The organism is Sphingopyxis witflariensis, from assembly GCF_002205635.1.
Classification (GTDB): domain Bacteria; phylum Pseudomonadota; class Alphaproteobacteria; order Sphingomonadales; family Sphingomonadaceae; genus Sphingopyxis; species Sphingopyxis witflariensis.
On sequence record NZ_NISJ01000008.1, the window covers coordinates 25,001 to 82,671 of the forward strand.

Sequence of the window (57,671 nt, forward strand, 5' to 3'; positions counted from 1 at the left end):
GAACAGGTGCCGCGAGCGAGGGCTGGATCGATGCCGTCGCTCTATGCAGTGGCTCTATAATGCTGACGGCTGCAGCCTAGCGCCATTCCAACGAGTGAGCCTTGGGTCTGACCGGGCTCTGGCCCAAAAGCCTATATTTTTAGATGACGAAGATGAGTGGGCGCAGCGCAACAGCCCCGTCCATCACCCGATGGCTCCGGACCTTGGGTGCTCAGGTTGCGGCGCCGCCGCGCGCCGCACCAGCGACCAGGTTGATCACCAACTTCGGCAGGCTGCGATAATTGGCGGCATGATATTGCGAATCGGTGGGCAGCGCGTCCTTCAAACGACGGTGCGCCTCGCCCAGCGCGTGATAAGGAACCCCCGGCAGCAGATGATGCAGCGCATGATAGCGCAGCCCTACCGGCGCCCACAGCTCGGGCAGCACGCCAGGCGGCGGGACATTGACGCTGTCGAGAAACTGCGCGGTTACCGTCAGCACGTCGCCGTCATTTTCCCACAGATGCGCAACGAGCGTGCGAATCTGGTTGAGCACCAGTGTCGCCGAAGCGATCGCGCCGAAGATCAGCAGCGCGCGCAGCGGCACCCAACCCAGAACGCCCGCGACGATCAGCAAGGTCGACCAAGCCCAGGCGCCGCCTTCCTGCCACGCCCATTGCCGACGAAACTCGCCCTCGGGCGGGCGGCGGCGGAACATTGGGTTGATGATCAGCCCCGAATAGCGCTCCATCACGATCCGGCGCAGCGGCGGAATCGCGAACGACAGTGGGGTGAGCACGGCAAAGCGGAAGAGCAACGCGAGCGGCGCAAAGGCCGCCGCAACGACGAACAATGGCACCGTCCACGGCTTCATCAGCGCGAGCGGCAGATATTCGGGATCGTCGGCCGTGCCGTATTTGGTGCGGTTATGGTGCAGACTGTGGATGCCTTCATAGAGGAAGGACGGGATCAGCATCGGCACACCGACGAGAATGTTCCACGTCAGGCGGAAACCCGGCAGCGCATTTTTGCGAATATGGGTCAGTTCGTGGATGAAACTGCCCGCGCGATAGAGTGCGAGTACCGCGACGAAAGCAGCGGCGAGCATCCACGCTGCAGAGGGCGCGAAAATCGCCGCCGCGCACCCCGCATAGCCGATAAAGGTCGAGGCGAGAAAATCAGTCCAATAGATACGTGCGCTGGGCGCGGTGAGATCGCGCGTCAATTCCGACGCGGCGCGGATCATCGCCATATCATCGGCAATCGCAGATTTCGGCATCGCCACCCCGGAGGGAGCCGACAGCCGATCGACAAGAGTGTTCATCGCTAACATAGCTTCGCTCTTCATCATGATTTCATGGCAGCAAAATGGCCAAAAGCAGGTCGCCACGGCGGCGGCGATGCCCTAATGCGTCGAGCCGAATATAGGACGCCCATTTCAGGAAACCAGACATGACCGCGCATTCCCAAGGCCCGATCACTATCCACCCTGTCAAAAACAAAGCCGATTTGCGCGAATTTGTCGAGCTGACCTTCCGGCTAAACCGCGGCGATCCGGCGTGGGTTCCCCCACTGAAAGGCGAGGCTTTCGCGCTGCTTACCCCTGGCAAGAATCCCTGGTTCGAACATGGCAAGGCGCAGCTGTTCCTGGCACGGCGCGACGGACGCACCGTTGGACGCATCTCCGCGCATATCGACGAGCTCGCGCTCGCCCAGCCCGCCGAGCAGGGCATGGGGCCCGGCACCGGCAATTGGGGCCTGCTTGAAGCCGAGGATAGCGACACCACACAGACCCTGCTGGACGCAGCCGAAGATTGGCTGCGCGTACAGGGAATGCACCGCGCGCTCGGGCCGCTGTCGATTTCGATCTGGGACGAGCCCGGCCTGCTGATCGAGGGTTTCGACAAACCGCCAACGGTGATGATGGGCCACAACAGCCCACTTTATCGCGGCTGGATCGAGGATGCCGGTTATCGCCCGGTCAAGCAGTTGCTGAATTTCACGGTCGATATCGTCGAGGGCTTTCCCCCGCTGGTGAACCGTATCGTCGCGGCGGGCGAAAAGAACGCGCGCATCCGCATTCGCAAGGTCGACAAGCGCCGCTTCGATGACGAAGCGCGGCTGATCATGGGGATCCTCAACGACGCCTGGTCGGACAATTGGGGCTTTGTCCCGTTGACCGACAGCGAAATCGCCTTTGTCGGCAAAAAGCTGAAAACCATGGTGTTCGAAGATCTGATCCGCGTCGCCGAGGTCGATGGCGAACCCGTAGCCTTCATGATCGTGCTGCCCAACCTCAACGAGCAGCTGATCGACATGGAAGGGTCGCTCCTCCCCTTCAACTGGGCGCGGTTGCTGTGGTGGCTGCGCAAGCCCAAGAGCAAGGCGATGCGCGTGCCGCTGATGGGTGTGGTCAAGAGCCTGCAGAACAGCCGCATGGCGAGCACATTGGCGTTCATGATGATCGAATATATCCGCCGCGATGCGGTGCGCGATTATGGCGCGAAGCGCGGCGACATCGGATGGGTACTCGACGACAATCAGGGGATGAACGCGGTCGCTGCGGCGATCGAGGCGAAGGTCAACCGCGTCTATCAAATCTATGACAAGGCGCTGGGCCCGGACGGGGCCTGATGCTGAAGGTCATCGCGGAAGATTTCATCAAGCCCGAAGCGGTGGAAATCGTCCTGCCGCTCTATCGCGAACTGGTCGAGCAAACGCGAACCGAGCCGCTGTGCATCGCCTATGAGCTGTTCACCGATCAGAAGAATCCCGGTCATTTCATCTTCATCGAAGAATGGCCCGACCGCGCGGCGCTCGATATCCACTGCCGGACCGAGCATTTCACGCGGCTGGTACCGCTGATCAACGCGCACCAACGGCAGGAAGGCACCTTCATCCTGATGGATGCGATCGCCTAAACCTCAGGAGAGCTTCGCCCAGGTCGGAGCGTGGTCGCTCGCCTTTTCACGGCCGCGATGATCCTTGTCGACCCCGGCGCCCTCCAGCCGGTCCGCTAGCGCGGGGCTGAGCAGCAGATGGTCGATGCGAAAGCCATGGTCGCGCTGCCACCCGCCCGCCTGATAGTCCCAGAAGGTCCAGACCCCGCCCGCCGGATGACGGCTGCGCAGTGCGTCGGTCCAGCCATCGCCGAGCAGGCGGAACCAGGCATCGCGCGATTCGGGCTGCATCAGCGCGTCGTTCGCCATGCCCCCGCGCGGATCCCACACATCATCGTCATGCGGGATGACATTATAGTCGCCGGTCAGGATCGTCGGAATCTCCGACGCCAGCAGCACCTTTGCCCGCTCGCGCAGCCGCGCCATCCAGCGCAGCTTGTAGTCAAACTTCGGTCCCGGTTGCGGGTTGCCGTTGGGAAGATAGATGGACGCGACGCGGACGCCGTGCACATCGGCCTCCAGATAGCGCGACTGTTCATCCTCATCCTCGCCGGCAAGCCCGCGCTGGGTTTCGACCGGCTGCGCGCCCCTGGCGAGAATCGCGACGCCGTTGAAGCCCTTTTGCCCATGATAGAGGAAGCCGTAACCCGCCGCCTCAATCTCCTTGGTCGGCATGGTTTCGTCGCTCGACTTCAGTTCCTGAAGGCAGGCGATGTCGGGCTGGGTTTCTTCGAGCCATTCGACGAGGCGCGGCAAACGGGCCTTGATCCCGTTGATATTGAAGGTCGCGATTTTCAGGGTCACAGGCGGACTTCTCTTTCCGTTCGCCCTGAGCTTGTCGAAGGGCCGTTCTTTCCTTCTGCCTAAAAGAAGGACGGTGCTTCGACAAGCTCAGCACGAACGGAAACCGGAAACGATTTTAGATCGAAAAGCTGGACCCGCAGCCGCAGCCCGAGGCCGCGTTGGGATTTTCGACCTTGAACGACGACCCGCCGAGCGAATCGACGAAATCAACGATGCAGCCGCGCACCAGGTCGATGCTGACCGAATCGACGACGAGCTTCACCCCGTCGGTTTCGGTGACAATGTCATCGTCATCGATGCTGTCGGCGAGGCCGAAGCGATAGGAGAAGCCCGAACAGCCGCCGCCATCGACGGCGAGACGCAGCGCGGCATCGGTTCCGCCCTTGCGTGTCGCAATCCAGCGAACGCGCGCGGCAGCGGCGGGGGACAGGGTGATTTCGGAAAGCTGCGTGGCCATGGCCCCAACATAGGGACTTTGGCGCAAATAAAAAGGGCGCCCCGGCCTTTTGACCGGAGGGCGCCCCTCCCTCTCCGACCCAGGAAAGCTATTTTATTCGGGACCGCCCATTGCGAGCTTGTCTCCCGTTAGTGCCGCGATCGCCATCTGATCCGACCGGACGAAAGGCATCGGATTGACCGGAGCACCTTCGATGCGGACTTCATAATGAAGGTGGTTGCCCGTCGAGCGGCCGGTCGAACCGACATAGCCGACGATCTCGCCGCGCTTCACCTGTTGGCCAGGGCGGACGATGTAGGAAGACATATGGCCGTAGCGCGTCTGGATCATGTTGCCATGTTCGATCTCGACATAATTGCCGTAACCGCCAAGGCGCTGGGCGCGGCCGACGATACCGTCGGCGGTCGCGTAGATCGCGGTGCCACGCGGCGCCGGAATATCGATGCCATTGTGGCGCGCGACTTTGCCGGTGATCGGGTGGACGCGCATGCCATAGGATGAAGAAAGCGACATCGCATCGATCGGGCGGCGCGAAGGCACCGCAACCCCGACCGAAGCGGCGAGGCCGGTGTCGAGACGCTTCCACGCCTGGAAGATCGCGCGGGCTTCACTGTCTTCGCTGGGAGCCGGAACACCGGCGGTGAAACTGTCATCATCGGGTTCGTCGGGAACGACGATAGCGGCCGAGCTGCCGGCTTCGGCGGCGTGGACGGCCGGGGTGGCCAGTCCGAAACATGCTGCCGCACAAAGGATGGCGGCTTGGTGCAACTTCTGAGCCAGAAGAGTGTTAATCAAAGCGACGACCCCGCGTTTGCCATGTCGCCAAAGTCTCAAAAGGCCTTGGCGCCGGTGTTTGTTGGTTTGGATGATTGCTCATCCCCCGCGAAGCCTGTGTGCTGTTCCAATCCTTACGAAGCAATAACGGCGTAGAATTCTTGCGTTAAACCGGCATCGTGGCGCGCTGAGTCGTTGAATGGTGGTTTCAACGAGCCGCGAAATCGCGATTTTACGAGGCTTTGCCATGTCACCGCAGGCTCGAATCCCCTTCTATCGCACAGCCAGCCGAACCATGTTGTGCCCGCGCTCACATGCCGGATTTCGTCGACATAGATGCGCGACAGGATCGCCGCGGACACCATATCGCCTGCCGCTTCGAATCGTTCGATCGTTGCCGGGGTGACATCGAGTCCGCGCGCTTCGAGCACCATCGGCACGATCGCAAGCCGCGCCAGAGCGTCATCGGTAGTGATCTGCGCGGCCTCCCAAAGCCCGGCATGCGCCGGCAGAGCCCCATAATGGCTACCGAGCGCGCGCAAGCGCCGGTCGAGCAGCGCGAAATGCATTGCCTCGTCGGCGGCGACCCCGATCCAGTCGTCGACGAAGGCGGGCGGAAATTCGCCGCCGAATCGGCCGACCATATCGACCGCGAGGTCGATCGCGACAAATTCGATATGCGCGAGCGCGTGAAGCAGCGCGATGCGACCGCGCTCGGACCCGCCCTTGCCGCGCTTGGGCATTTGGTTGGGCGCAAGCAGCTCGGGCGCAGCGGGCCATGCAGGCTGGTCGGGCATTCGGACGTCGCAGCGATGAGCAAGCCGCGCCTGCCGCCACGCGCGCGCCAAGCTGCGCGCCGCTTTGCGCTTGTCGTGCGGGTCAGGGGTCAAAAGGACCGCGCGCGCGGCTTCGCCGAGGCTGGTCACAGGGCTTTGGCAGCCTCCAGCACCGCATCGGCATGGCCCTTCACGCGAACCTTGCGCCACTCCTTGGTCAGCTTTCCATCGGCGCCGAACAGGAAGGTAGACCGCTCGATCCCCATATAGGTGCGGCCATAATTCTGCTTTTCGACCCAGGTGCCGAAGGCTTCGCACACCGCGCCCTCCTCGTCGGAGGCAAGGCGGACGGTCAGGCCATATTTGTCGCGGAATTTGCAGAGTTTCGCGGGCGCATCGCGCGATACCGCGAGAACCTGCGCGTTCAGATGTGCAAATTCGGGTGCGAGACGGGTGAAGTCCTGCGCTTCGGTCGTGCAACCCGGCGTGTCGGCCTTGGGATAGAAATAGACGACAAGCGGCGCGCCCTTCATTGCGGCGAGGTCGATCGTCGCTCCGTCGGCGTCCTGGAGTTTGACCGCGGGAATCGCGTCTCCGATCGAAAGGCCGCTCATATTGCTGTCTCCTGTTGGGGGCGTGCGGTGAGCCGAATCGACGCCCACCAGTTGGCGATCTCCTGCCGCGCTGCGTCGTGCGCGGCAAGCAGTTGCGGCCAGCCCGGCTCACCGCATGCGCTGGCGACAAGTTGCCGCGCAGCTGCAGTCGCGGGTTCGCCCTCGGGTGCCGTCAGCCGCAGCATCACGAGCATCCGTGCAAGCAGGCCATGGGCTTCGCAAACTTCCACCGGGACAAGCCCCACCGCTTTCATGCACGCAAGCGCGGCGGCGATATTGGGATCGTGGCACCGGCCACTGGAAAGCTGCGTCACCTGCATCGCAAATTCGAGGTCGACGAGTCCGCCCGGTCCGCCTTTTATGTCGAGCGTACCGTTCGCTGGCTTGTGCGCAGCGATCTTGTCGCGCATCTCCCCGGCATCTGCCGCCAACTTGGCGGGATCGCGAGGGGTCGCAAGCAGGTCGGCAATGACGCGATCGACCTCGGCGCGTGCAGTGTCCGAACCATAGACCGGCCGCGCGCGCAGCAGCGCCATATGCTCCCACGTCCAGGCTTCCTCGCGCTGATAGCGTTCGAAGCTGTCGAGGGTAACGACAAGCGGCCCCTGCGCGCCCTGCGGCCGCAGCCGTGTGTCGACGTCATAGAGCTTGCCCGCGGCGGTCGGCACCGACATCGCCGCGGTCACGCGCTGCGCGAGGCGGTTGTAATAGGTCGTCGCGCCGAGCGGGCGCGGCCCGTCGGATTCGGCGAGATGATCGCCTGTGAAGAGATAGATGAGATCGAGGTCGGACGCATGGGTGAGCGCCCGCCCGCCGAGTCGGCCGAGCGCCAGCACGACGAGTTCGCTATCGGCGATCCGCCCGTGCGCCGCGACGAATTCGGCAATGGTCGCGTCGGCGAGCACGCCGAGCGCAGCCTCGGCGAGTTCGGAATAGCCGCAGGCGATGACGAGCGGATCGGTCGCCCCGGCGATCAACTGCACGCCATAGGCGAAGCGCCGCTCGCCCACCCGGTCGCGCACCCGGTCGAGCAGACGTTCATAGTCGAGCCCGGCGAGCCCCGGCGCCCATTCGGCGCGCAATTGCTGCTTGGTCGCGGGCGCATCGAAAGCGCGCTGATCGATCAGGCCTTCGATCAACTCGACCCGCGCGCTGAGCGCATCGGCGAGCGTCGGCGCGATCGACAGGATGCGCGTCGCAATCTTCGCCAGCGCGGGCTGCGCGGCGAGCAGATGGAAGAAATTGATCGCGCTGGGCAATCCCGCGACCAGCTTGTCGAAGCGCAGCAAGGCGCCCTGCGGGTCGGGCGCGGCGCCGAGCGCCTTGACCAGTTCGGGCAGCACGGTTTCGAGGGCATCGAGCGCGGCTGGGCTGCGCAGCGCGCGCAATTTTCCGGCGCGCCATTCGGCGATGGCGCGCAGCGCGGCGTCGGGCGGGTCGAACCCCGCGGCCCTTAGCTGGACGGCCAGATCGCCCTCGTCGCGCGGCAGGCCCGTGGTCACCGCGCGCTCGACGACGAGCCGGTCGTAGCAGGCGCCGACGTCGGTCACGACAGGCAGGAGCATCGCGAGCAGCGCCGCACCGTCGGCATGGCCATCGAGCCGCGCAACGCAATCGAGCGCTGCAGGCTGGGTCGGCAGGCTGTGCGTCTGCTGATCCTCGATCATCTGCAACCGGTGTTCAATCCGGCGCAGCGTCGCGTAATGGCCCGTTAGCCGCTCAGCGACATCAGCCTCGATACGCCCCGCCGCGGTCAGCGCGGTAAGCGCATCGACCGTTGCCGGCGGTCGGAGCGACGGATCGCGACCGCCGTAAATCAGTTGATGGACCTGCGCAAAAAACTCGATTTCTCTGATACCCCCACGCCCGCGCTTCAGGTCATAGCCGGGGCCAAAGGCCTGCCCCTGCGCGAAATGATCGCGGATGCGGTCGCTCATCGCGCCGATTTCCTTGAGCTGCCGGAAATCGAGGCTGCGGCGCCAGATGAAAGGCTGAATCGCCGACAGGAAACTGGCGCCCAATGCGCGGTCGCCCGCCGAGGCGCGAGAGCGGATAAACGCCGCCTGCTCCCACGCCAGCGCCTCGGACTCATAATAGGAGATGGCTGCATTCACCGGCAACACGATCGGCGTCACTTCGGGGTGCGGGCGCAAACGCAGGTCGACGCGCAGCACATGGCCGTCGGCGGTGCGCGCCGAGAGGATTTCGACCATCCGTCGTGCGATCCGTACCGCCGCTTCGGCCGGATCGTCGCGCGAACGGCGCGGCAGCGTGTCAGGGTCGAAGATCAATATCGGGTCGATGTCCGACGAATAGTTGAGCTCATGACTGCCCAGCTTGCCGAGTGCGATCACCGCCAGTCCCTGCGGCACTTCGTCAGGCAGGCGTTCGGCAAAGGCCGCTGCAAGCGCGGCATCGCAAGCGGCGTCGGCAAAGACCGTCAGATGACGGGTGGTCGCCGCGACGTCATGCTCGCCCGAAAGATCGCCGAGCGCGAGCAGCAGCGCGATGCGGCCGCGCCAGCGGCGCAGGCGTATCATGATATCGTCGTCGACGGGCGGCGGGGTCACCGTCGCGAGTGCCGCATCGGTGCCTTCGGCCAGAAAGCGCGTCACATCGTCGGGATTGAGCTCGGCCAGCCGCGCGAGAAAGGGCGCGTTGGCGGTGAGCCGGTCGAGCGCCGACTGGCGGCAGGGAACATCAAGGATAGTCATCAAACGCCGCTATCGCCCGCGATGCAATGCGAGGCAAGGGCCACGGCTCAACCACGTCATTGCGAGGAGCCGAAGGCGACGCGACAATCCAGAGTGGGCGCAAGCCGCCCTAGATTGCTTCGCTTCGCTCGCAATGACGACGGGTTTGGACGCCGGACAATATCAGGCCGGAACGGTCGATTCGTCGAAGAACAGCACCTGCGAAATCGCCGCGCGCAGCGTCGCCGGCTGATAGGGCTTGGTGAGCAGGAAGGCCGGTTCGGGCCGGTCGCCGGTCAGCAATCGCTCGGGGAAAGCCGTGATGAAAATGACAGGCACTGCCATGCCGGTCAGGATTTCCTGCACCGCCTCGATCCCCGAACTATTGTCGGCGAGCTGAATGTCGGCGAGCACGAGCCCGGGCTTGTGGGTCTTGGCCTCGTCGACCGCCTCGCGGTGCGTCGTGGCGACGCCGACCACGTCATGGCCGAGGTCGCGGACGATCATTTCGATATCCATCGCGATGATCGGCTCGTCTTCGATGATCAGGATGCGCGCGCGCGTCTGGCGGTCGATTTCGTCGGTCGCCTCGGCGATCAGGCCCCGCACCGAGTCGGCGTCGCGGCCGATGATGCGGCCGGTGTCAGCCGCGCTGAAACCCTCGACCGCGGTCAGCAGCAAGGCCTGACGCGCAAGCGACGGGATCCGGCGTAACCGCGCGTCGGCGATCGCGATGTCGGCGGTGACCGATTCGTCAGCGGCAACCCGTTCAGAGACCAGTCCGAAATTGTCATGAACCATCCGGTAGAGCTGGATTCTGAGGTCGCTCTCGATATCGACCGCGTCCGGATGCGCCACCAGCGTCTCGAGCAGGCGCGCGACCAGCGCATCGCCGCTCTGCTGGCTCCCCGAAATCGCGCGGCCGTAGCGTCGCAGATAGGGAAGATGCGGCGCGATCGCCTGACCCAATGACATGTAAAACCTCCTCATACAGGACCGAGCCTGCCTCGAAACCCACGCAAAAGCACGACAATAGCGTGCGCACATCGCCCGCGCCCGACATAATTATGCCATAGCGGAACGATTTAGCCGCAAAATAGTTTCATGTGGACAGAACAAAGGCGCATTGCAGTTTGGTGTGTGCGCCGTTAGCAATAGGTCCTATGTCCAACGGATACTTCGATAATGTCACCTGAATCCGGCCCGTCGCCTCAAAAGCCGGCCGGAAAGGACGCGGAAAAGAAAATCCCCAAAAAGTCGCAGGATGTGAACATCGCCCTGCGCCGGGCCTATGAGTCTGCGGTCGACGAAGTGATCCCGCAGTCGATGCTGGACCTGCTCAACAAGCTGGATTGATCAGCGCTTATAGCGCGCGTCGAAGTCACTCTGGAACGAAGTGAAGCGTCCGGCGGCGATCGCATCGCGCATCCCCTGCATCAGATCCTGATAAAAATGCAGATTATGCTGCGTCATCAGCATCGCGCCGAGCATTTCGCCCGAACGCACCAGATGATGAAGATAGGCGCGCGACCAGGTGGTGCACACCGGGCAAGCGCATGACGCATCGAGCGGCCCCATATCCTCGGCGTGCTTCGCGTTGCGGATGTTGACCGGACCGTCCCATGTAAAGGCCTGGCCGTTGCGTCCCGAGCGCGTCGGCAGCACGCAATCGAACATATCGACCCCGCGCGCGACCGCACCGACCAGATCGTCGGGCTTGCCGACCCCCATCAGGTAACGCGGCTTGTCGGCGGGAAGCTGTGCCGGTGCAAAATCGAGGACGCCGAACATCGCCTCCTGCCCCTCACCCACCGCAAGCCCGCCGATCGCATAGCCGTCGAAGCCAATATCGGTCAGTGCCGCCGCCGAACGCGCGCGCAATGTCTCGTCGAGCGAGCCTTGCTGAATCCCGAACAGCGCCGACCGTTCGGCATGTTCGCCCCCGGCGTCAAAACCGGCGCGGCTGCGCGCCGCCCAGCGCATCGAACGATCCATGCTCGCCTCGGCGCGCTTGGCATCGACGCCGTTCGGCGGGCATTCGTCGAACGCCATCACGATGTCGCTGCCCAGCAGGCGCTGGATTTCCATCGAGCGTTCGGGGGTCAGCATATGGCGCGAGCCGTCGAGGTGGCTCTTGAAGGCGACGCCTTCCTCGCTCTGCTTGGTCAGCGCCGACAGGCTCATCACCTGATAGCCGCCGCTGTCGGTCAGGATCGGGCGATCCCAGCCCATGAAATTGTGAAGCCCGCCCAACCGCGCCATCCGCTCGGCGGTGGGGCGCAGCATCAGATGATAGGTGTTGCCAAGAATGATGTCGGCGCCGGTCGCGCGCACTTCGGCAGGCCGCATCGCCTTCACCGTCGCCGCGGTGCCGACGGGCATGAAGGCGGGAGTGCGAATCTCTCCGCGCTTCATCGCGATGGTGCCAGTGCGCGCAGCGCCGTCGGTTGCGGCGATCGAGAATGTGAATCGGTCGGTCATGGCGCGCGCCTATGGCGGGCAAAGTGCCAAAAGTCGAGGCGGCGACCGATCCTCCCTGTGCCGTAGGCATGGGGAGGTGGCAGCGCGAAGCGCTGACGGAGGGACTTTGGCGCTGACGTTGCGGCCCCTCCACCGCCGCCTGCAGCGGCGGCCCCCTCCCTATGGCTTCGCCACAGGGAGGATCTGGACGGAGCTATTCCTTAGCCTCCTCACTCGAAGGCTCGTCAGCCGCAGCCTTGGCTTTCTCCTTCGGCTTCTGCTTGTCGAAGATCGCCGCGAGCTCCTTTTTCTTCGCCTCAGACAGACCTTCCTCGGCCTCGGGGAACATCTCTTCCTCCTCTTCGTCGATATGGTGGAGGTAGCGGTGCTTCATCGTGCGAAAGCGGGTCAGCCAGCCGGTCGAGGCAAAATCCATCTCGTAAAGTTCGGTCAGCAGATCGTCGATTTCCTTATGCTCGGCGACGCTATGCTGCGCCTCGTCGCGCAGGTCAGGCTTGCCGAGCATTGTCGCATAGAGCGACATTTCTTCCGACGCCGCATGCGCGGTCACCTCGATGCGAAACGCCTCGAACAGCTTTTCGCGCTCGGGGCTGTCGCCGTGGGTGTCGTCGATCTGCCCCAGCAATTTGCGGTGGCGATCATGATCGGCCTTCAGCCGCGCGAAGATTTTGGTTTCGGCCATGTCCTTCTCCTTGAGGAAAAGAACGGTTTCCGATGCAGGGGGTTCCGGTGCGGGGCCGATCAGTCCGCGATATGCGCGTCGAACCAGCCGACCAGATCATCAAGCACCACACCCTGTTCGGGCTCGTTATAGATTTCGTGGAACAAGCCGGGATAGATTTTGAGTAGCTTGTCGGCCGACGAAACATGCTCGAACAAATAGCGCGAACCGTCGGGGGAGGTCAGTCGGTCCGCCTCGCCATGCTGGATCAGGATCGGCAGCGTGATTTCAGGCGCCCCGGCCTGCGCTGCAGCCATAGCATCCATAAACTCCTTGCCCAGCCGCGCACCGATTTTGCCCGGATAGACGAGCGGGTCAGCCTGATAGGCGGCCACCACCGCAGGATCGCGGCTCACGCCCTTGGCATCGAGCGCCAGAACGCCGAGGCGCGGGAAGAAGCGCGACAGAAAACGGCTGATCCAGACGGTGAAGCGCGACGGCGGGGCGGCAGGCAGTATCGCGGGGCCCGACAGTGCCGCGGCAACGAACGCCTGCTGCCGCTCGATCAAAAACAGGGTCGCGATCAACCCGCCCATGCTGTGCCCAAGCAGCAGGCGCGGCGTGTCGCCATGATTGACTTCAACCAGCGTCAACAACTCGGCCATCCCGTCGGTGAAGGCCGAAAAGCGCGGGACGAAACCGGGGGTGCCGTCCGACCGGCCATGTCCCCAATGGTCGATCGCGTAAAGCGCATAGCCGGCATCGGTCAGCCGCTTCGCAACATGGTTATAGCGTCCGGCATGTTCGGCATAGCCATGGGCAAGCAGGACGATGGCGCGCGGGCGGCCTTCGGGCAGCCAGTGAGTGACGTGCAGCTTTGCGCCGGCGCCCGCCGATCCTGCGGGCAGAATCACCGCGCCCGCCGCCATGATCAGCGCACCGCCTTTTGAAGCGCGCCGCTGCGGTGGCCCGGGCCGTCGTCGCCCGCCTTGTCGATCCTGGCCAAAATCCCTTCCAGCGCGCGACTGATCGCGGTTTGCGTCCGCACCATTTCGATCTTGGGCCAGGCGGTGCGCTGACCGGTGTCGACCAGTTCGTCGATGTCCTCCTGACGCAGATCGGAGAGGATCTTGGTCGGCGACCAGAATTTGGGTGGGCGGATAATGTTGATATCGCCGGTATATTCCTGATTGATCACCGAGCGCGCGAGATTGGCGAGGCTGTTGAGCGGCGGCACCAGTTCCAGCGGCTTCTGAAAAATCACCATATTGGCGTTGAGCCACGCCTTGAAGGTCGCCATCGAAGCGTGCTGGATCGCCTCGATCGGCGCCATCTGCTTGCGCGTGTCGGTCGCGAAAGGCAGCGCGATCGGATTCGCCTGGCTGACGATATGATGGTTGACGCCATAGAGGCGCTCGAGCCGCTTGGTCGGGATATCATGGGTCACCGACCCGTCAACCCAGCGCCGGTCGGGCTGATAGGGAACGCGGTTGCCCGCTTCGTCACGCGCCATCAGCATCACCGGCGGGAACACGCCGGGCACCGCGCACGAAGCGGCGACGGCTTCGCGGATCAGCACATTGGGCGCGGTGATCGCGTTGAGCAGCCGGCCGTTCTGATGCTTTTCGGCGGGCGCGACCGAGACGTTAAGGTGGCGGCCGCTGATCTCATAGGCTTCCTGAAAGGTCAGGTCGGGGATGAGTTCGGCGAGCCGGTCGGCGACATCGGCCGCCGCCATGCGCCGATAGTCGCGCTCGACCGCCGGGGTGGCGAGCATGCCCTGATCGAGCCAAGCGCCAATATCGCGGTCGGCGCGGGTACACACCATTGCGGCGACGATCGACCCGCCGCTGGCGCCCGACAGGATCGAGGGCAAGACGCCTTCGGACCACAGCGCCTTGGCGACCCCGACATGGAAGTAAAGGAAGCTGCCCGATCCCGACAAAAGCAGCGCCGAGCGGCCGTAACAATGCTGGGCACGGCGGAAAAAATCGCGTTTTTCGTCGCGGTCGATGCTGCGCGCCGCGGCGATCCGGTCCAACGCCGACACAACCTCCGCAACATAATCCTCGATCAGCTTTTTCGTACCGAAGCGCGCCTTCTGGTAAAGCCGTTCGTGGCCCATGCCGTCGATATTACCGTGGATGCCTTCATTGAGGACGAAGAGCAGCCCCTTCACGTCGCCCGCCGCCGACAATTTACGCAGCCGGTCGAGCCGCGCGCGGATCGCTTTATAGTCGAAATGCTTGCTCTCGTCGCTGTCACGCCACGCCTGCAATCCCGATTTCCGGTCATGGTCCCGGGCCGCTTGCGACCAGGCGGCATAGTCAGGTGCGGTCACGAGATCGCGGTCGGCGCTGAGCGTCGGGGTGAAAAACATGCGGTCGTCCTGCAAGACATGGTTTATTTTTTCTGAGTCTTGCTGGTTGCGTTGCCTTTGGCAACCGGTTTCCGCGTGACCTTCGCCGGCGCTTTCGTCGCGCCCTTCGCCTTGGGCACAGCCTTCGGCTCTGCCGTAGCGGCTTTCGCCTTTTCAGACTTGGGCACAGCCGCCATCAGATCGGCGAAGCTATCTTCGATACACTCGCGGAAAAAGGCGATGTCGGGCATGACCGCGCGTTCGGAGACGATCGAAAAGGCGATCCGGCCGTTATAGCTGGGCGTAGCGACGAACAGCCCCATATTGTTGGCGAGCGGCGCCATGCCATGCTGCGTCACAAGCTGCGCGCCCGCGAGATAGAGCGGCACCTGCGCCCCCGGCACGTTCGAGATGAAAAGATTGGTGCCGCGCACCGCGAAACGCTCGCTGGTGACGAGCCGCGCGACCGCCGCCATCGTCGCGCCCGGAATATGCTGCGACAGGTCGGTCATGATCCGCGCGCTGACCCCGGCCTTCGCCTCCTTCGCCTCGACCGTATAGTCGCGGATCGCCGCCAGCCGCGCGAGCGGATCGGCGAGGTCGCTGCGTACCGGAACACTCATCGCCGACACCTGATTGCCCGGTTTCGACGCCTTGCCACCCTTGCCGCGCAAGTTGATCGGCGCGACCGCGACCAGACTGTCCTTCGGCAACTCCTTATGCTGCGCCAGATATTTGCGCAGCGCCCCGCCGACGGTGGTGAGGACGACATCATTGACCGTCGCGCCGAGCACCTTCTTGCGTATCGCCGCGACATCGGCGAGCGCCACCGACGTCCCGTCGAACATCTTGTGCGGGCCGACCGGCGCGTTGAAGCGCGTTTCGGGAACTCCCGCAGTCATGCCACCCTCTGCGATCGATTTGCGCGCCGCGGAGATGATCGCGGGCGACATTTTCATCAGCGCGTTCATGAATTTGACCGGCGACTGCATCGACGCCGACCAGGCACGCGAGAGGGTTTCGGCGCTCGTCGGCGCGTCGCCCAGATCCTCGACCGGCGGCGGTTCGGCAATCGCGGGGGTGCCCTTCGCATCAATATCGCTCATCGCGACAAAGGCGTGGGCACCCGATGCACCGTCGACCGCGGCATGATGGACGCGGTGAAGCATCGCAAAGCTGCCCTTCGGGATGCCCGGGATCCGGTCGAGCCCCTCTATGATGTAAATGTCCCAGAGCGGCCGGTTCATATCCATCGGCTTCGAGAAATGGCGCGCGACCGCGATGCAGAATTGCCGCCAGTCGCCGGGTTCGGGCAGGCGCGCGTGGCTCATATGCGCCTCGATATCGAAATGCTCGTCCTCGACCCAATAGGGATGATCCATGTCGAACGGCAGGCGGTGGAGCCGACGCTTGAACAGAGGCGAAGTGTGGACGCGGCTTTCGACGTGGCGGATGATGTCCTTGAAACGCACAAAGCCGCCCGGCGCGGTCGAGGGATCGTAGATATAGACCCCCATGATGTGCGTCAGATTGTTCGCGGTCTGGGTGTAGAGGAACTGGGCGTCCTGCGCGCTTAGCTGCTTAAGCATCTGATCCTCCTGGGGTCGGCAAACGATCGGCGAGCGCCAGTGTCGTGAGGCGCATCGATTCCATGACATTGGCGAGCCCGCGCAATTCGATCAGCAGCGCGCGGCGCGCGATCAGGCTGTCAGGGGTCGCGGTGTCGGCAAGCCCGATGTGGCGCATCAGCGACAGGCCGTTGGCGAACAGCAATTTGCCAATCGCCGCCTCGCTGCTGATCCGGCGGAGCAGATAGGCCTGCTTCCCCTCGGTCAGCGCGGCGTCGAGCAGCGCCTTTTCATCGACCTCATCGCCCGGCCGCGCGCGCGCCAATATCTCGGCGACGACCGAATAAGCCTCGGCGAAGGGCAGCAATATCGCATGGCCGACGAGCGGTTGGCAGCGACGGATGAGCTGCGCGACGCCGCGATCGCCGCTGGCGAGGCGGCGGTCCCACACCGGGTCGATGCGTTCGAGTTCGGCCTCCAGCGCGGCGCGATGCTCGTCGCGCGGCGGATAGAAAAATTCGAATTTGAACAGATCGCGCAGCCGGTCGATCTTCGCCCAAAAGGCAGCGGTCGCATCGCGGCTGTCGGCGTCGCGCAGTTCGCACAGCGCGAGTTCGATCATCGCGCGGTCGAGAAAATGATGCGCGATGATGTTGCGATAATAGCTCGCCATCGGATGCTTGGCGGGCTCGATCGAATAGACATTTTCGCTGCCCGCCTCGTAACGCGTCAGCAGCCCGCTCGCGACGAGCGTGTCGACCGTGGCCGACAGCGCGGCGTTGTCGCTGCTTTCGAGTTCACGGCTGAGGCGGATGCCGCGCGCCCGCGCCCAATCGGTGACCGCGCCGATGGTGGCGAGCAGTTCGGCGGCGGTCACGCCGCGCGGCGCGGTGCCGAGCAGGATCAGGCACATCACCGAAGTGACGGTGAGCGGGGTCACGCGGTTCGCCTCGACCGCGACGGCGAAAGCGATTTTCTCGAGCGCGCGCTTGTCGTCGGGGGCGGGCGCCGTATCGATCACCACCGGCTCGCCGATGTCGAGCCGGATGCGCCCCGACGGTTCCTTCAGGCTCTTCATATAGCCGAGGAACCAGCTCAGCGATTCGGGCTTCTTGCTCCGACCCGTCTGTTCGGCGGCATATTCCTCGACATCGCGGATGAGGTCGAAGCTGGTCACAAAGGGCACGAAATGCACGTCGCGCGTCCCCGTTGCGTGCGCGGCGTCGAGAACATATTTCATGAGGCCATATTTGGGCGGCATCAGCTTGCCGAGCCGCGAGCGCGTACCTTCGAACGCCCAGGACAGTGGGAAACGCTTGGCGAGCAGCCACGCGATATAATGGCGCAGCACCGCCTTATAGACCGGCTGATCCTGAAAGCTGCGGCGGATGAAGATCATCCCCGAACGGCGGAAAAATTCGCCCATCACCGCAAAATCGAGATTGGCGCCGCCGAAGCTGTGGAGCATCGGCATGTCGCTCTCATAGAGCAGGCGGCTGGGCGTCGCGCCGTCGATATAGGTTTTGTGGGTGAAGAGGATGCAGGTCGGATGCTCGCGCAATATCCCGCGCAGCTTCGCAAGCTCCACCGCATCGATCTCCATCGCGGGCGCATAGCCGCCAAACATCATGCGATCGAGCCGCGCGCGCAGATCGAGGAAGAGCGCGCTCGGCCGCGCGATGACCTCCTTCATCATCGGGCGCGCTTCGCGCAGCAGGTCGGCGACGGGGCGATCAAGCGAAGCCGACAAGTCGGCGAGCGCGGCGCGGAAACGCGGGTCGGTGCGCAGACTGTCGGCAACGAAGCGCGGCACCTTGTAGCGGCTGCCGCGGATGCCGCGTTCGGCGACGTCGAGCGCCAGCCCCGCCTGCCGCGCGACGAAGCCCGCAAATTCGCCGTCGCCCTCGTCACCGCCCCCGGTCTGGGCGAGAAAACGGGCCTTGAGCGCTGCCTGCGTCGCCGCCTCCCCCACCAAAATCTGGGCGCGGCGACGGTCGCGCCACAGGATCAGCCGCGCGCGCAGCGATCCCGGCTGGCGCGGGTCACCGAAGATCAGATGGCGGAGCTTGAGCGCGCGGTCGCGCTCGAAATTGGGGATGCGCCACGCGACGCGTAGCGGCACGACCGGCCGTTCGGAGGCACCCGCGAGACGCGCTTTCAACTGATCGAGGTCGAGCGCATGATCGCCGTCGGCGATCGCCAGGCTGACCCACTCGGGTTCCTGATCGCCAGATGTCGCGTGGATCCAGTCGAGCAGCACGCGCCGCTCGACGCGGTTACGGGCATCAATGATGTAGAGACGGTCGGCCGTTTCGGTTTCCGCCGCGAGCGGCAAACGGGGCGTTCCGTCAGCCATCAATCGGCCCTCGCCATCCGGATGCCGTCCGTCATTGCGAGGGGCCGAAGGCGACGCGGCAATCTCCTGTTACCGGCCTGTTATGGCCGCTAGCTGGAGATTGCTTCGCCTCGCTCGCAATGACGGGGTGCATCATATTTTAGGTCGCTCCTCCCTTTCGTGGGGAGGCTTTCTTCGCAGGCGGCTTTTTCGTCGCCGCCACTTTCTTGACCGGGACCTTTTTCGGCGCCGGTTTTTCGGCCTTCGCCTCGGGCGGCGGCGCGTCCTTCGCCACCGATTCCGCGACCGTCTCTTCCGCCTGCCCCAACGTGCGCAGGAACATGTTGCGGACGTCGCGGACATGATTGTTCAGCGTCCGGGCGCTCCATTTCGACGTTTCGACCGGGTCGAGCACGGTGACACGCACCGTCGCAGGGCGCATCACAAACTCATTCTTCGGCGCGACATCGGTGGCGTTATGAATCACGATCGGGACGATCGGCACCCCCGCCTGCATCGCCAGATGAAAGGCGCCCTTTTTGAAGGGTTCGAGCTTGGGCGTCAGGCTGCGCGTGCCTTCGGGCGAGATGCAGATCGATTTTCCCTCGATCCTGATCGCATCGACCAGCGGCTCCATCGCCTTGATCGCGCTCTTGCCGTCGGCACGGTCGACGAAGACGGTGCCACCCCATTCCATCAACTTGCCGAGGATCGGGATGTCCCGAATTTCCTTCTTCCCCACCCCGCCCATATCGCGGCGGATGAGCTTGGCCAGGATCATCACATCGGCCTTGCTCTGGTGGTTGAAGATGAAAACGCACGGGCGCGCCGCCCACAGATTCTTCTCGCCCTCGACATCGAGTTCGACCCCCGTGATCGCGGTCGCGAAATCGCCGAACAGGCCGATCGAAAAATTGGCTGCCTCGCGCTGCGAACGGGTGAGCGCCCAGATCGGAAGCCCCGCGGCAAAGGCGCCGACGAGCGAGCCGGTGGCATAGATGGTGCGGGTATAATCGACCCAGCTTGGCGTGCCGCGGCTGCCGAAGCGCTGCACCGGCCAGCCATTTTCTTCGGCAATCGCCTTGAGTTTCAGATTGGGGTTGAGCGGGCGCGGCTTGCCGACGCGTTCGAGCAGTTCGATATCGTCGTCGCTGTCCGAATAGAAAAAGCTCTGGTCGAGATCGAGGCCATATTCGGCGGCGAGCTCCTCGGCGGCGAGCACCTTGCCCTCGCCGAAACACAAGGGCCGGATGATCTCGCCGGTGAACACCCCATCCTCAATCTCATAGGCCGAGCATTTGATATCCTCGATGCCCAGATCGCGCGCGGTCGGTTCGATCTGATAGATGGTCGCCGACGAGATGATCGCGACGCGGTGCCCCTTCGCCTGATGCGCCTCGATGATCGCACGGGCTTCAGGATAAATCTTCCGCGCGATATGCTTTTTGTAAAGTTCTTCGCCAAACTCGATGAAGCTCTCTTCCTCGACGCCCTTCATGAATTTGGCTGCGCCCGACATCAGCCCCGAAAAGCCGATGGTGCCGAGGCTGTGCTGCGCGATCACCTGTGCGGTCTCGGCGATTTCCTCGACCGACATTTCGCGGCGCTGAAATTTCTCGCGGAGCATCGCCGTCGCCGAATAGCCCGAGATGATGGTGCCGTCGAAATCGAAGAGCGCCGCAATATGCGGTCCGGGTTCGGATTGGAGAACTTCTTCCAAATGCGGTTGTGGTCTTGGCACATACCCTCCCCACAGCGGCTTGTTTGCCGCCTTGTGCCTGCACGATGGCAGGTAAGATGGGGTTAATCAATGCAGCCAGTTCACAGAAAATCGTCATTCCGGCCTCTGTGCCTGCAGGTAGTCGCAGAGGCCGGGATAACGGTCAGGGACGAAGCGCCGCCGCTTCCTTTGCCAATGCCTCGATCCGCGCTGGGTCGAGCGGCCCCGAGGGGACGACCCAGCTGCCGCCGACGCACAGCACGGGACCCAGCGCGAGCCATTCGGGGGCATTCGCGGCGCTGATCCCGCCGGTCGGGCAGAAGCGCGCCTGACCGAACGGACCCGCGAGCGCCTTCAGCGCCGGGATGCCGCCGCTGGTCGCCGCGGGGAAGAATTTGAAGCGCTCGAGCCCGAGGTCGAGCCCGCGCATGATATCGCCCGCATTGGCGATGCCCGGGAGGAACGGAATCCCGCTGGCGACCGCCGCTTTGCCGAGATTGTCGGTGAGGCCCGGCGAGACGATGAATTCGGAACCCGCATCGATCGCGGCGCCGAGCATCGCCGGATTGAGAACGGTGCCCGCGCCGACGATTGCGCCCTTGACGCTCTTCATCGCCGTGATGGCGTCGAGCGCAGCCGGGGTACGCAGCGTCACTTCAAGCACGGTCAGGCCGCCCGCAACCAGCGCCTCGGCCATCGGCACCGCATCCTCGACCCGGTCGATCACGATCACGGGGATGACGGGCGCGAGGCGCATGAGCTGGTCGATGCTTTTGTCGGTCATATTATTCTCCGTTTTAACTCAACACGCCGTTCGCCCTGAGCTTGTCGAAGCACCGTTCTTCTATTCTCGCTACGCAGAAAAAAGGACGGTGCTTCGACAAGCTCAGCACAAACGGGAAAAACTAAATTATCTGCTCCATCGCCGCGAGCATCGCCGATCCGCCCTTTTCGGCTTCGTCAGCGTGATGGCGGAACAGCGCGAACAATTCGCGGCCAACGCCGAGCGCAGGCGGCGGGGCGATGGCAGGCATGCGCGCAGCCCAGACGGCGGGATCGACGAGCGCAGTCGCCTCCCCGTTGCGCGCACAGACGCGAACCATGTCGCCGTCCTGCAAAAAGGCGAGCGGACCGCTGACCCCATCGGCGCCCGGCAGCGCCTCGGGCGACAAATGGATCACCGCAGGCACCTTGCCGCTGGCGCCCGACATGCGGCCGTCGGTGAGCAGCGCGACGCGGAAACCCTTGTCCTGCAAGACGCCGAGCGCGGGCGTCAGCTTGTGCAGTTCGGGCATGCCGTTGGCGCGCGGACCCTGAAAGCGGACGACGACGATCACATCGCGCTCGAGTTCGCCCGCCTTGAAGGCGGTAAGCACCGCATCCTGATTGTCGAAGATGCGCGCGGGTGCCTCGATCGTCCAGCGATCCTCGGCAACTGCGCTGGTCTTGATGATCGCGCGGCCGAGATTGCCCGCAAGCAGCCGCATGCCGCCGTCGGGCGAGAAGGGCGCCGCCACGGGGCGTAGCATCGCATCGTCGCGGCTTGTCGCGGGCGCGCCCTGCCAATGTAGTTCGTCATCGACGATCACCGGCTCGGACGCATAATCGGCCATCGTTCCGCCGACGGTCAGCACATCGCCGTGGAGCAGCCCGGCGCCGAGCAGTTCCTGCACGACATAGCCGATCCCGCCCGCGGCGTGGAAATGGTTCACGTCGCCCGCACCGTTCGGATAGACGCGCGCGAGCAACGGCACCGCATGGCTCAATTCGTCGAAATCCTGCCAGTCGATGATGATGCCGGCGGCACGCGCGATCGCGGGCACATGGATCGCATGGTTGGTCGAGCCGCCGGTTGCGAGCAGGCCGATCGCGGCGTTGACGATCGCCTTTTCATCGACGCAGCGCGCGAGCGGGCGGTAATCGTCGCCGTCCCACCCGATCGCGGCGAGCCGGTGGGTTGCGGCGCGGGTCAGTTCCTGACGCAGCTTGGTGCCCGGATTGACGAAGGCGCTGCCGGGCATGTGCAGCCCCATCAGCTCCATCATCATCTGGTTCGAATTGGCGGTGCCATAAAAGGTGCAGGTGCCCGCGCCATGGTAGCTCGCCGCCTCGGCCTCGAGCAGTTCGTCGCGGGTCGCCTTGCCCTCGGCATAGAGCTGGCGGACGCGCTGCTTTTCCTTGTTGGCGAGGCCCGATGGCATCGGCCCGGCGGGAATCAATATCTGCGGCAGATGCCCGAAACGCAGCGCGCCGATGAGCAGCCCGGGGACGATCTTGTCGCAGATACCAAGCAAGGCGACGCTTTCGAACATCGCATGGCTGAGCGCGATCGCCGTCCCCTGCGCAATATTGTCGCGGCTGAACAGCGACAGGTCCATTCCCGCCTGCCCCTGCGTCACCCCGTCGCACATCGCAGGCACGCCGCCCGCGACCTGCGCCGTCGCGCCGACCTCGCGCGCGAACAATTTGATCTGTTCGGGGTAACGGCCATAGGGCTGATGCGCGGACAGCATGTCGTTATAGGCGGTGACGATCCCGATGTTCATCGCCGCACCGGTACGGATCGCGGGCTTGTCCTCCCCCGATGCCGCGAAAGCATGCGCGAGGTTACCGCATGACAGACTGCCGCGATTGGTGCCTGCCTCGCGCTGGCGATCCATCAGCTCGAGATAGGCGGCGCGGCGCGGTGCGCTGCGCGCGATAATGCGGTCGGTGACCGCAGCGATGGTGGGGTGAAGGTCAGTCATAATTCAAAATCCGTTTGTCCTGAGCTTGTCGAAGGACCGTTCTTTCTTGTGACGCACAAAGAAAAAGACAGCCCTTCGACAAGCTCAGGGCGAACGGAAATTTGGGGCGCGATGATCGTTCAATCATGCCAGCTCGCCCCATCCCGCTCGATCAGCGCGATAGCGCTCGACGGGCCCCAGCTACCAGCGGTGTAGTTCTGCGGCGCCATGTCGACTGCAGCCCAGGCGTCGCGGATCGAGTCGATCCACTGCCACTGCGCCTCGACCTCGTCGCGGCGGACGAACAAGGTCTGGTCGCCCTCGATGAAATCGAGCAGAAGGCGTTCGTAAGCGATGCGGCGGCGCTCGCCCGCAAAGCTGTGCGACAGCGAAACGTCCATCGTCACTTCGCGCAGCTTGACACCATCGCGGTCGAGCCCCGGCTGTTTCGACATCACCTTGACCCGGATATTCTCCTCGGGCTGCAGGTTGATGATCATCTTGTTGGCATCGAGCCGCGCGCCACCAACATCGGCGAAGATATTGTGCGGTACCGGCTTGAACTGGATCAGCACCTCGGACTTGCGCTCGGGCATCCGCTTGCCGGTGCGGAGGTAAAAGGGCACGCCCTTCCAGCGCCAGTTGTCGATATAGGCCTTCAGCGCAACGAAGGTTTCGGTGTTCGACGGCTGGCCAAGCTCATCAGCATAGCCCGCAACCGGGGCGCCGTTCACCGCGCCGCTGCTATATTGGCCTTTGACGCTGTGCGTCTTGACGTCTGCGGCGGTCATCTTGCGCAGGCTACGCAGCAGCTTGACCTTTTCGTCGCGCACCGCGGTCGAGGTGACGCTGGCGGGCGGCTCCATCGCGATGATTGCGAGTAGCTGGAGCATATGGTTTTGCACCATATCCTTCAGCGCGCCAACGCCGTCATAGTAAGACACGCGGCCCTCGAGCCCGACCGTCTCGGCGACGGTGATCTGGACATGGTCGATCGCCTGCGCGTTCCACAGCGGTTCGAACAACATATTGGCAAAGCGCAGCGCGAGCAGATTCTGCACCGTTTCCTTGCCGAGATAATGGTCGATGCGGAACACCCGGTCCTCGGCAAAGGCGCTGCCGACCTGCGCATTGACCTCGCGCGAAGAGGCGAGGTCGTGACCGATCGGCTTTTCCATCGCGATGCGGCAGTCGGCGCAGGCGATGCCCGCAGCGGCGAGCCCCTGCGCGATCGGACCGAACATCGACGGCGGGGTCGACAAATACACGCCGACGGGCCGCGAACGACGATGACCCAACAGCGTCGCCAGATCGTCAAAGCCGGTGCCGGCACCCGCATCGACCGGGCAATAATCGATCCGTTCGACAAAGCCCGAGACAGCGGCTTCATCGAGTCGCTCTTCAGGCAGATGCTCGGCGAGCGCCGCGCGCACCTGACCGTGAAAAGCCGCGCGGTCCATCGGCGAGCGGCCCGACCCGATAATCGTGAGCGCGTCGGCGAGCAATCCGTCGAGATGGAGATTGTAGAGCGAGGGAAAGAGCATGCGCTGCGCCAGGTCGCCCGTCGCGCCGAACAAAACCAGAGTTTCGACTTTCACGCTCACAAAAATCCCCTTGATATCCCGATGAAGAAGTGGCGGATGCGCCGTGCGATTGCAACGCGCATACGTAGGCCGCATACGATGTCTCTCCATTGGCAAAAGCCCCGCGCTTGGCTTAGGAAGCGCCTCAATGATCGACGCCCCGCAACCCTATGATGTCATTGTCGTCGGCGGCGGGGTCAACGGCGCCGGGGTCGCGCGCGATGCCGCCGGGCGCGGCGCGCGGGTGCTGCTGCTCGAGGCGGGCGACCTCGCGCAGGGCACTTCCTCGGCATCGACCAAGCTGATCCACGGCGGTCTGCGCTACCTCGAACATTATGAATTCGGCCTCGTCCGCGAGGCCCTGAAGGAACGCGAAATCCTGTGGGGCATCGCGCCGCACATCATCTGGCCGCTGCGCTTCGTCCTGCCTTATCGCACCGGATTGCGCCCGCGCTGGCTGCTGCGGCTCGGCCTGTTCCTTTACGACCATATCGGCGGGCGCAAGAAATTGCCCGCGACGCGCTCGATCGACTTGCGCAAGCATGAGGCAGGCACCCCGCTCCAATCGCAATATGCGCGCGGCTTCGAATATTCGGATGGCTGGGTCGACGATGCGCGGTTGGTGGTGCTCAACGCGCGCGATGCCGCCCTGCATGGCGCGCGGGTCCGCACGCACACCCGCGCTGACATGCTGCGCTGCGAGGACGGATTATGGGTCGTCGATGCGGCGGACGATCGCGGTCACAGCTACCGCTTCACCGGCCGCAGCGTCGTCAATGCGGCGGGGCCCGCAGTGCTCGACCTGCTCAAACGCGCCGATGCCGAACCCGATCATCAGATGCGGCTGGTGCGCGGGTCGCACATCGTCGTGCGGCGATTGTTCGAGCATGACTATGCCTATTTCTTCCAGCTTCCCGACGGGCGCATCTTCTTCGCCATTCCCTATGAGCGCGATTTCACGCTGATCGGCACGACCGATCAGGACCATGACGGGCCGGCGAGCGAGGCGCGCGCAAGCGCCGAGGAAATCGCCTATTTATGCGAGGGCGCGAGCGAATATTTCCGCGCGCCCATCACCCCCGCCGATGTCGTATGGACCTATTCGGGGGTGAGGCCACTGATCGAGGACGGGTCGGGACGCCCCGAGGCGGCGACCCGCGGCTATCGCATCGACCTCGACATGGAAGAAGGCGCGCCGCTGCTCACTATTTATGGCGGCAAGATTACCAGTTATCGCCATGTCGCCGAGGCCGCCGTCGATGTGCTGGCCGAACATATACAGGCGCTGTCGGGGAAGGCCTGGACCGGCAAGGCGCCGTTGCCCGGCGGCGATTTCCCGACGAACGGCGCTGCGGCGCTCAAGGCCGAATATAAGCTCGCCTACCCCTTCCTTTCCGCCGCAGCAGTCGACCGCATCGTCAAGGCCTATGGCAGCGACGCGCGGCAATGGCTGGGCGCGGCCGACGGTTGGGACGCGCTCGGCGGCGATCTCGGCCATGGACTGAGCGCCGCCGAGGCGACCTGGCTGGTCGAACAGGAGTGGGCGCGGACCACCGACGATATTTTGTGGCGGCGGAGCAAGCTGGGGCTGCACTTCACCGCCGATGAGGTGGCGCGTCTCACGGCCTGGCTGGAGGCCCGCTCCAACTAGGGTCCGCACTCAACCACCACGCGGCCGGGGTTCGAAGCGAAATGGCTCAGTGCGAGGAGGGAAGGCCTAGGAATATGTCGATATTTCAAGCCTTCCCGGCGCGCCTTTCTGCCCGAACCGTTCGCCATTTGGGCGCCCTCCGCGCCGCAGTAATTGAGTACGGACCCTAGGTCACACCATATTGCTCGGCGAGTTTGGCGCGGCGGACTTTCCAGGTTTCGGCCAGCACCGGCACCCGTTCCAGCGCGCGAAGATCATCGGGGCGGCTTTTGGCTTCGCCGCCGATCAAGAGCGCAAACAGCGAAGACAGCGACCATTCGGGATAGGGACGCTCGACGAGTATGAGCCCGTCACCCGCCTGCACCTGCCCCGACTCGAGGACGCGGTAATACCAACCCGAACGCCGCGTCGTGACGACCCGCGCCATCACCCCCTTGACGCCAAATCGATGGTCGAGCTTCCAGCACGGCTGGCGCGCCTGACTCACTTCGACGAGCGCGGTGCCGAGACGAAAACGGTCGCCGAGGAACACGCTGTCTTCGTCGAGACCCGCGGTCGAGATATTCTCGCCAAACGCCCCCGGCCCGCCGAGCAGCGGCACGTCGCCCAGATGTTCGCGCCAGAAGGGGTAATGATCCGCGGGATAGTGATGGATCGCCTTGTCGATTCCGCCATGATGAACGCGGTCGGCCTGTTCGTCGCCGGCAAGGCCAAGCGCGCCGATCGCGACGGGTCCTGCAACGGGCCGCTTGTCGATCGCGCTCGGTTCGTCGTCGCCGCGAAAAGCGCCGACTTTTCCGTTGAGTACTGCAAGGATTTCGGCCTTCATCCGTCGATGGAATAGCCCGTTTGGCCATTTTGGCAACATGCCGCCTCGCCCAAGCACCGCGCGTCATGGTCGATAGGGAATGGTGTCGGGAAGAAGAACGCCGACCTCGTGCGCATATCGCTCCCACGCGGCCGCGAGCACCGCCTTGCGTTCGGGATCATCGAGCGACAGGCCGCGGGTGTCAGCAGCACGGCGCCGGCCAAAAGCTTCAGACGATGTTCGGGAGAGAAAGCGGTCATCATATGATGTCCCCGGGTGGCTTTTGCGCGCCCTTTCTGATGTGATGAATGGGGGCGCGGTGCGCCGCGCCGGATCGGGCAGCCGCCAGCTCGGTCCCCCACAGCGCACGGGCGGCGCTGCGTAGGGACGCAGGATAGCGAGCCAGATCCGACAGGTCGGATTGGGTCAGCAAAGGCATGATTTTCCTCGCGCCGGCGCGCAGAACGCACCGGACATGGCGTCGCAACGCCCCGCGTGAGGAGGCGCGACTGGAGAGAAGGAGGCTCGCTGCGTGGAGCGGGATGCGGTCAGTCCGCTGCCCCAAGCGCAGGATCGACGATCGTCTAAATGTCGATGCTACACATATGCATCGCAATAACCCCTTATCTGGAGGGAGAACGCAATGCCTGGCGATGTCGCCCGAGCATCACGCGCTTTAGCCGTTGGTAACGCGGAGCAAGCTGCTTCCCGATCAAAAGCCGCGGGTCAATGGGGAGAGCCTCGTCGCCCGTCTCGACCAGTCCCGAGCAACAAAGTCAACTTAAACGATTGATATTGGATTCGTCAACGATCGAAGCCGGTTTTTGCGAGGAAGAAAATCTTTCGGGCGGCGAGCCGAGGCCAGGCTTGAACCGAGGCGCTCGATTCGCCGAGGAACGACGCCCTCGCCTTGGGGCGGCGGCTTTGGCGCAATTCCACCGCGATGCCGGTTCACTTCCCCGCCGTTGACCGTTATGGCCTAGCAACACCAATCTGCCGACTTCGCTCAGGAGAAAGCCTTGCGGCACCTTGCCCGGTTCGACCTCAACCTGCTCAGAATATTCGATGCAATCTTTGCCAGAGGCGGGGTATCGGCGGCGGCGCGGCATCTGAACCTGTCGCAGCCTGCGATCAGCCATGCGCTCGCCAAGCTGCGTGACACCTTCGACGATCCACTCTTCGTGCGACAGGGGAATCGATTGGTGCCAACCCCGGCGGCGCGAGCGATCGCCGGCCCGGTGCGCGAGGCATTGCGCGGGCTTGATGTCGCGCTCGATGCCGCGACGTCGTTCGACCCCGCCGAGGCGACGCGCGAGTTTCGCATCGGCGTGCGCCTGTCGGGCGAGATGCCGCGTTTCTCGTCGCTCGTGGCGCGGGTGCGGAGCGAGGCCCCGCATGTCGCGCTGGCAAGCGTGACCTTTCGACGGCGCGATCTGGTGATGACGCTCGCGAACGGTGACCTCGACCTCGCACTCGATGTGGGCCTCCCCGCCGACGACCGGCTCCGCAGTCAATATCTGGGGACCGAACCGATCGTCGTCGCGGCGCGCAAGGGACATCCGCGTGTGGACGGCGCGATCGACCTCGACACCTATCTCTCGCTCGAACATATCATCGCGACCGCGCGGCCCTATGGTCCGGGGCTCGAGGATATGGCGCTCGAACGCATGGGTCTCGTCCGGCGCGTCGCGGTGCGTTGCCAGCATGCGATCACCGCGTGGCAGATCGTCGCCTCGTCCGACATGCTCTTCGCACTCCCGCGATCCCATGCCGAGGTGCTCGATGCAATGTGGCCGATGCAGCTCGTCGAACTGCCGCTGCCGGTCGAACAGAGCGGAAGTTATCTCTATTGGCATCAAGCGGCGCAGGCCGATCCGGGGCTTGCTTGGTTGCGCGCGATCATCGTCGAAGAGTTGGGGGCGACGGGCAAGTCATTCGCCTGACGAATATCGTATATTCGATCCTATCATTTTCTTAAATGACATGGCGCGGCTAGCCTTGGCGGCGAAATCCATTGGAGAAGATGCCCATGACCGAGATCGAACTGCAAGCCGAGCTCAACGACCTTCGAATGTCGAAGGAGGCTCAGCCGCTTTTCGACGCGGTGAAGCGCCACATCGCCGAGAATGTCGATCCGATCACCGAGGAATTTTTCCGGCTTGGCGAGGGGCGCGCAGATCGCTGGAGCTGGGCACCGGGACAGCTCGAACTGCTCGAGGGGGCGAAGAACAAGGCGAAGGCGGCGGGCCTTTGGAACTTTTTCCTGCCGCATGGCGACACGGGCACCCCCCTCAGCAACCTCGACTATGCCTATATAGCCGCCGAACTCGGCAAGTCGCCGCTTTCGTCGGAATCGCTGAACTGCTCGGCGCCCGACACCGGCAATATGGAAGTGCTCGAAATGGTCGGCACCCCCGATCAGAAAGAGCGCTGGCTGAAGCCGCTGCTCAACGGCGAAATCCGCTCGGCCTATGTGATGACCGAACCCAATGTCGCCTCATCCGACGCAGGCAATATCGAAACGAGTGCGCGGCTCGAGGGCGATGAATGGGTCATCAACGGCGAGAAATATTTCATCAGCGGCGCAGGCGATCCGCGCTGCAAGATCCTGATCTGCATGGTCCAGACCAACCCCGAAGCTGCACGGAAGGCGCAGCATTCGCAAATCCTGATCCCGATGGACACGCCCGGCGTGCAGGTGCTGGGCCCGATGCGCGTCTTTGGCGACGACCACGCACCGCAGGGCCATATGCACATGCGCTTCGACAATGTCCGCGTGCCCAAGGATAATATGCTGCTCGGCGAAGGCCGCGGGTTCGAGATTTCGCAGATGCGCCTCGGGCCGGGCCGCATCCATCACTGCATGCGTACGATCGGCAAGGCCGAGGTCGCGCTCGACCTGATGGTAAAACGCGGCAATTCGCGCACTGCCTTCGGCAAGCCGCTGTCGCAGCTCGGCAAGAATATGGAGGTTATCGCGCGGGCGCGGATCGATATCGAAGCGATGCGCCTGATCGTGCTCAAGGCCGCAAAGGCGATGGATCTGCTCGGCAATCGCGAGGCGCGCGTCTGGGTGAGCATGGCGAAGGCGATGGTTCCCGAACGGGTCTGCCAGATCATCGATCAGGCGATCCAGATCCACGGCGCGACCGGTATTTCGCACTGGACCCCACTCGCCGACCTCTATGCCGATGTGCGCCACCTGCGTTTTGCCGACGGTCCCGACGAGGTCCACTATATGGTCGTCGGCCGCGACGAACTCGGACGCCACTGATCGCGCGGGCGGTGGCCGACGGTCACCGCCGCGACACCGCTGCTATTGCGCCGCCGCAATCTCCGGCCGGCCGGTGGGTTCAGTCAAGCCGTCCTTCTCCCTCAGCCTGTATTTCACCGGCAATGACTTGATCCCGCTGACGAACGCCGCCTCGGTATAGATCGCCGGACCATGGGGCTCGATCGTCTCCACCTTGTCGAGCAGAGCATGGAAGAAGGCCTCGATCTCCAGCTTCGCGAGAAACTGCCCCAAGCACATATGTGGGCCATAGCCGAACGCGAGGTGGTTATTTAGACCTCGATCGAGACGGAACATATCCGCCTGCTCGAATGCCGCTTCGTCGCGCGTTGCCGCGCCATAGCTCAGCATGACATGGTCGCCCCGCCGAAGCATCACCCCGCCCAGCTCATAATCCTCTACCACATTGCGAAAGAAATGCTTCACCGGTGCGGTCCAGCGGATCGCCTCATTGGCGAATGATTTGACCAGATTGCGATCGGCGCGAAGCCGTTCGATCTCGCCGGGCATGTCCATTAGCGCCTTCAGGCCTCCGGCGATGGACGCCGCCGTCGTGTCATGCCCCGCGGTCGCGATGATGATGTAATAGCCCATCCGCTCGGCGGGCGTCATATCGCGGTCGCCGGGCCTGCCATTGGCGATCAGCGTCGCCACATCGTCGCGCGGATTGGCCTGACGATCCTTCGTCACTTCGTCGAAAAACGCTACATAATCCTGATTTACCGCAACCAGATGCTCGGCCTGTGTCATGCCCGGCCGGACGATATCGGGGTCGGACGATCCGAACAGCTCATGCGTGAGGTGCAGCATGCGCGCCTCGTCGGTCTCATCGATGCCGAGGATCGTCATCGCGACGCGTAGCGGGTACCAAAAGGCAAGGTCGGCCGCGAAGTCGCATGCGCCGCCCAAGTCGTCGAGACGCGACACATATTGACGCGCCAGATCGCCGATCAGCGCCTCGAGCTTGCGGATATTCTTGGGCAGGAAATAATTTTGCGTCAGACCGCGAAGCTCCTGATGCCGCTCGCCATCGATGACGACGAGCGAGTAGACCCCCGCTTCGAACCCGAAATATTGCCGGTTTGCCTGTTCGACCATGATCGGCATCAGCGTGTTCCGGGGCCCCGCGTTGAATATCTCCGGCTGGCGCTCGATTTCGCGAATGGCCGCGTGGCGCGACACCACCCAAAAGGGCCGAAATCCCTCAGGCTCCGCCCGGGCGACCGGATGCTCGGCGCGCAGCCAGGCATAAAAACTTTGTAGCCGCGCCGGGTCACCGTACAGCTTCGGATTGGCGATATCGTTGATCTGAAAGTCCATTTTCAGCCCTGTCTTTGGTCAATCGGGAAGGAGTACGGCCTTGATGCAGCGCCCGTCATGTTGGTCGCGCGCCGCATCGTTGATTTGCGACAGCGGATAGGTAGTCACCATGCGATCGAACGGCAGCCGGCCGGCGCGATGATGATCGATCAGTTCGGGGATGAAGGTCGCAGGGTCGCTATCGCCCTCGATAATCCCCATGACCCGGTGCCCGAAGGTCATCAACGTGTTGATCTCGACCGGAAGGGCGGTGCCCGGCGCGGCGATGCCGACCAGCCCCAAAAGGCCGCGCGGGGCGAGGCTCGACAGGATCGCGCGCAATATGTCGGGCCGCCCGGTCGTATCGAGCGCATAGCCAACGCCTTCGGCTATGATCGCACGGATCGCTGCGGCCAGATCATCCACGGCAAACGGGTCGATCACATGTGTCGCCCCGAACTCAAGCGCCAGCGCGCGGCGTTCAGCATGCGGTTCGACAAGGATGATCACCGCGCAGCGGCGGATCACGGCGCCCATCACGGCGCTGAGCCCAACCGAGCCGCCGCCCGCGATGACCAGCGCCGAACCGGGCTCGCAGGCCATCGATCGCATGATCGCCCCGGCCCCGGTCTGGATACCGCAGCCCAACGGGCCCGCCAGCTCCAGCGGAAAATCATCGGGCACGCGGACCAGATTGCGCGCATAAGTGAGGGCGTGCGAGGCGAAGGAGGATTGGCCGAAGAAGTTCGAGGCGACGGGCGCCGCACCATCGTGAAGCGCCGTCGATCCATCGGGCCGCATCCCCGCATAGTTAAGCTGCGGCATCGTCTGGCAATAGGAAGGATAGCCCGCGCCGCACTGCACGCAATTGCCACACGAGCGAAAGCTGATGGCGACCCGGTCGCCCGGGGCAAAGTCCGCCACCGCATCGCCGACGCGCTCGACGACGCCCGCCCCCTCATGCCCGAGGACGACCGCCCCCGCATAGCCGAAGGCCCCGGCCTGTGCGACGATATCGGTGTGGCACAGGCCAACCCCTGCGATTTTCACCAGAATCTCATCGCTCCGCGGCGCATCGAGCGTCAGGTCGCGCAGCGTGAAGGCTTCGCCCGCGCGATCGACCACTGCGGCGTGAACGCTCTGCGTTTCGCTGCACATCAGCTATTCCCCCAATATTTGTCGCGGATGAGCCGTTTGTAGAGCTTTCCAGTCGGATGCCGCGGCAATTCCGTGGTAAAATCAATCCGGCGCGGCATCTTCACGCCCGACAATTGGGGACGCAGCCATTCGGTAAGTTCGGCCGCAAAGGCGGGCGTGGCGTCGGTCTGGTCCTGCGGCTGAACAACCGCGACGACCGCCTCCCCCATCTCGGAATGCGGTGCGCCGATGACCGCGACGTCGCTCACTTTGGGGTGGACCGCGAGCAGGTTTTCAATCTCCTGTGGATAGATGTTCACCCCACCCGAGATGATCATGAAGCTCTTGCGATCGGTGAGATAGAGATAGCCGTCTTCATCCACCCAGCCCACGTCGCCGATCGTCGTCCAGCCATGCGCATTGGTCGCCTCTTCGGTCTTGGCGGAGTCGTTGTGATAGGCGAAACGCGATCCGCCTTCGAAATAGACCGTACCTTCCTCACGCGGCGGAAGCAGCTCACCCGCCTCGTTGCAGATCCGCAGCGCACCGACGACAGCACGACCGACCGAGCCGGGACGGGCCAGCCATTCGGCCGAGGAGATCATCGTCATCCCATTCGATTCGGTGCCGGCATAATATTCGAGCAGGATCGGTCCCCACCAATCGATCATCGCCTGCTTGACCGGCACCGGGCACGGCGCCGCGGCGTGGATGGCGAGACGAAGCGAGGAAAGGTCGAAGCGTGCGCGGACGTCCGCCGGCAGTTTCAGGATACGAATGAAATGGGTCGGCACCCACTGGCTGTGCGTGACGCGGTGCCTCTCGATCGCCCGAAGCGCGGCTTCGGCATCGAATTTCTCCATCACGACGACTGTTCCGCCCAGCCGATGCACGAGCATACTCCAGCGTAGCGGCGCGGCGTGGTAGAGTGGAGCGGGCGTCAGATAGACACTCTCCGAACCGAAACCGAGACGATCGGCGACATCGGTCAGCGACGTCGGCGCCGCGATCGACGGATCGTCCGGCAGCGGCGGCTTGATCCCCTTGGGCCGTCCCGTCGTCCCCGAGGAATAGAGCATGTCGGTCCCGCCGCGTTCGTCAGGCACCTGCGATGCCAGTTCGGCGTCAGCTTCGTCATCCCACGAGCGATAACCTTCGCCGCCTTTGCCCAGCGCGAACAAGCTTACGTCCGGCAACAGCGCGGGGAGCGCCGCGGCGATCCGTTGGTCAGGAGAGACGATCAGCAGCTTCGCGCCGCTGTCCTTCACGATATATTCGACCTCAGCAGGGGTGAGCTGGGTCGAGATGCAAACATAATAGAGCCCAGCCCGCTGCGCCGCCCAGGCGAGCTCGAAATATTCAGGGCGATTCTCGATCAACATCGCAATCACATCGCCGTGGCCCAGTCCTTCGCGACGGAACAAACGGGCTCCCTGGTTCGAGCGTGCATCAAGTTCGCCATAGCTCAGCGTCCGGCCACTTGCCGCCATCACAATGGCGGGCTTTTCGGACGCATGACGGGCGTGGATCGAGGGGTGCATCTTCAGACTCTCAGTTCTTCCTTAGGGGGCCTCGCGCCGGCAGCCGGAGCCGGGCCGATGCCCGGCTCCACTTTCCGCGCGGCGCAACCGCCGCGCCATGTTTCAGAAGCTTCCGCGCAGCGTGACGCCATAGGTGCGCGGGGCTGACAGATAGGCGTTTTCGTCGCCGGTCTGGATCGGGGTGTTAAACGACAGCGTCGGATAGGCCTTGTCGAACGCATTCTGGATCCAGCCCTCAATCTGCCAGCCGCCACCTTCGGACTTGAGGCCCAAATTGGCGTTCATCGTCCCGGCCCCACCGCGCCGGGCGGACGATGCGGTGTTGATGAACTGGCTGGACGAATATTGATATTGGACGCGGCCGGTAACGCCGAGGTCATTCGTCACCGGCTGATCAAGGCTGAGGCTGACATTGCCTGCAAACTTCGAGGCATAGCGAAAACGCTGCCCCGACAGCGCCGCCGCCAGATTGGGGTCGGTGCCGTAACGCGCGCGCGGCAGCCAGATACCGTCAACGCCGAGCGTCAGGCCGGGCGTGATCTCGAACAGAGATTCGATTTCGGCACCATAGGTTTCCGCCGACTTGGCGTTCAGAACGGTGAACTGAAGCCCGACGAACTGCGCGACCTGAAGGTCAGATATATCGTTGTAGAAGAAGGCGATGTTGGTGCGCGCGCGGCGATCGAGATAATCGAGCTTTGCGCCAAGCTCGATCGCGTTGACCGTTTCGGGCTTGAAGCGCGGATCGAGCACGACGGCACCGGGGAATTCGGCCGGATTGTTGAGGCGCGTACCGCCCCCGTTCGAGTCAATGTTGACCCCGCCCGCCTTGAAGCCGCGATTATAGGTCAGATAGATCATCGCACCGTCAGTGGGGCGGAACTGAACGCCGGCGGTGCCGCTCAGCGCCCGATCGGTCGTCGAGACGTCATAGGAGGGGCCCGGCTGGACGCCGAGCAGGCGGAAGGCGTCGTTCAACTGCGGCCGGTAAAAGCTGTTGCGAAAGGCACCCTCTTTCTTCTCGATCGAATAGCGCAGTCCCGCGATCAGGCTGACCTTGTCACTGATATCGGCATTGAGATGCGCGAAGGCTGCGTAAGATGTCGCATTGCCACGCATCCGCTCGCCCGCCCACTGGCCCGGTGCGGCGTAGGCGGTTCCCGGAGGCGCGTTCAGGGCGCCGAACAGCGCGTCCATATAGGTCTGTCCCTGGGTGCCCCATGACAGATCGCGGGTCATGTCGAGCCGCTCGTCGGAATAGAAGAGGCCGAAGACATAATCGGCGTTCAGCGCCTCAACCTCGCCATTGAAGGTCAATTCCTGCGAAAAGAACTGGCTCTTGAAGGTTTCGTCGAGCTCGAAAATATCGGCGCCCGAGAAATCGGCATCGGCGCCGATCTGCGCGAGATTGAACTCGCGCAGCGCCGTCACCGACTTCAATGTCCCGCTGCCGATACCGATATCGACGAGCAAGGTGCCGCCATAATCCTCGATCCGCTGGCGCGAATTGGCGCTCAGCACCTGCTGGCGGTCCTTCAGCCGCTTCGACGGCAACTTCATTCCGCGCGCCAGCGTCAGCCCGTCGACCAGCGGCTGGGTCGGACCATCGATATAATCGACCGTCGCATAGCAGCAGTCGCCGGTGGTTTTCGAATAGTCGCCGATCACCCGCATCGAGAAATCGTCGCTCGGCTCGATCAGCAATTGCGCCTTATACGCCTGTGCATTGAGGCTGTTGTAGCGCCGCCCGCTGTTCGGGTCGCGGACGAAGCCATCATCCTCGGTATAGAGCGCCGCCACCCGAAGCGCCGCCACGTCGCCGAGCGGGACGTTGACCGCGCCCTTGACGTCGAGGGCGTTGTAACTGCCGTAGCCAAGTTCGTAATTGCCGGTCAGTTCCCCGATGTCGGGCGCCGTAGAACTCACGAGCACCGCGCCGGCCGATGTGTTTTTGCCGAACAGCGTTCCCTGCGGCCCGCGCAGGACTTGAAGCGAGTCGATGTCGAGGAAATTCTGCAATGCCGATGCGGCGCGCGTCCGATAGACACCGTCGATGAAGATGCCGACAGCCCCCTCGAAGGTGCGGCTGTTCCCCGTCGTGCCGAGCCCGCGGATCACGACATTCGCGCTCGAGGAGGAGATGTTCGACGCGCGAAACTCGATGCTCGGCGAAATATTCGAGATATTGGCGATATTCTCGATACGCGCGACCGCCAGCGCTTCGGAATTGGCGGCGGTGATCGCGACCGGAACATCCTGAAGACGCTCTTCGCGGCGCTGTGCGGTGACGAGGATTTCGGTGAGCCCCTCTTCACCGGTTGCTGCGTTTTCGCCGCCCGCCGCAGCGTTCTGCGCAAAGGCCGGAACGGCAAGGAAAGCCGCGCCGGACAAAAGAAGCGCGCTCATCGCACGCACAGAGAGCCTATTGAGATCCTTCATAACATCCTCCTCATTTATGGTTTTCTTATCGTTTGTGTGAAAAGTATATATACGTCCAACAACTGTCAACCGAACGACGTGAGGATGGCGCGCGATCCGCACAGTTCACGCGAGAAACTTCTGATTAGAAAAGGAAACTATTGGACCAGGAGGTTAGTCCGGGTCGGGCCGCCCGGGCACTTCCAGCGCCGCACGGATCGCGGGCAGCATCCAGCGGCTGATCTTGCCGACGTCGAGCGTCGGGTCGAGCCGCAACTGTGTCGCGACCCCCAGCTGAAAGCTGCCGATCGACAGCGCTGCGGTCTCGGGGTCGACATCCGTGCGGATGATGCCGGACTTTTGTCCGCGCTCGATCATCAGGACGAGTGCCTTTTTGACCTTCTGATGCGCCTCGACAAAGGCGGGCTGAGTCGGCGCCTTGTTCGCGATCGTCGCAGCGAGAAGCACGAAATAGGACAGGCTGAGATGATCGACCGCAATCTCTTCGAGAAAGGTCCGTACATAGGCAATGACCTCGTCGAGCGGATTGCCGGCCGCATCCCTGCCCTCGGCATATCGGGAATCCAGGCGCGCGTTCAGATAATCGACGACGGCCAGAACCATCCCGTCCTTCGAACCGAATTTCTGGCTCGCTAGCCCGCGGGAGAAGCCCGAAACTTCACCGATCCGGTCGAAGGTCAAGGCAGAATAGCCTTCTTCGACCAGCACAAGCGCCGCCGCACTGAGAAGCTTCAGCTCCGATGCGCTGCTCCGATCCGCCTGCGACCGGCGCTCGCGTCTTGTCCCTGCCCTGATCATCGGAGCCGCTTTAGACAATCTTGCCCCGCAACTGGCAAATATTTTGTCGCTTCTTCCCAGAGCAGTGCTTCAGGCCCGCACGAAGCTCGCCGCCGACGCTGCGGTCAACGGTTTCGAGCGAGCACGTGCCCCTTGACGAGCAGGCGGAATTCCTCGGTTTCGACGGTTAGTTCCAGCGAAAATGAACAGCTTGAGCTGGCCGTGAGCCGTCTGTCGGGTCTTGGATGACAAGTCTGAAAAGCGGACGTCGCTCGTCCTGCGCATTTGTTTCGACCTATAATCATGAATAGGAGGGGGAACCTGCGACCCAAGCGAAAAAAGTTTGATGTAAATATAAGAAGAGGCCGAGGCACATTGATTGCCTCGACCTCACACCGCGTGATCGTTTCTGACCGGGTCGCTAAATCAGAAGGCGAACCGCGCGGTTACTCTTGCGCCATGGCTATTGCGATCCGATGCCAGAGTGCCGGTATAAGCGGCACCCAAACGGAGGGATCCGGTGGTGAGTTCGAACCCGGCATCGATCTCGGCCGAATTTTTCGGGATCGCCGAGCCAAGGACATCAAACGTCGGCCCTCCCGCTACAAAGCGCGACACGATCGCGGGACTGCGATCGTCAAGCGCACGGTTCCAGGCGGCCGACACATAGGGCTGGAATCCTGGCTCGCCGGCGTTGAGCTGCACGCGCCCGCCGAGGCTGAGGAAGATTGTCTTTTGATCGGCCTTCCCGACCGTCAACGCCGCGCTGCCGCCCGCTTCGGTAAAGGCATCGCTGCCCGTATCGACATGCGCAACCCGGGCGAAGGGCGTGACCGCCATCTTGCCCGCGACGATCTCGTAACCGATCTCGCCGAATATCTGCAGCGTGTCGGCGTCGCGCTTTGAGGTCAGCGTTTGCGCCAGCGGCGCAACGCTGACCGAACGGGTGGTGTCGATGTCGTGCCAAGCATAGCTGACGCCGATCGTACCGCGAACTCCGCCCGGACCTCCATAGGTGGCGTGGGCTGCGAGATATTTGCTTTCGACATCGGCCCGGTCGTTGCGCGCGCCGAAGTGGAAGTCCGATCCGCCGATGCCCGCCGAAAGCGCTGCAGCGAAACCATTCCCGCCAAAGCCGACGCCGGCTATGAGGCCCTTATGACCCGTATCCATGGCGAAATTGTCCGTATTGGCATCGAAATCGCCCCAGCCGCCAAAGGCGGATCCCCAGACGAAGGCCCCGCCTTCCTCCGGCGCCTGCATCCCCATCAGGCTGTTACGAAGATGGCGGCTGTCGTCGGTCAGGCCGCCGATCGCGCTTGCGAGGATTTCGCCCGACAGATTATCAAAGCTCATCTGTGCCGTCGCGGCATTCTGGACCAAGACCGCTTCGTATAGCGGATTGTCGATCCCCAACGCCTGGACCGCACCGGCGACGCCGATCTGGTTAAAGCCGACCGCAACGTCCGCAAAATCGATATCATTGCGATAGAGCGACAGCGTCACCGAATTGGGGCTGTAGCGCAGCAGCGGATCAAGGAAAGCAAGATCGGTCGTCACCGAACCGAAGGTTCCGGTGATGCCGCTCGCCCCCGTCAGGATCACATAGTCGGTCCGCGGGTTGTAATTGCCATCCTCGGCGAGGACGGCGACATTCGCGGTGCTTGCGATCGCCACGGCGCCGGTTGCATCAAGCCGATCGGCCGCGCCCGCGGCGTTGACTTCGACTTCGTAAGTTGAACCGGCGGCGAAGGCGAGGTCGCCGTTTACCGTCAGTTGGCCGATGGAGTTGCCCGGCGCGAGTGTACCGCCGTTGCCCACTATGGTCGAGCCGACCGTTCCGTTACCGCCAAGAGTGCCGCCGCCGTTGACCGTGACCGGCGACGCGATCGACCCGTTGACCGCCAGCGTCCCGCCATTGACTGACGTCGGCCCGGTATAGCTGCTGTCGCCCGTCAGGTTGAGCGTACCGTCGCCGTCCTTCACCAAACTGCCCGTGCCCGAGATGTCACCGCCAAATTCGGTGTCGTCGCCCTGATCGACCGTCAGTTCGCTGTCCCCGATGACGACGCTGGAACCCGCGTCACCTTCCAGACCGCCAATTGTCTGGTTGTTGCCGGTGATGTCGAGCGTGCCGCCAGCGCCAAGGTCAAAGTCGGTTTCGGGGTCAATGATCCCGCCGATGCGCACCGCGCCGCCGAGAATGTTCGTCACGCCCTGGAAGGCATAATCGCCCATGAAGGTCAGAACGCTGTCGCCCATCTTGTCGAGGACGCCGTTGCCAGAAAAGGCGCCAAGGAAGTCATAATCGTCCGACCGATTGAAGACGAACCGGCCGTCGTTGACGACGTTGCCCGCGAAGCTGCCCTCGGCTCCGCCGGCACCCAGCTGGAAGAAACCGGCGCCTTCGGTCTTCACATCGCCCTGAAGAAGGCCGGTGAGCACAAGCCCGCCGTTCGAAATGATCGTTCCGCCGGTATGGGCGACATTGGCCGTATCAACCGTGAACACCGCATCGCCGATCAATTGCAATTGCCCGGTTCCGTCGATCGTCAGATCATCAAGCGCAGAGACGGTTTCATCTGTACCGAAGTTGAGAATAAGCAGGCCGTTGGTCCGGGCCGTCGGGGTGAGGATCGGGGATGAAGGGCCGTCTTCGCCAAGATCGGCCTCGTTGACCTGTAACGCACCGCCTTCGCCGATGGTCACATTGCCAAATTCGCCCACGAAACCCGACGTCGACCAATAGCCCGCGGTGACATTGAGCTGTTCGAAGCCGGTGGATGCAGTGAGCCGCTGCGCTTCGGTGAGCTCGAGGATGTCGCCAGAGAGCGTCAGCGTATCGACCCCGTCGCCCGCATCAATGGCGCCAGTGATTGCACTGCCAGTACGCAGCGTCACGCCGTCGTCGAACGCTCCAAGCTGAACCGCGATGCCCGATCCGCCGGACAGGGTGCCCGAATTGTCGAGACTGGTCTGGGTCAGCGAGGTGAACGCAGCGCCGCTTTCTCCCGAAATCGTGCCGCTGTTCACCAATGTCACCGAACCGCCCGCGTTGCTTTCCACGCCGGTCATCCCGCCAGCGATGGTGCCGCTGTTGGTGAGCGCCATTGTGCCATCGGTGCCGTGGCCGAGACCGATTGTCGCGCCGCTGATCGTTCCGCTGTTGTTGACGACGACCGATCCCAACCCCGCGTTGAACTGGGCACCAGCCCCGGCGACGCTACTGATCGTGCCACTGTTGATGAGCGCCCCGGTCAACCCGGCGTTTTCGCCATCGAACTGGCTCTGAATGACGATGCCGCTAAGCCCGCCGCCGATCGTCCCGGCATTCTCCACGCCGCCGCCGCCCGACAGGATAATGCCGAAACGTGCGCCGTCGATCGTGCCGCCCGCGCTGTTCGCTACCGATGCGGCAAAGTCGTCGACCTCCTGTCCTTCGGCGCGGAACATCGAGATGCCGTCCGCCAAAGGCGAACCGCCGCCCGATATCGCGCCACTGTTGGTGACACTGCCACCGCCAATCAGGCGCGCACCGTCGTTGCTTTCGCCAGCAATCGTACCGCTGTTGGTGACCGTCGTACCGGCGGCCTGAAACACCAGTTCTCCGGTCGTCTCATCGAACACATAGGCTGTGGTGATCCCCGCACCGGCACCCGTGATCGTGCCGCTGTTGGTTACGCTCGATCCGCCGGTGCCGATGGTAATTCCCGCGTCCGGAGGCCCATCGAAGCCGTCATAAGCTCCTTCACCGCGAATGATGCCCGCGTTGTCGACCGTCAGCGCTCCCGTTGCATAGGAATAGATGCCCGACGTGCCGCCGGCGATCACGCCGCCCGCAGCGTTAGTGATCGTCAGATCGGCACGCGACCCGTGCGCGACGCCGACACCGAATTCGCTGCTGATCGTCCCGCTGTTGTCCAGCGTCGCGGTCGACATATCGCTGCCGAAGCCGACGCCATAGCCGTCGCCCGAGCTGCCGCCGAGGTTGCCGGTGCCGCGGATTGTGCCGCTGTTTGCAACGTTGGCGGTCAACCCGCTGCGGTCTTCGTCCGGGTCGTTATCCAGTGCGGTGCCCTGAATGAAGATGCCACCGACGACGCCCTGAATGTCGCCCGCATTGATAACGTCGCCGCCGCCCGAGAGGGCGATGCCGAAACGGCTGCCGCTGATTTCGCCGCTACCTTCGTTGGTGACGAGCGCGCTGTAATCCTCATTCGCCTGTTCGCTATAGGCGAACATCGACACACCGTCGGTGAAATCGCCAGTCAGGCCGCGAATTTCACCACTGTTGACGATGCTGCCGCCGCCGATCAGGCGAACGCCATCATCATTTTCGCCGATGATCGTTCCGGTGTTGACGACTGCGGTATCGACCGCCCGCCCTTCGAGCAGGCCTGTCGCGGCGTTGAAATGGTTGGCGGTTGTGATGCCCAGGCGATTGCCCGAGATGGTCCCGCTGTTCGTCACCGAACTGCCGCCGTCAGTGATGGTGACGCCCGCGTCGGGCGCCGCGTTGAAGCCCTGGTTGGTGCCGTTGCCGCGTATCGTCCCGGCGTTGGTCAACGTGAGCGACCCGAGCACGGTTTCAATCCCCGAAGCCGCGCCAACGATCATGCCGCCTTCGGCATTGCCGATCGTGATTGCGGTGGCGCTCGTCATATTCGCATGGATGCCGTCGCTGGCGCCGCCGCGAATTTCGCCGCTGTTCGCAACCGAAAAAGTGTCGAACAGGCCAAAGCCGACGATGCCTTCGCCACCCACTCCCGCGCCGCCATTACCGCCGACGATTGTGCCATTGTTGAGGATCGTGCCGCTGACCGGCGTCCCGCCAAGCCCGTTCTGGACCAAGACGCCCGCGCCGCCGCCCTGGATGGCGCCAGCGTTTTCGATCGTGCCACCCGACGAGAAGGCGACCCCGGCGCGAACACCGTTGATCGTTCCTTCGGCGGTGTTGGTGACTGCGGCGGTGAAGGTCGCAAGATCCTGTGTCTCCAGCGCAACCATCGCGACGCCGTCCGACTGGGCATTTTGCTGGCCGCTGATCGTCCCGCTGTTGGTGACGTTGCCGCCACCCTGCAGCCGGACGCCGTCATTGTTGAGGCCGATGATCGATCCGCTGTTCGTGATGGTCGTATTGACCGAACGGTCCTCGAAAACGCCGGGAGTCGGCTGGAACGGGTTGGTGGTAATGCCGAAAGTGCCCCCCTGGATCGTCCCGCTGTTATCGATCACCGCATCGGCAGTCGTTATGTTGATGCCGGCCTGCGCATTGCTGCGGATCAAACCCTGATTGTCGACCGTCAGCGTGCCGGCATTCGACGCGATGCCGGGACCATTGCCGATGATCTGGCCGTCCACGCCATTGTTGATCACCAGGTCGCCGCTGTTGAGTCCGATGATGCCGGTCTGCTGCCCCGAAATCATCCCGCTGTTGTTAATGATCGCGGTCGCCAGCTGTTGATTTGCGAGCAGGCCCAGAAAGCCCGAAATCGTACCGCTGTTGTTGAGCGTTGCGGTACGATTGGGCTGGTTGGTATTGGCGGTCAGAATGACGCCAAAGGGCGAAACATTCGGCGTAGCGGGATTGAAAGTACCGGTGCTGCGAATGATCCCGTCATTGTCGATCGTCCCGCCGCCCGACAACAGGACGCCAAACAACTGCCCCTCGATAAGCCCGGTTTCGGTGTTGGTAATTGTACCGACCCCAGTCGCGGTGGCGCTCGTCGCTTCGGGGAACTCGGCAATGACCACGCCAATCGCTTGTGCGCCGTTGCCGATGTTGCCGTTTAATCCCTGGATCGTGCCACTGTTCACGAGATCGCCGCCGCCGATCAAAGCAACGCCGCTGCCGGCATCGCCGCGGATCAGGCCCGTATTGATGACGGTCGTGCCCGCAGCCCGCGCTTCGGGCGGCAGTTCATCCCCATTTTCGTCTTCGCTAAAGAAATAGGCTGTCGTGACGCCGTTGGAGCCGCCCGAAATAGTGCCGCCGTTGGTGATGCTCGAACCCGGTTGCGCAATGACAATGCCACCGCTGGGACGGTTCTGGATGCTGCCGAAATTGGTGCCATTGCCGCGGATTGTACCGGCGTTCTCAACCTCGACCGGACCGTTGTCGCCATAAACGCCGATGTCGTTGCCTTCGACCACCTCGCCATCTGCAACGACGACTTCCAGCAGTTCGGGCTGGTCGTTGTGGATGCCGAAAGTCTCCTGCGCAGCCAGCGGCGACGTGATGTGAACGAACGACAAGCCGACAATCGCACTCGTCGTCAGCAGGCGGGATTTCGAAATAGGCGACATGAAATGGGACTCCCCTCGACATTATAAGCATGGCAAGGGGTTCGCCGGAGAGCCATTGGCTCTCCGGCTGGTCCACCCCACCTCGAAATTTGCGTCCCCCAGCTGATTGGATGATCGACATCTTCAGCTTTGTGCCGGTTCCGTAGTTGGCGGCGCCCCCGACCGTCTACCCAATGTTGTTTGGGGTGAATTTGCGGCGGGCTGTTTGCGCCGCTCTTGCACGAAGGTGCTTTGCGCCGTTACGATGGAATAGACACCGGGGGGTGGGGCACTAGCAATCAACAGGACCGCATGATTTCAGGCGTTCGCCTGTCGAGCGCGATGGTGCTCACTGGCCTCGTAGCGAAAATGACGGGTGCCATGATGAAAAGCCTGCTTGTGTTCCTGATCCTTGCCGTCCTTGCGATCACGCGCCCTGCATGCGCCGATGCAGCCGAGCTGCCAGTGCTGGAGTTACGCGCAGGCGAAGATGCCCCGCCGCTCGCTCCCTTCATTCGGTTCACGAAACAACATGGCGAGACAGAGACGCCGCAATTGGAACCACTTTTGAATGGGCCGCTTGAAAACATCACGGGACCCACGATCCACTTCGGACCTCCCGGCTCAAAAACAGCCGTCTTGCTCAAAATCCGAAATGCCGGCAGCGAACAGGGAAGCTGGATCCTCACCACGGGCCGCGGTTCGCTCAAACATTTTCGTCTCTATGAAGCCGCGGGAGAAAAACTCGTGCTGCTCGTCGATGGCACGAGCTCCGAGGACGCCCGGAAAAACCTCGGGACTTATCAGGCCTTCAGCACCGAGCTGGTCCTCGACCCCACGCAGGAAAAGCTAATTCTGATCGAATTTCTCTCCGAGAATTCGACCTTCATGCCGCTCAAGATCAACTCTTACGGAAGCTTCTTCAAGGACCGCCGCGCCAACATCGCAATGGTCTCTGGCGTCGTGGTCGGCGCGCTGACGCTGCTGCTCCTCAACTTTCTGTTCTTTTCGATCACGGGGTTTAAAGAATTTTTATGGCTGGCCATTGCGGAGGCGTTTTTCGCGTTAAACACGGTTCATTCCGAAGGCTATTTCACGATCTTCTTCCTCTATGACAAGCCGCTGGCCGGGGTGGCCGTCGAAGATTTCTTCAAATGCGGCTTTGCCGGCGCCATGGTGCAATTCGGGCGCATCTTCATCAAAACACCGATTTATTTTCCAAAAAGCGATATCCCGCTGAAAGCGCTTGTCCTGTTCGCGCTCGCCGTCATGCTGCTCCAGCCGGGACTGGCATTTTATCCACCCGAGTTCCGCTCCATTCTGCACTTGTCGGGGTGGCTCGTCGCCATCGCAGCAGCTCTCTTCCTTCCCTTCGTCGGTTTCGCGGCGATGAAACGGTTCGGTTTCCAGCTATGGCCACTCTTTGTCGGCTGGGCCAGCCTCGCGCTTTTCATTATCTATGCTGCTATCGCATCGATGGGTTTTTTCGCATGGCTGCCGGTCAACTGGCACCTGGCCGGCCCGGTCGGACTATTCGAATCGGTCATGGTCACGATCGCGCTGGGTTTGAACCTCAGGAAAATTCAGCGCGACAAGTTTGTCGCCGAAAGGAACTACGCCCGTTCGCTCGCGACGCAGCTGGAGATCAGCGAGCACGCCAAACGGCTAGCCGAAGAAAAGGCGTTCGCAATCGAAACCGTGAATAGCCAGAATGCGCTACTCCATGCCTCGGGCCATGACAGCAGACAGGTGATCCTCGCCCTCAACAGCGCCGTCGAAGCCCTGAAGCGGAAGAGGCCGTCGGGCGCCGACATCGAACTGGTCGAGATGCTTCAAAGTTCGTCGGACTATCTGAACGAAATCGTGTCAACGACGATCTCTGGCGCCAATATCGCCGCCAACGGTTCCGGCTTTGTCGCGCTCAGCAGTTTTCGAGCCCAGGCGCTCGTCGAACCGCTGTCGATGATGTTCAAGGCACCGTTCGCTGACAAGAAATTATCTCTCGACGTCCGCGTCGAGGGAGAGGTGACGCTGATAAGCGACAGACCGTTGTTGATGCGCGCGCTCGCCCATCTTCTCAGCAACTGCTTCAAATATACTGATGTCGGTGGTGCCAGCATCACGCTTGCGCGCGAGAACGAGTGCGCCGTGATCACCATTTCCGACAGCGGCAACGGCATGCCAGCCGATGTCGCAGCTTCGCTGAACAGCAATTTAATGCCCCGTATTCGCGCAGATGAAAGCATACAGGGGACGGGTTCCGGCTTCGGATCGGCCAAACGCATCATCGAAACGCTGCAGGGATCGATTGAGATTCTTTCTTCCACGCCAGCCGGCACAACACTTCGCATCGTGCTGCCCGCTGCTTTTACAGCCGTGACCGCCATTTCGACGGAAGATCTGCAAGCAGGACTGGCGGGGTGGATCATTCTCGACTTCGACCGACGCGCCGACTTTGAGAGCGGATTGAAAGCCCATGATGCGGAGAAGGACAGGATCGTCGCGCTAACCTATGACGATACGACAGTCACGCGCGGCCGCTTGAGCGACCTCGTCGCCATGATGGTGGTCAAGCCCGCCTGCCGTGAACTGTTGGATCACCCCATGGTACAGGATGAATCAAAGCAGATTTAGCTCGTTCGCTCGTTCGACAATCTTGCGATTGTGCGGGACGTCTAGCTTGCGCCGGAGCTCGGCGATGTGAAACGAGACCGTCGGCGGAGCGATCGCCAGACGATAGGCAATTTCCTTGTTCGTCTCGCCTTGCGCCAGATAGTGCAGGATCGCCATCTGGCGCGACGACAGCGCGACTGGCGGCTGCTGCAATTTGCCCAACGCCTCGCTGATATGCGGCGAGATATAGATTTCGCCGGCGAGGGCCGCGTCGCAGGCTGCTACAATATGATCGAGCGGGTCCGATTTGCTGACGACGGCGCGCGCGCCAAGCTTGAGGACCGACTGAATCTCGTTGAGATGCGTTTCGCCGGTCAGGATGATCACCGTCATGTCGCGCGATCCAACGATCTCGGCCAGTACGTTGATGCCGCGAACATCGGGCAAGTTAAGATCCAGAATCACAAGATCCACGGGCTGCGACTGGACGAAGGCATTGACCGCGGCTCCGCAATCCAGCGCGCCGACGATCGCGTATCGGTCGAGCGAAGCGAACAGAAAACGCAGTCCACTCTGCGTGATGCGATGATCGTCAACAATCAGAATATTGTGCTTCACCGCTATACTCTCATCTTGTTGGGCTCATCGGGATACTTCCGCACATTTGTGTTTCACCGCAACCCGAATTAATGCGGGGCTAGTCGAACGAGCGCTTACGGAAATGGGTCCATGGCGGCCGAATATGGCCATTCTCCTCACCTAACATGATAGAACGTGTTGCGATGACCCGTTGAACCTGCCGGCGTAAAGCAGACGCCGAAACGCGGCCGCCGCGGTCCTCGTGATTGCTATATGGTTGCTGTCGAGGGCTACCTACGCCAATCCCGCCCAGAACTTCCGAGAGATGAAGGTTCTTTTGAACACCCAACGACTGCGCCCCCCCCCAGTTGTCGAAGTCTGGTGGCCAGATTGCTCTAAGTCGTTGAAAATGGTGCACCCGACGGGATTCGAACCCATGGCCCCCAGATTAGGAAGCTTCCGATAGAGCGCAGTTTTACTGGGGTTTCAGCATCCCATGTTGCATCCGTGTTGCATCAAGAATTACTGACCATCATCCATCGCATCGTCGATCATCGCTTGCCAAACCTTGATCGCATGATCCGCCAGCTTGTCACGAGCAGGGTCAAAATCCGCTTCTTCGTCGAATGGTATCATAAGTGCCTGTTCGACGATCACGTCCAGCGGTTCGTCAGGATCATTGCCGACCGCCTCGGCCAATGCTCCACCGCCCGCCTGTCTCATAAAGTCATTAGGTTCGCGGATCGCCTTGAGGACCAAAAGCACAAGTTCGCGATAATGATCGTGAGCTTCTTTGGGCAGTGTTTCCCATTCTGCGAGCGGCGCCTGCTGGACGGCGGGCGGGTCCAGCGGGTCCTCCTGTTCGCGATCAGGCCGATATTCTCGCAACTTTTTGTGCAGCGCTTTTGCAGCGCCATCCAGAGGGGTCATGCCAACAACTCCGCCTGCGCCGCAGCAACCAGCGCAGCGTCTCCCTCGCTGTCTGCGATCAAATGACCATAGGTGTCTAGCGTCAATTCGATGTTCTCGTGCCCGATCCAGACCTGTAACCGCTTCAGGTCGATGCGCTGCTTGATCCAGGCGCTCGCGGCAGCATGGCGAAGGCTATGGAGCCCATAGCGCGCGCGCATGACGGCGATCCCCGTCTTGTCCAGCTTTGGCTTCCCATCGAGCAGCACGGGATCGCAGACGCCGGCCTTGACCTGGAGCGGGTCGAATCGGCGTTTCATGAGGTGAGAATAATCCATCACCCCGCCCTCGCTATTCGGGAAGGCCAGCCCGAGGTCGCCCTTAGGGCATTGCAGCTTCCAGACGCGCAACTCATTCACCAGCGCCTCGCCGATCGGGATGGTGCGATATCCCGCCTCGGATTTCGGCGGCCCGAGCTGGCAATATTTGTCGGCTCGCTGGGCAACGGTGATCGTCATCGCCTGCAGATCGACATCCATCCAACGGAGGCCGCGAAGCTCCGATGCGCGAAGGCCGGCAAATATCGCAACCATGACGAGCGGCTTCAGCCCGCCTTCGGCATTGTCGAGCAGCGCCTTCAATTCCTCTTTGGCCGGGATGACGACTTTCGGCTTGTCGCGCTTCGACCGCGTGACCTTCACGTCGCGCGCCACGTTCTGCGCCACGAGTCCGCGGCGCTGCGCATCCCCGAGGATCCGAGACAGGGCGCGCACCGCTTTCCCCGTCATGTCCCTCGATCGCGTTTCGAGAAGCTGGTCGCGGAATGCCTCGACCTTGGGCTGGGATAGCCGGGAAAGCTTCTCAGCGCCGATCAGGGGCACGATATGCAGGTCGCGCAGCTGCTTGTATTGCTCGATGGTCCCGCGCTCACGATCGTTCGCTTCAGCCGCCTTTACCCATAGGTTGGCCGCTTGGGCGACGGTGACGCTTTGGCTGTCGGCGGTATGCGTGCCGCGCGAGACTTCCCACGCCGCGCTGGTCAGCCATGCGTCGGCATCTTTCTTGCGGGGGAACTGCTTGAAGCGACGCTTGCCGGCGCCGTCGCGATAGTCGACGATCCAGGCCTGCTTTTCCGTGCCGTCGGGGCCGGGCCAGAGGCGTTTGCGGATGCTAGCCATGAGACAAATCATTGCCCCCAGAATCAAATAATCCGACCCGATACCACTCAAACCCTTTGTTCAAAAAACTGGGTGATTTCAGCTCTGGAATGATCTTGCCGTATTTCTTTATAGCATTTTGGACCGAGTATTCAGAAAATTGCCCAACCTTAAAAAGGTTCTCCAAAATATCATTAGAAAATGCTGTCAGATTTACAGAGACCACACACCGCTGGCGACCAACTGAAAAGATGGGCTCAAGGCGTGAGTAATCGTCTTCGACTTGGATCCGCGCGAATTTTCCGTCTGAGTTTTTCAAGCCTTGCACTTCGATATCGAGATGCACATCAGGCCCCCTATGTTCAGACCAAGGGTTCCTCGGGCTCCTATCGTGTGCGGCCCAAATACCGGCACCAATCTTTTGCCAATGTTCCGTAACTAGGTCGGTAACGAGCTTTCCTGTGAGCCCGCTGTTCAGCAATTCGAGCGCGATACCCGACTGAAGGAAATGATCTACAGTATAGGCGAATTTCGTTCCTCGACCGACATTTACGCCTGGCGGGAATCCGAGACGCTGCAATTGCTTAATGCGCGCCCTGAACTTTCCATAATCATCGGGAGGTATCCCGAAGTGGACAGCCAGCGTCGTCTCAAGCGTTGCGAATGACATTTCGACGGACAACCGAATCTCCTTGAATAGAGACACACCTCTATCCCTTGACGCGCGCCCAGCGCAAGGTCATAGAGGATTACGGATACACCTCTATCCCATTAAAAGCTAACGAAAGGAAAATGCACCATGAACGCACTAAAAGACGACCTCCTCTCTGGGGTCAAAGAGATCTCCGATTTCGTCGGTGAAGATCAGCAGGTGACGGGTCGGCTGATCCGACAAGGCCTGCTCCCGGCGTTCAAGCGGGGCCGCAAGATTTTTGCACGTCGCAGCGAAATCAATGCCGCGTTCCGCAGCGATGCCGCGTGAACGCAAAAGGCCGCCGACCAGGAGTGGACCCCGATCGACGGCCGGATCGAAACCCCCGCTAGGAGTGAAATCGACATGAATGCACATAGCAGAATCCCGACCATGAGCAAATCGCCGCCCGCAGAGGCGTTCGAGACCGCGCGCGAATGCCTGGCCGAACTCAAAGCCGCCGAAACATTCTGGGAAACCTTCGAGGGCAATCCGAACCCGCCGGGACAAGACATCGACGTAACCCAGATCATCGCGGACGCCATCTATGGCGCCACATACGATCGCCGGGTCGAACTGCTGCTGACCCCCGCGACAACCCCTGCCGAGCTTCACGAGAAGATAGTCGAGATTCGCCTGGGCGGCATGGCGGGCGGGCACGATTGCTGGGATGCCGTGATGGCGCGCCTTGAAGCGGATGCGGCGGCCTTGGCCGCGATCGGCGGTGCGGCATGATCGTGCTCAACCCCACCGACTCGCCCTTCCTGCAATTCGACGTCGTCCACTGCGCGCATGAGCGGGCATTGATCCTGCTCGACACGGCGCAGGAAGCCGCCTGCTTCGCGAAAGACGGCATGGAACCGGGAAAAGCTCAGGACAGGGCATTCGCGGATGCCATGTGCATTCTGACGGTCGCGCATGAATATTTGACCGCGATCGACAAGGCGATGGGTCAGATTCAGGCGAACATCGCGAAAGGGGCCGGGTCATGAACGCCCCTATCCCGCTGAACAGCATCGCGCGCGGCGTTCCCCCTGCTCCCGTCCTGCGCATCCTCGCCCAGCATAGCCGCAAAGAGCTGGAGGGCTTCATTGCGGTGGCGATCGCCTTGCTCGACCTCGCGGACGGCGACCCCGACCTGGAGCTTGCCGGCGACGAGACGGACGGCAACCGCGCAGAGGATGACGAGTGCGCCTATTTCGCGACGCTGGGCAATGGCCCCGGTTGCGGCGTGGCCGACGACGACATCTGCGACGACGGGGTCTGAGGCATGGCGGGCCTCATCCCCTCCGCGCGCGACGCCTCACCTCGCAAGGTGGGGCGCCCGCGCGGCTACATCGATAACTATCGCCCGCAGTCCCGCACCCTTGCCCTGCTGGCGATCGTCCAAGCGGTGCTCGACGAATATCGCGAGCACTGGCCGCTCACCGCCCGGCAGCTTTTCTATCGCCTCGTCGGCGCGCATGGTTTCGACAAGAGCGAGGCCTTCTATTCGACGCTGTGTCATCATGTCGCGAACGCCCGGCGCGCGCGGCTGATCCCGTTCGCTGCTATCCGCGACGACGGCGTGATGACGCTCACAATGGACCACTACGCCGATGCCGATGCGTTCAGGGCGGTAATGCGTGAACGTGCCGAGAACTACCGGCGCGACCTGATGGCCGATCAGGACGTGCATACGGAAATCTGGTGCGAGGCGGCCGGGATGGTTCAACAGCTCGCGCGGATCGGACATCAATATTCCATCCGCGCCTATTCGAGTTCGGGCTTCGACAGCCTGACCGCGAAGAAGGCGCTCGCGGACAGGATTTGTGCGACCGGCAAGCCAGCGTTTATCCTGCACCTGGGCGACCTCGATCCATCCGGGAAGTCCATGTTCGATGTGGCCGCAGAGGACGTGCAGGCGTTCGTTCAAGCCGATCGCGCCAATGGGCTGGTAAAGGTCGAGTTCGTCCGTGTCGCGCTGACCTGGGCGCAGGTGACGGCCTATCACCTGCCCACGTCCCCGGCCAAGACGACGGACAGCCGATCGAAAGGCTGGACGGGCGAAACCTGCCAGCTCGAGGCCCTTGCACCTGACCAGATCGCCGCGTTGCTCAAGGTTGAGATTGAGAAGATCGTCGACATCGCACGCATGAATGCTGCGCTCGCCGCCGAAGAGGATGAGCGCCAGCAACTGACCCGCCTGCTACCCACGCCGGTTTCTACGGCAAGCCGTAATAATGGGGAAACCCGCTGATGGCGCGCAAAGCATATTTCGCAGCCATACCGCTCCGCGCTGTCGGTGATAGCAATCTGACCGATGGCGATCTTCGGGTGCTCGCATCCATCGCCGCCTTCGATCGGCTCAGTCATTCGACCGGCAAAGGACAGGGTGCATGGGCTTCTCATAGGCTCATGTCGGGCTGGATCGATCGCAACTATTCGAACTTCAGCGCCACAGTGAACAAGATGATCCGGCTTGGATATCTCGTGCGCGAACCGCGCGAAACCGACAAGCGGCAGCACACGTATCGCGTGGTCTATACCGATGATGATGTCCTGCCCCAGACCGAGGATTTTCTTCGCCCTGAGGCAAACAATCCCCTCAATAATGTTTGCCCTGACACAAACAATTTCCGCGAGATAGTTTGCCCTGAGACTGGAGAGGTCCAAAAAGTAGTTTGCCCTGCCCCCCAGTCAAGCAACGGAAATATCACCGAAAGTTCTCTCGAATATATTCCGCAAAGCGGGGAAAGATATTCCGTAGAAACGGGTAAAAGAAATTCCGCTAAGCGGCGCGATTCAAAAATCGCGGGGCAATCAGGGGATCATTTCCGAGATCATTTGCCCGACAATATCGCGGACTTGCCGGTCTCCGCTCGGGTCGCCTGCTTCGACCGGGCATGGCGTTCGATAGGCATGCGGTGGTCCAAGATCAGAGCCGATGACGCCGAGATGCTGGTCGCCTGGCTGGGCAAGGTTTTCGAAGAATACATCGACCAACCAACGGGGCAGCAAGCGCTGCGCCTGTCCGAGGAGATTGCCGATGCAATTGCCGATGCAAAAGCCTGACCCCTTCAACCCCGCCGCCTGGCTGACCCGATGGGCAGCTGTCGGTGGCGGATGGGCAGCAGGCCACCTGATCCGCCCGCCCGGGCACGATCCCATCGGCGCTAACCTGTTGGCGGCCGAGCTCGACGACGACCGGCGCCAAGCGCTGGCCGAGCATCTCGCGATGGAGATGGCAGAATGACCGGGGGCATTTCCAATTTCCGTAACAGGGAGGTGGACACCGTGGGGGGTCTGAAATTTCCGCGATGCCAGATTGAATATCGAAAGTGTTCAATGTGGCGTGCCCTTGGGGAGATCGCACGATGATCCCATGTCGGCATTGCGACGGGACAGGCTTCGTGCATGGCGCCGATGATCTCGAAATCGAAACGACCGCCATCAGCTTGCGGATGGCCTGTGAAGCGAACGGCAAGAGCGTCTTCGGCGACGATCGCGTAGACGAGAAAACTGCGGCCTGGTTGATTGGCAAGGCGCCAGACACCCTGCGCAATTGGCGCATGGCAAATCGCCCGATCACCTTCTCCAAATTCGGCGGCCGTGTTTCCTATCGGCTGAACGATGTTGCTCGCTGGATGATCGAAACGGGGGCTCCGGGCTAAATATAGGTGCACGAAACCGCACGAAACCGCACGAAACCACATCGCCACGGCAGCGACGGTGAGGGATATTCGGGTCAATAGGAGGCCCGAATGGATCGAGTTTTTTCCAATCTCAAACTGAAGACGATCGACGAAGACCAGCGCATCGTTGAGGGCTGGGCCACAACGAACGCCATCGATCGCGCGGGCGATATCGTGGAGCCCGATGGCGTCGAGTTCGACCTCGTGGCACGCCCGATCCCATTCTTGTTCGACCACGATCATTCGCAGGCAGTTGGGGAAATCGAGGCCGCCGAAGTCACCTCTCGAGGCATCAAGTTTCGTGCCCGCATTTACAAGATCGCGCATCCCGGTCTCGCCAAGGACTTTCTGGACCGGGCATGGGATCTTCTCCGCGCCGGCACCCGCAAGGCTGTGTCGATCGGCTTCAGGGCGCTTGATTGGGTGAACCTCCCCGGTGGCGGGGCACGGTTCACGCGGTGGGAGTGGTTGGAATTGTCGGCCTGCGCGGTGCCGATGAATCCCGAAGCCCAGATCACCGGCCTGAAGCGCGCGCCAAGCAGCGTCCGACAGATCACGGTCGGCAAGCCCGCCCTGCGCGTCGTGAAGCTCACCGAGAAGGAAAAGCTCATCGGCAAGTGGAAGACCGAAGCGGCCCTGAAGCGTGCCGCTCGCGAGCGAGTGGGTATTCCACGCCCGGTCGTCAAACTCGGTCCCGTGGACCTCCACCTTGCCCACGACCGCATTCGCCGCGATCAGCGAACAGCCCGCCCCCGCCAATCGGGCAAGGTCAGGGTCGTGCGCCTGTGACGTTGGCGAAATCCCGTCGCGCCACGCCCAGCGCGTCCCGGTCATCCTCGGCGGCGCGCAGCCATGTGCCCGACCTGGATACACTGGTCGATGATGCCAAGGCGGATCGCTTTACGGAGAAGTGGATCGCGAAACTCGCCGGGAAGAAGGCTTCGGCTGCGGATTATGCAATTCACGTCGAATGCGGCGGCCTGCGCTTTCAGTTCGACGCGCTCATCACCCACGCCTTCGAGCGCATTGCCAAGCTGGAAGGCGAACTTCGGAAGGCCAAGGGCTTGATGACGAAGAGCGCCGGCCCCGCGGCAGTCGCCTTCGAGATCGAACAGGGTGAGGACGGCCGAACCTTCACGTTCAAATCGGCGACCGGCGACCAGTCCTTCGAAATCCCTGTGCCCATCTTCCGCGGCGCTTGGAAAGAGGGCGAGACATACGCCCATGGAGATACCGTCGTTTGGGGTGGCAGTTCCTGGTCGGCCCTCCGCAGGACCTGCGACCGGCCCGACACGCCCGATAGTGGCTGGATGATCGCCGCCCGCAAGGGACGCGACGGCAAAGACTCGAGGCCCCCGGCATGACCGTCGAAGAAGAAATGAAGGAGCGCGCGCTCGCCGAGTTCGATCGGCTGGTCGAGGAGAAGGAAACCGAGACCCGGCTTCTGCTCGCTGCGCAGGGTCGGTCGCGAGAGGAGATCGATATCTACATCGCCGCCTGCCTCGACAACCTCGCCAAGCAGCGGGCCGACATCGGCCAGCTCGTATCCACCGAGATCAAACGGGCGGGTGTTCCGCTCGACTATCCAGCGAAGGCAACCGCCCATGACTTTCATTGACACCTTGATCGACGTCGACCGCGTCGTGATCGCCGGCCTCTCAGCATACGATACGCTTTGCCAGCGGGCATGGGATAATACCGCCACCGCATTGCAGGAGGCCGGTCGCCCCGATGCTGAAATCGCCGATGCTGCGGAATTTCACAAGGAGCGCGTGACCGAAGCGCGCGGCAAACTCCACCGCACGCTCTGGCTGAAGGCCTTTGGCGTGATGTTGAAGGCCGATGAGGCACCCGAGGCCGGGGGGGCCGTCGAAGACTCCAGAGGCAATGGGGACGGCGTACCGGTTGGGGAGGCATAAAGAGAGTTTTTTTCGTGACGGGCAAATTTCAGGAAAAACGGTGAAATGACCGAAATAATCAAACTGAATAGTCGAGGTCGCCCCGCATATCGCGTGACGTTCGAAGCGCGTCAGACCGTCGAGCGGATGAAGTTCTGCGGAGAGTCCGACATTACGATTGCTCGGGCGCTCGGCATTGATGCCGACACGATGCGCAAGCATTTCGCCGACGAGCTTGCCGACGGGTACGCGATGCGCCGTCGGGAATTGATCGACGTACTGTTCGACGCGGCCCGAGCCGGAAAGGTCGCAGCCGTCAATGCGCTCGACAAAATGAACCGCGCTTCTCGCGCTGCCCCCGAGCCGAATATTCCGTGATCTAGCAACCCGCGCGGCGATGCCGCCACATCCCAACTAAGGAAATATCCGTGACCAACGCAACGACCCCTTCGGTAAAGATCGTCGATATCGGCGGCACCGCCCATACCTTGAAATTCAACTTCGGCATGGCCCGCCTCGCCGAACAGGAACTCGGCGTCAGCCTGATGAGCGCCTTCCGTGAGAATTCCGCCGCCATGAACACCATTTCGGCCGTGTGGTGGGCCGCCCTGCAAGCGAACCACCCGATGTCGCGTGAAGCGGCCGACGAGCTGATCGACGCCGCGGGACTCGAACAGGTGACGACCTGGCTCGTTGAAGGTCTCGGGCAATATTTCGGCGGCGGCAAAGCTTCCCCCGAGGGCGCGCCGGGAAACGCGCCGAAGACCGGACAGACGCACCCGTAGATTACATGGCGATGCTGACCAATTGGGCCTCTGCGGGTTTGGGACCGGACCTCTTCTGGGACCAGACCTTCGCGACGTTCAACGCTGCGATGCTCGGCGCCGCCAAACGCCGTCGCGATGATTACGCCCATGTGATCGCTGGGGCTTGGTGGGGTGAGTTTTTCGCCCACGAGAAGAAGGTCAAGCCGCTCGCTGAATATCTACCGAAGCCGCCGCTGTCAGAAGATGAAGAGATGGCCGAACGCGAAGCTGGGTCCCGGAAGGTGCTGGCGATGTTCCGCAGCATTGCAGCGAGCGACAATAACAACATGACCATACGAAGGGTGAAACGAGATGGCTGAAACTGTCGGCTCCCTACTTGTCAGGCTCGGGCTCGATTCCGGTACATTCCGCTCCGGGCTCGGTGTTGCCGAGAAGGATTTTCGCGCCGCGCAGAAGCGGTTCGAAAAGATCGGCTCGTCGATGCAGAACTTTGGCAAGAACCTCACGATCGGGCTGACCTTGCCACTCGCGGCCATCGGCGCCGCAGCGGTCAAGGGCGCACAGGAACAGCGCGCCGCCATGGGCCAGGTCGAGGCAGCGCTCACCTCCATGGGCGCGGTATCGGGCAAGACGGCCGACGAGTTGGCGAAGAACGCCGACAAGATGGAGATGCGGTCTCTCTTCGCCGCCGATGAAATCCTGACCAAAGTTACGGCAAATTTGCTGACTTTCGGGAATGTCGCCGGGGAGCAGTTCGATCGCGCACAGCAGGCCGCGATCGACATGGCCACCCGCATGGGCAGCGATCCCCAGTCCGCCGCCATCATGTTGGGCAAAGCGCTCAACGATCCGATCAAGGGCATCACGGCCCTGACCAAGGTCGGGGTCCAGTTCACCGCGTCGCAGAAGGCCCAGATCGAAGCATTCACCAAGACGGGGCAGACCGCGCGGGCGCAGGGGATCATCCTCGACGAGGTCGCCAAGCAGTTCGGAGGCGCCGCGCAGGCCGCCGCAGACACCCAGCCATGGCGCCAGGCACAGGTCGCGATCGATCAGGCGATGGACGGAATCGGCGAAGCGATCCTCCCTGTCATCCCTGTCATCACCGACGCGATCAAGTCACTCGCAGGCGCTTTCACCGGCCTTTCGCCCGAGATGCAAAAGGCCATCGTGATCGGGGGAGGCATCGCCGCCGCGCTCGGCCCCTTCCTCGCTGTCGCCGGCAGCATCGTGAAACTCGCCGCGCCGCTCGCCGCCGCCTTCACAACGTCAGCGGCAGCATCCGCAGCGGCCGGTGCAGCAGCAGGGGGCGCATCGACAGGCTTCGCGGCCCTCGCCATTGCTGCCGCACCATGGATCGCCGCAGCCGCAGCCATCGGCGCTGCGGGCTACCTGATTTATCAGAACTGGGACAAAATCGCCCCGGTCCTCGAAAGCCTCTGGAAGACGATCAGCGACACGCTCGGCCCGCCGCTTCAGGAGATCGTCAGCACCCTCACCTCGATGTTCTCCGAGCTATGGAACGGCCCGCTGGGTCCGGCGATCAGCGCCGCGATCGGCCTGCTCGGGCAGCTTTACATGGCCTTCAACAATGCGTTCGGCCCCGTCATCCTCGGCGCCCTCAAGCTGATGGCCCAGACGGTCGGGAATGTTCTGAACACCCTGCTCGAATTTGGCCGGGCCATCGGGTCACTGTTCCGCGGTGATATCGTTGGCGCATTCGA

At 62.6% G+C, this 57,671-nt stretch carries 52 protein-coding genes (1 of these 52 cut by a window edge); 23 read left to right on the forward strand and 29 right to left on the reverse strand.

What is annotated here, in order from left to right:
• Window positions 1-211: 211 nt before the first annotated feature.
• On the reverse strand, window positions 212-1,258 hold the full coding sequence (locus CDQ91_RS14250) for a fatty acid desaturase family protein (protein WP_237245990.1): 1,047 nt from the start codon (window positions 1,256-1,258) through the stop codon (window positions 212-214).
• 173 nt (window positions 1,259-1,431) lie between these two features.
• Here CDQ91_RS14250 and CDQ91_RS14255 point away from each other — a divergent pair, with 173 nt between their 5' ends.
• Complete coding sequence (locus tag CDQ91_RS14255) at window positions 1,432-2,613, forward strand: N-acetyltransferase (RefSeq protein WP_088473401.1); 1,182 nt, start codon at window positions 1,432-1,434, stop codon at window positions 2,611-2,613.
• Entirely contained in the window at window positions 2,613-2,900 is a 288-nt protein-coding gene (locus CDQ91_RS14260) for a putative quinol monooxygenase (protein WP_088473402.1), read from the forward strand. Before CDQ91_RS14255 ends, CDQ91_RS14260 begins: the two co-directional genes overlap by 1 nt.
• 3 nt (window positions 2,901-2,903) lie before the next feature.
• Here the strand turns inward: CDQ91_RS14260 and xth are convergent, their stop codons facing one another.
• From xth to CDQ91_RS14295, 7 genes are all read right to left on the reverse strand, one after another.
• The gene (gene xth, locus CDQ91_RS14265) at window positions 2,904-3,677 is read right to left on the reverse strand and encodes an exodeoxyribonuclease III (protein ID WP_088473545.1); all 774 of its coding nucleotides are present in this window, start codon (window positions 3,675-3,677) and stop codon (window positions 2,904-2,906) included.
• A 121-nt stretch (window positions 3,678-3,798) separates the two neighbouring features.
• Window positions 3,799-4,140, reverse strand: coding sequence for an iron-sulfur cluster insertion protein ErpA (gene erpA / locus CDQ91_RS14270; protein ID WP_088473403.1), 342 nt, complete (start codon window positions 4,138-4,140; stop codon window positions 3,799-3,801).
• Window positions 4,141-4,233: 93 nt separating this feature from the next.
• Complete coding sequence (locus CDQ91_RS14275) at window positions 4,234-4,908, reverse strand: M23 family metallopeptidase (RefSeq protein WP_237245991.1); 675 nt, start codon at window positions 4,906-4,908, stop codon at window positions 4,234-4,236.
• 140 nt (window positions 4,909-5,048) lie between these two features.
• The gene (locus CDQ91_RS14280) at window positions 5,049-5,840 is read right to left on the reverse strand and encodes a ferritin-like domain-containing protein (protein WP_088473405.1); all 792 of its coding nucleotides are present in this window, start codon (window positions 5,838-5,840) and stop codon (window positions 5,049-5,051) included.
• Entirely contained in the window at window positions 5,837-6,304 is a 468-nt protein-coding gene (locus CDQ91_RS14285; RefSeq protein ID WP_088473406.1) for a peroxiredoxin, read from the reverse strand. The genes CDQ91_RS14280 and CDQ91_RS14285 overlap by 4 nt, the downstream gene beginning before the upstream one ends.
• The gene (locus CDQ91_RS14290; RefSeq protein WP_088473407.1) at window positions 6,301-9,018 is read right to left on the reverse strand and encodes a bifunctional [glutamine synthetase] adenylyltransferase/[glutamine synthetase]-adenylyl-L-tyrosine phosphorylase; all 2,718 of its coding nucleotides are present in this window, start codon (window positions 9,016-9,018) and stop codon (window positions 6,301-6,303) included. Before CDQ91_RS14290 ends, CDQ91_RS14285 begins: the two co-directional genes overlap by 4 nt.
• A gap of 162 nt (window positions 9,019-9,180) precedes the next feature.
• Window positions 9,181-9,972 carry a response regulator gene (locus CDQ91_RS14295; protein WP_088473408.1) on the reverse strand — a complete coding sequence of 264 codons (792 nt, stop codon included), beginning with the start codon at window positions 9,970-9,972 and terminating at the stop codon, window positions 9,181-9,183.
• 210 nt (window positions 9,973-10,182) lie between these two features.
• Between CDQ91_RS14295 and CDQ91_RS21320 the strand changes: the two genes are divergently transcribed.
• Window positions 10,183-10,353, forward strand: coding sequence for a NepR family anti-sigma factor (locus CDQ91_RS21320; protein WP_158213688.1), 171 nt, complete (start codon window positions 10,183-10,185; stop codon window positions 10,351-10,353).
• Here the strand turns inward: CDQ91_RS21320 and tgt are convergent, their stop codons facing one another.
• The 10 genes from tgt to zwf form a co-directional block, all read right to left on the reverse strand.
• The gene (tgt, locus tag CDQ91_RS14300) at window positions 10,354-11,478 is read right to left on the reverse strand and encodes a tRNA guanosine(34) transglycosylase Tgt (protein WP_088473409.1); all 1,125 of its coding nucleotides are present in this window, start codon (window positions 11,476-11,478) and stop codon (window positions 10,354-10,356) included.
• A gap of 193 nt (window positions 11,479-11,671) precedes the next feature.
• Window positions 11,672-12,160, reverse strand: a complete 489-nt coding sequence (locus CDQ91_RS14305; protein ID WP_088473410.1) for a hemerythrin domain-containing protein — start codon at window positions 12,158-12,160, stop codon at window positions 11,672-11,674.
• Window positions 12,161-12,219: 59 nt separating this feature from the next.
• Complete coding sequence (locus tag CDQ91_RS14310) at window positions 12,220-13,068, reverse strand: alpha/beta hydrolase (RefSeq protein WP_088473411.1); 849 nt, start codon at window positions 13,066-13,068, stop codon at window positions 12,220-12,222.
• 2 nt (window positions 13,069-13,070) lie between these two features.
• A complete protein-coding gene (locus tag CDQ91_RS14315; protein WP_088473546.1) occupies window positions 13,071-14,519 on the reverse strand; it encodes a DUF3336 domain-containing protein in 1,449 nt (482 codons plus the stop codon).
• A 23-nt stretch (window positions 14,520-14,542) separates the two neighbouring features.
• Window positions 14,543-16,087: a wax ester/triacylglycerol synthase family O-acyltransferase gene (locus CDQ91_RS14320; protein WP_088473412.1), complete on the reverse strand. Its 1,545-nt coding sequence runs from the start codon at window positions 16,085-16,087 to the stop codon at window positions 14,543-14,545.
• Window positions 16,080-18,422 (reverse strand): glycerol-3-phosphate 1-O-acyltransferase, encoded by a 2,343-nt coding sequence (locus CDQ91_RS14325; RefSeq protein ID WP_088473413.1) that lies wholly within the window; start codon window positions 18,420-18,422, stop codon window positions 16,080-16,082. The genes CDQ91_RS14320 and CDQ91_RS14325 overlap by 8 nt, the downstream gene beginning before the upstream one ends.
• A gap of 139 nt (window positions 18,423-18,561) precedes the next feature.
• A complete protein-coding gene (locus CDQ91_RS14330) occupies window positions 18,562-20,121 on the reverse strand; it encodes an HAD-IB family hydrolase (protein ID WP_237245992.1) in 1,560 nt (519 codons plus the stop codon).
• Between the two features lie 163 nt (window positions 20,122-20,284).
• Complete coding sequence (eda, locus tag CDQ91_RS14335) at window positions 20,285-20,905, reverse strand: bifunctional 4-hydroxy-2-oxoglutarate aldolase/2-dehydro-3-deoxy-phosphogluconate aldolase (RefSeq protein ID WP_088473415.1); 621 nt, start codon at window positions 20,903-20,905, stop codon at window positions 20,285-20,287.
• Window positions 20,906-21,026: 121 nt separating this feature from the next.
• Complete coding sequence (gene edd, locus CDQ91_RS14340) at window positions 21,027-22,868, reverse strand: phosphogluconate dehydratase (RefSeq protein WP_088473416.1); 1,842 nt, start codon at window positions 22,866-22,868, stop codon at window positions 21,027-21,029.
• 119 nt (window positions 22,869-22,987) lie between these two features.
• Window positions 22,988-24,451, reverse strand: coding sequence for a glucose-6-phosphate dehydrogenase (gene zwf / locus CDQ91_RS14345; RefSeq protein WP_272897618.1), 1,464 nt, complete (start codon window positions 24,449-24,451; stop codon window positions 22,988-22,990).
• A 127-nt stretch (window positions 24,452-24,578) separates the two neighbouring features.
• On the opposite strand from zwf, the gene glpD reads away from it, so the two are divergent.
• The gene (gene glpD, locus CDQ91_RS14350) at window positions 24,579-26,081 is read left to right on the forward strand and encodes a glycerol-3-phosphate dehydrogenase (RefSeq protein WP_088473418.1); all 1,503 of its coding nucleotides are present in this window, start codon (window positions 24,579-24,581) and stop codon (window positions 26,079-26,081) included.
• A 166-nt stretch (window positions 26,082-26,247) separates the two neighbouring features.
• Here the strand turns inward: glpD and CDQ91_RS14355 are convergent, their stop codons facing one another.
• Window positions 26,248-26,910: an MOSC domain-containing protein gene (locus CDQ91_RS14355; RefSeq protein WP_088473419.1), complete on the reverse strand. Its 663-nt coding sequence runs from the start codon at window positions 26,908-26,910 to the stop codon at window positions 26,248-26,250.
• Between the two features lie 998 nt (window positions 26,911-27,908).
• Here CDQ91_RS14355 and CDQ91_RS14365 point away from each other — a divergent pair.
• Window positions 27,909-28,832, forward strand: a complete 924-nt coding sequence (locus CDQ91_RS14365; protein WP_088473421.1) for a LysR family transcriptional regulator — start codon at window positions 27,909-27,911, stop codon at window positions 28,830-28,832.
• Between the two features lie 86 nt (window positions 28,833-28,918).
• On the forward strand, window positions 28,919-30,163 hold the full coding sequence (locus tag CDQ91_RS14370; RefSeq protein WP_174688511.1) for an acyl-CoA dehydrogenase family protein: 1,245 nt from the start codon (window positions 28,919-28,921) through the stop codon (window positions 30,161-30,163).
• A gap of 42 nt (window positions 30,164-30,205) precedes the next feature.
• Here CDQ91_RS14370 and CDQ91_RS14375 read toward each other — a convergent pair whose 3' ends face one another.
• From CDQ91_RS14375 to CDQ91_RS14400, 6 genes are all read right to left on the reverse strand, one after another.
• A complete protein-coding gene (locus CDQ91_RS14375; RefSeq protein WP_088473422.1) occupies window positions 30,206-31,501 on the reverse strand; it encodes a cytochrome P450 in 1,296 nt (431 codons plus the stop codon).
• Between the two features lie 18 nt (window positions 31,502-31,519).
• The gene (locus tag CDQ91_RS14380) at window positions 31,520-32,638 is read right to left on the reverse strand and encodes an NAD(P)-dependent alcohol dehydrogenase (protein ID WP_088473423.1); all 1,119 of its coding nucleotides are present in this window, start codon (window positions 32,636-32,638) and stop codon (window positions 31,520-31,522) included.
• Window positions 32,638-34,158: an acyl-CoA synthetase gene (locus CDQ91_RS14385; RefSeq protein ID WP_088473424.1), complete on the reverse strand. Its 1,521-nt coding sequence runs from the start codon at window positions 34,156-34,158 to the stop codon at window positions 32,638-32,640. The genes CDQ91_RS14380 and CDQ91_RS14385 overlap by 1 nt, the downstream gene beginning before the upstream one ends.
• A gap of 102 nt (window positions 34,159-34,260) precedes the next feature.
• Entirely contained in the window at window positions 34,261-36,597 is a 2,337-nt protein-coding gene (locus tag CDQ91_RS14390; RefSeq protein WP_237245993.1) for a TonB-dependent receptor, read from the reverse strand.
• A gap of 153 nt (window positions 36,598-36,750) precedes the next feature.
• A complete protein-coding gene (locus CDQ91_RS14395; protein WP_088473425.1) occupies window positions 36,751-37,395 on the reverse strand; it encodes a TetR/AcrR family transcriptional regulator in 645 nt (214 codons plus the stop codon).
• A gap of 405 nt (window positions 37,396-37,800) precedes the next feature.
• Complete coding sequence (locus CDQ91_RS14400) at window positions 37,801-43,680, reverse strand: autotransporter domain-containing protein (protein WP_088473426.1); 5,880 nt, start codon at window positions 43,678-43,680, stop codon at window positions 37,801-37,803.
• Between the two features lie 360 nt (window positions 43,681-44,040).
• Here CDQ91_RS14400 and CDQ91_RS14405 point away from each other — a divergent pair, with 360 nt between their 5' ends.
• Complete coding sequence (locus CDQ91_RS14405; RefSeq protein WP_158213689.1) at window positions 44,041-46,293, forward strand: sensor histidine kinase; 2,253 nt, start codon at window positions 44,041-44,043, stop codon at window positions 46,291-46,293.
• Here the strand turns inward: CDQ91_RS14405 and CDQ91_RS14410 are convergent.
• From CDQ91_RS14410 to CDQ91_RS14425, 4 genes are all read right to left on the reverse strand, one after another.
• The gene (locus CDQ91_RS14410) at window positions 46,279-46,890 is read right to left on the reverse strand and encodes a response regulator (RefSeq protein WP_088473428.1); all 612 of its coding nucleotides are present in this window, start codon (window positions 46,888-46,890) and stop codon (window positions 46,279-46,281) included. The genes CDQ91_RS14405 and CDQ91_RS14410 overlap by 15 nt on opposite strands.
• Before the next feature lie 483 nt (window positions 46,891-47,373).
• Window positions 47,374-47,781, reverse strand: a complete 408-nt coding sequence (locus tag CDQ91_RS14415; protein ID WP_088473429.1) for a hypothetical protein — start codon at window positions 47,779-47,781, stop codon at window positions 47,374-47,376.
• Window positions 47,778-48,938 carry a tyrosine-type recombinase/integrase gene (locus CDQ91_RS14420; protein WP_088473430.1) on the reverse strand — a complete coding sequence of 387 codons (1,161 nt, stop codon included), beginning with the start codon at window positions 48,936-48,938 and terminating at the stop codon, window positions 47,778-47,780. Before CDQ91_RS14420 ends, CDQ91_RS14415 begins: the two co-directional genes overlap by 4 nt.
• Complete coding sequence (locus CDQ91_RS14425; protein WP_144036782.1) at window positions 48,931-49,599, reverse strand: hypothetical protein; 669 nt, start codon at window positions 49,597-49,599, stop codon at window positions 48,931-48,933. Before CDQ91_RS14425 ends, CDQ91_RS14420 begins: the two co-directional genes overlap by 8 nt.
• 117 nt (window positions 49,600-49,716) lie before the next feature.
• Here CDQ91_RS14425 and CDQ91_RS14430 point away from each other — a divergent pair, with 117 nt between their 5' ends.
• The 16 genes from CDQ91_RS14430 to CDQ91_RS14505 all read left to right on the forward strand — a co-directional run.
• Window positions 49,717-49,899: a helix-turn-helix domain-containing protein gene (locus tag CDQ91_RS14430; RefSeq protein WP_088473432.1), complete on the forward strand. Its 183-nt coding sequence runs from the start codon at window positions 49,717-49,719 to the stop codon at window positions 49,897-49,899.
• A gap of 102 nt (window positions 49,900-50,001) precedes the next feature.
• Entirely contained in the window at window positions 50,002-50,343 is a 342-nt protein-coding gene (locus tag CDQ91_RS14435) for a hypothetical protein (protein WP_088473433.1), read from the forward strand.
• Window positions 50,340-50,600 (forward strand): hypothetical protein, encoded by a 261-nt coding sequence (locus tag CDQ91_RS14440; protein ID WP_088473434.1) that lies wholly within the window; start codon window positions 50,340-50,342, stop codon window positions 50,598-50,600. Before CDQ91_RS14435 ends, CDQ91_RS14440 begins: the two co-directional genes overlap by 4 nt.
• The gene (locus CDQ91_RS14445) at window positions 50,597-50,875 is read left to right on the forward strand and encodes a hypothetical protein (protein WP_088473435.1); all 279 of its coding nucleotides are present in this window, start codon (window positions 50,597-50,599) and stop codon (window positions 50,873-50,875) included. Before CDQ91_RS14440 ends, CDQ91_RS14445 begins: the two co-directional genes overlap by 4 nt.
• Window positions 50,876-50,878: 3 nt before the next feature.
• Window positions 50,879-51,847 (forward strand): hypothetical protein, encoded by a 969-nt coding sequence (locus tag CDQ91_RS14450; RefSeq protein ID WP_201791903.1) that lies wholly within the window; start codon window positions 50,879-50,881, stop codon window positions 51,845-51,847.
• Window positions 51,847-52,662: a MarR family transcriptional regulator gene (locus CDQ91_RS14455; RefSeq protein ID WP_088473436.1), complete on the forward strand. Its 816-nt coding sequence runs from the start codon at window positions 51,847-51,849 to the stop codon at window positions 52,660-52,662. The genes CDQ91_RS14450 and CDQ91_RS14455 overlap by 1 nt, the downstream gene beginning before the upstream one ends.
• Window positions 52,637-52,843, forward strand: coding sequence for a hypothetical protein (locus tag CDQ91_RS14460; protein ID WP_144036783.1), 207 nt, complete (start codon window positions 52,637-52,639; stop codon window positions 52,841-52,843). The genes CDQ91_RS14455 and CDQ91_RS14460 overlap by 26 nt, the downstream gene beginning before the upstream one ends.
• A 121-nt stretch (window positions 52,844-52,964) precedes the next feature.
• On the forward strand, window positions 52,965-53,261 hold the full coding sequence (locus tag CDQ91_RS14465; RefSeq protein WP_088473438.1) for a hypothetical protein: 297 nt from the start codon (window positions 52,965-52,967) through the stop codon (window positions 53,259-53,261).
• Window positions 53,262-53,351: 90 nt separating this feature from the next.
• On the forward strand, window positions 53,352-54,071 hold the full coding sequence (locus CDQ91_RS14470; RefSeq protein WP_088473439.1) for an HK97 family phage prohead protease: 720 nt from the start codon (window positions 53,352-53,354) through the stop codon (window positions 54,069-54,071).
• Entirely contained in the window at window positions 54,068-54,646 is a 579-nt protein-coding gene (locus tag CDQ91_RS14475; RefSeq protein WP_144036784.1) for a hypothetical protein, read from the forward strand. Before CDQ91_RS14470 ends, CDQ91_RS14475 begins: the two co-directional genes overlap by 4 nt.
• On the forward strand, window positions 54,643-54,900 hold the full coding sequence (locus CDQ91_RS14480; RefSeq protein WP_088473441.1) for a hypothetical protein: 258 nt from the start codon (window positions 54,643-54,645) through the stop codon (window positions 54,898-54,900). The genes CDQ91_RS14475 and CDQ91_RS14480 overlap by 4 nt, the downstream gene beginning before the upstream one ends.
• A complete protein-coding gene (locus CDQ91_RS14485) occupies window positions 54,887-55,201 on the forward strand; it encodes a hypothetical protein (RefSeq protein WP_088473442.1) in 315 nt (104 codons plus the stop codon). The genes CDQ91_RS14480 and CDQ91_RS14485 overlap by 14 nt, the downstream gene beginning before the upstream one ends.
• Window positions 55,202-55,246: 45 nt before the next feature.
• Window positions 55,247-55,558, forward strand: coding sequence for a hypothetical protein (locus CDQ91_RS14490; protein WP_088473443.1), 312 nt, complete (start codon window positions 55,247-55,249; stop codon window positions 55,556-55,558).
• A 50-nt stretch (window positions 55,559-55,608) separates the two neighbouring features.
• Window positions 55,609-55,965, forward strand: a complete 357-nt coding sequence (locus tag CDQ91_RS14495; protein ID WP_088473444.1) for a hypothetical protein — start codon at window positions 55,609-55,611, stop codon at window positions 55,963-55,965.
• A gap of 5 nt (window positions 55,966-55,970) precedes the next feature.
• Entirely contained in the window at window positions 55,971-56,306 is a 336-nt protein-coding gene (locus CDQ91_RS14500) for a hypothetical protein (RefSeq protein ID WP_088473445.1), read from the forward strand.
• Window positions 56,299-57,671: the 5' portion of a phage tail length tape measure family protein gene (locus tag CDQ91_RS14505; protein WP_088473446.1), read on the forward strand. The gene runs 1,090 nt beyond the window's last position; only the first 1,373 of its 2,463 coding nucleotides appear in the window; its start codon is at window positions 56,299-56,301; the stop codon falls past the right edge of the window. Before CDQ91_RS14500 ends, CDQ91_RS14505 begins: the two co-directional genes overlap by 8 nt.

What these genes read in the sequence shown, in the direction of transcription:
- CDQ91_RS14250 (WP_237245990.1), bottom strand. Translation starts at nt 1,258, where the DNA reads ATGCCGAAATCTGCGATTGCCGATGATATGGCGATGATCCGCGCCGCG.
- CDQ91_RS14255 (WP_088473401.1), top strand. Translation starts at nt 1,432, where the DNA reads ATGACCGCGCATTCCCAAGGCCCGATCACTATCCACCCTGTCAAAAAC.
- CDQ91_RS14260 (WP_088473402.1), top strand. Translation starts at nt 2,613, where the DNA reads ATGCTGAAGGTCATCGCGGAAGATTTCATCAAGCCCGAAGCGGTGGAA.
- erpA (WP_088473403.1), bottom strand. Translation starts at nt 4,140, where the DNA reads ATGGCCACGCAGCTTTCCGAAATCACCCTGTCCCCCGCCGCTGCCGCG.
- CDQ91_RS14285 (WP_088473406.1), bottom strand. Translation starts at nt 6,304, where the DNA reads ATGAGCGGCCTTTCGATCGGAGACGCGATTCCCGCGGTCAAACTCCAG.
- CDQ91_RS14290 (WP_088473407.1), bottom strand. Translation starts at nt 9,018, where the DNA reads ATGACTATCCTTGATGTTCCCTGCCGCCAGTCGGCGCTCGACCGGCTC.
- CDQ91_RS14295 (WP_088473408.1), bottom strand. Translation starts at nt 9,972, where the DNA reads ATGTCATTGGGTCAGGCGATCGCGCCGCATCTTCCCTATCTGCGACGC.
- CDQ91_RS21320 (WP_158213688.1), top strand. Translation starts at nt 10,183, where the DNA reads ATGTCACCTGAATCCGGCCCGTCGCCTCAAAAGCCGGCCGGAAAGGAC.
- tgt (WP_088473409.1), bottom strand. Translation starts at nt 11,478, where the DNA reads ATGACCGACCGATTCACATTCTCGATCGCCGCAACCGACGGCGCTGCG.
- CDQ91_RS14305 (WP_088473410.1), bottom strand. Translation starts at nt 12,160, where the DNA reads ATGGCCGAAACCAAAATCTTCGCGCGGCTGAAGGCCGATCATGATCGC.
- CDQ91_RS14310 (WP_088473411.1), bottom strand. Translation starts at nt 13,068, where the DNA reads ATGGCGGCGGGCGCGGTGATTCTGCCCGCAGGATCGGCGGGCGCCGGC.
- CDQ91_RS14315 (WP_088473546.1), bottom strand. Translation starts at nt 14,519, where the DNA reads ATGTTTTTCACCCCGACGCTCAGCGCCGACCGCGATCTCGTGACCGCA.
- CDQ91_RS14320 (WP_088473412.1), bottom strand. Translation starts at nt 16,087, where the DNA reads ATGCTTAAGCAGCTAAGCGCGCAGGACGCCCAGTTCCTCTACACCCAG.
- CDQ91_RS14325 (WP_088473413.1), bottom strand. Translation starts at nt 18,422, where the DNA reads ATGGCTGACGGAACGCCCCGTTTGCCGCTCGCGGCGGAAACCGAAACG.
- eda (WP_088473415.1), bottom strand. Translation starts at nt 20,905, where the DNA reads ATGACCGACAAAAGCATCGACCAGCTCATGCGCCTCGCGCCCGTCATC.
- edd (WP_088473416.1), bottom strand. Translation starts at nt 22,868, where the DNA reads ATGACTGACCTTCACCCCACCATCGCTGCGGTCACCGACCGCATTATC.
- glpD (WP_088473418.1), top strand. Translation starts at nt 24,579, where the DNA reads ATGATCGACGCCCCGCAACCCTATGATGTCATTGTCGTCGGCGGCGGG.
- CDQ91_RS14355 (WP_088473419.1), bottom strand. Translation starts at nt 26,910, where the DNA reads ATGAAGGCCGAAATCCTTGCAGTACTCAACGGAAAAGTCGGCGCTTTT.
- CDQ91_RS14370 (WP_174688511.1), top strand. Translation starts at nt 28,919, where the DNA reads ATGACCGAGATCGAACTGCAAGCCGAGCTCAACGACCTTCGAATGTCG.
- CDQ91_RS14375 (WP_088473422.1), bottom strand. Translation starts at nt 31,501, where the DNA reads ATGGACTTTCAGATCAACGATATCGCCAATCCGAAGCTGTACGGTGAC.
- CDQ91_RS14380 (WP_088473423.1), bottom strand. Translation starts at nt 32,638, where the DNA reads ATGTGCAGCGAAACGCAGAGCGTTCACGCCGCAGTGGTCGATCGCGCG.
- CDQ91_RS14385 (WP_088473424.1), bottom strand. Translation starts at nt 34,158, where the DNA reads ATGCACCCCTCGATCCACGCCCGTCATGCGTCCGAAAAGCCCGCCATT.
- CDQ91_RS14390 (WP_237245993.1), bottom strand. Translation starts at nt 36,597, where the DNA reads ATGAAGGATCTCAATAGGCTCTCTGTGCGTGCGATGAGCGCGCTTCTT.
- CDQ91_RS14395 (WP_088473425.1), bottom strand. Translation starts at nt 37,395, where the DNA reads ATGATCAGGGCAGGGACAAGACGCGAGCGCCGGTCGCAGGCGGATCGG.
- CDQ91_RS14400 (WP_088473426.1), bottom strand. Translation starts at nt 43,680, where the DNA reads ATGTCGCCTATTTCGAAATCCCGCCTGCTGACGACGAGTGCGATTGTC.
- CDQ91_RS14405 (WP_158213689.1), top strand. Translation starts at nt 44,041, where the DNA reads ATGATGAAAAGCCTGCTTGTGTTCCTGATCCTTGCCGTCCTTGCGATC.
- CDQ91_RS14415 (WP_088473429.1), bottom strand. Translation starts at nt 47,781, where the DNA reads ATGACCCCTCTGGATGGCGCTGCAAAAGCGCTGCACAAAAAGTTGCGA.
- CDQ91_RS14420 (WP_088473430.1), bottom strand. Translation starts at nt 48,938, where the DNA reads ATGGCTAGCATCCGCAAACGCCTCTGGCCCGGCCCCGACGGCACGGAA.
- CDQ91_RS14430 (WP_088473432.1), top strand. Translation starts at nt 49,717, where the DNA reads ATGAACGCACTAAAAGACGACCTCCTCTCTGGGGTCAAAGAGATCTCC.
- CDQ91_RS14435 (WP_088473433.1), top strand. Translation starts at nt 50,002, where the DNA reads ATGAGCAAATCGCCGCCCGCAGAGGCGTTCGAGACCGCGCGCGAATGC.
- CDQ91_RS14440 (WP_088473434.1), top strand. Translation starts at nt 50,340, where the DNA reads ATGATCGTGCTCAACCCCACCGACTCGCCCTTCCTGCAATTCGACGTC.
- CDQ91_RS14445 (WP_088473435.1), top strand. Translation starts at nt 50,597, where the DNA reads ATGAACGCCCCTATCCCGCTGAACAGCATCGCGCGCGGCGTTCCCCCT.
- CDQ91_RS14450 (WP_201791903.1), top strand. Translation starts at nt 50,879, where the DNA reads ATGGCGGGCCTCATCCCCTCCGCGCGCGACGCCTCACCTCGCAAGGTG.
- CDQ91_RS14455 (WP_088473436.1), top strand. Translation starts at nt 51,847, where the DNA reads ATGGCGCGCAAAGCATATTTCGCAGCCATACCGCTCCGCGCTGTCGGT.
- CDQ91_RS14460 (WP_144036783.1), top strand. Translation starts at nt 52,637, where the DNA reads ATGCAATTGCCGATGCAAAAGCCTGACCCCTTCAACCCCGCCGCCTGG.
- CDQ91_RS14465 (WP_088473438.1), top strand. Translation starts at nt 52,965, where the DNA reads ATGATCCCATGTCGGCATTGCGACGGGACAGGCTTCGTGCATGGCGCC.
- CDQ91_RS14470 (WP_088473439.1), top strand. Translation starts at nt 53,352, where the DNA reads ATGGATCGAGTTTTTTCCAATCTCAAACTGAAGACGATCGACGAAGAC.
- CDQ91_RS14480 (WP_088473441.1), top strand. Translation starts at nt 54,643, where the DNA reads ATGACCGTCGAAGAAGAAATGAAGGAGCGCGCGCTCGCCGAGTTCGAT.
- CDQ91_RS14485 (WP_088473442.1), top strand. Translation starts at nt 54,887, where the DNA reads ATGACTTTCATTGACACCTTGATCGACGTCGACCGCGTCGTGATCGCC.
- CDQ91_RS14490 (WP_088473443.1), top strand. Translation starts at nt 55,247, where the DNA reads ATGACCGAAATAATCAAACTGAATAGTCGAGGTCGCCCCGCATATCGC.
- CDQ91_RS14500 (WP_088473445.1), top strand. Translation starts at nt 55,971, where the DNA reads ATGGCGATGCTGACCAATTGGGCCTCTGCGGGTTTGGGACCGGACCTC.